Origin of the sequence: Spirilliplanes yamanashiensis (assembly GCF_016863475.1) — a bacterium.
Lineage (GTDB): Bacteria > Actinomycetota > Actinomycetes > Mycobacteriales > Micromonosporaceae > Spirilliplanes > Spirilliplanes yamanashiensis.
Window position 1 is genome coordinate 1 of the sequence record NZ_BOOY01000007.1, and the last position, 57,671, is coordinate 57,671.

Consider the following 57,671-nt stretch of genomic DNA (forward strand, 5'->3'; position numbering starts at 1 on the left):
CCCGCCACGTCCACCGGGTCCAGCCGCTGCCGGCCCGGCGGCGCGCCACCAGGTCGCCGTTGGACACGACCTCCAGCCCGGCGGGCGCGGTGATGGCGATGGTGAAGCGGGCCTTGTCGGTCGGGTGGTCGTTGGCGGGGAACCAGGCGGCCGCCACGTCCGGCTGCCCGATGATCACCATGCCGTCGTCGGTGTGGAACACGCCGCCGGGGCCGAGCGCCGGGTCGTCGTAGACCTGCGGGACGCCGTCGTAGCGCACCACGGTGGTGAACGGCCGGTGCTTGCGGATGCCGCGGCGCGGCGTGACGGTCAGCTCGTCGCCGGCCCGCGACCAGGCGGCGGGCCGGCCGTCCACGGTGATCGATCGGACGGTGAGCCCGTGCAGGTCGAGGTTGAACGCGGACAGGTTCTGCGTCGCCCGCGCGCGGATGGTCGCCGAGCCGGCGAGCACGTCGGTGGCGGGCGTGTACCGCAGGTCGAGGTCGTACCGCCCGACGTCGTACCCGCCGTTGCCGTCCAGGGGGTAGTAGGGGTCGCCGACGCCGGGCGCGCCGGGCGTGTAGGCGCCGCCGTGGGCGGCGGCGGGCGCGCCGGGGAACAGGGCCGCCACCAGGACCAGGGGCACCGCGAAAGCCGCTTTGCGCATCATGGACCGACGCTAACGCCGCGGCCGCCGGGGCGCGTGCCGACGTGTCGGACAGCCGACCGCAGATCTGACCGGCAGGCTGATGCCATGCGGAACCTGGTGTTTCACGTGCAGACCGCGAGTTCGGCGACCTGGTGAACCGGATGACCACCGTGGCGACCTGGCGCAGGCCGTCGCCGAGCTGAAGGCCGGCCCCGGCGACGGCGTCATCGCGCTGTCCGGCGGCCCCGCGACGGTGGGCCCGCTGTTCGACGCGGGCCTGGTCGACGAGACGCTGGTCGTCCTGAACCCGAAGGTGCCGGCGGCCGGGCCAGCGCTGGACGGACGGGCTCACCCGCGACCTGACGCTGACGCTGCTGGACGCCACGGCGCTGGGCACCGGCGCGGTGGCGGTGCGGCACGCGGTCAGCCAGGCAGCCCCAGCTCGCGGCGCAGCTCGGCGGCCGCCGCCTCCGCCGCCGGGTGGCCGGGCAGCTGGGCGTACTCGGCGAGGGCCGCCCACGGCAGGCCGCACCGGCGCTGCGCGTCCGCGCACAGCAGGCGCACCTCGGCGGCGGCGTCGCCGTCGAGCCGGCCCGCGACGGCGACCGCGGCGTCCACCGTCTCCACCCACCGGCCGGCGGCGTGGTGGGCCGCCACCAGCAGCCGCTCCGCGGCGGTGCTGTCGAGCCGGTGGGCGCGGGCCACGCCGGCCGCCTCGGCCAGGTCGTCGGCGGTCTCCGCGGCGCGCCCGGCGGCGGCCAGCTCGCGGGCGCGCAGGTACAGCAGGTGCCCGTGCACCACCGGCGGCAGGTCGCGGCACAGCCGGTCGGCCGCGTACGCGGCCGGGTCGGCCAGCAGGTCCAGCGCCTCGACGGCCTTGCGCCCCGCGCCCGCCGTGACGAGCGCGTCGGCGGCGGCCGCCGGGTCCGCGTCGCCGCCCCAGGCGGCGGCCAGCAGGGCGAACGACCCGGCGATCAGCGGGTCCGCGGCGGCGCGGGCGGCGCCCCGGCGCAGGGCGGCGAACGCGTCGGCGTCGCGGCCGGCCCGCATCAGGTCGTACGCCAGCCAGTGGTCGCCCCACGCGGCGGCCCGGTCGTCGGGGCGGGCCCGCAGCGCCGCGGCGGCTCCCGCGGTGGTGCCCGCCGGTTCGCCCGGCAGCAGGCCCAGCCAGCACGTCGCCAGCAGGGCCCGGGTCTCGTCGCCGTACTGGCGGTGGCAGGCGATCGCCCAGCGCAGCGCGTCCGCCGTGCCCGGGCCCTGGTGCAGCATCGCCCGCAGCTCCACCAGGTGGGCGGCGAGCGCGCCCGGCGCCTCCCGGACGGCGGCCAGGCAGGCGCGCGCCTCGTCGGGCTCGCAGCGCTGGTCGTGCCGGCGGGCCCGGTCGAGCAGCTCCGCGTCGGACAGCCCGGCGGGCGGGCGCGGGTCGACCGGCCGCACCGCGCCCGGGGTCAGCGGCAGGAACTCCAGCGGCGCGGCGTCGAGCCGGGCGCGGACGCGGTCGCCGCACGCCGGGCCGCCGTTGCGGGCGTCGAACTTCGCGGCCAGCTCGGTGGCGGTGTCGCGCATCCGCTCGTGCAGCAGCCACAGCGGGGTCTCCCCGACGTCGGCGGTGTGCCCGGCGCGCAGCATCGACCCCGTCAGCACCGCCACGGCGACGGCGTACTCCAGCCGCCCGGCGGGCCGCTCGAACGTCTCGAAGTCGTCCAGCAGCCCCAGCAGGTCGTACGCGGCGTCGGCGTTGCCGGTCAGCGCGCAGAACTCCATGTAGCGGGCGAGGTGCTCGTAGCGGTGCGTGTCGTACGGCAGGCTGCGGCGCACGAACCGGGCCAGCCCGGCCGCCGCCTGCGGGAACCCGAGCCGCAGCGCGGGCAGCAGCACCAGGCACGCGACGGGCACGCAGCTGCCGTCGACCCGCTCGCGGCCGGTGAGCACCGGCTCGGCCAGGTCGTACGCTGCGCCGTCCGCACCGCGCAGCACCGCCCGCTCGACCAGCGCGGTCAGGTCGGCGGCAGACCCGGGGCGCGGCCGCCAGGCGGCGAACGCGGCCCGCTCGCCGGCCTCGTCGCCGACCGCCTGCGCCAGCCGGCGCCGGGCGGCGTGCAGCGGCGCGAGGTCCCGGCCGCCGGCGCGCAGCCGCCGCTCCACGTCGTGCAGGGCGTGCTCGATGCGGGGCAGCGGCACCCGCGGGAAGTCGGCCATCGCGTCGGCGACGAACACGTACCAGCCGAGCAGGCCGTCCTCCTCGAGGCGGGTGAACCGCCACGGCTGGCGGTCGTGCGCGGCCAGGCACTCGTCGAACATCCGGAACACGGCCGCCCACCGGCCGTCGGCGCAGTACACGTCGGCGAGCGCCCGCCGGGCCGCCACCGCCAGCTCGGGCATCGCGTCCAGGTCGGAGTGCTGCACGATGCGCTCCAGCAGGGCGGTGTGCTCGGGTCCGGGCGGCCGGTGGCCGGCCTCGCCGAGCTGGTCCCACAGCTCGTCCTCGGCGTCGTTCCCGGCGTCGTCCTCGGCGTCGTTCACGCTGCCGGAGCGTAGCGGCGCGGGGCGGGCCCGCGCTGCCCCGCAAAACCGGTTGCCGCCGGGCCGCGCAGCCGCGACGGTGGGGGCATGCGTGTGACGTTCACCCGGCTCGCCGACCACCAGTGGGGCGACGTCCTCATCGAGCGCGACGACCGCGTCGTCTACCGGATGCACGCCGGGCCGGTCACCGCGCACCTCCCGCACGACCTGGTGCACCTGACCGTCGAGGACGCGCTCGGCATGGCCGACGGCGTCTGGGGCGCCATCGCCGGCGGGGTGGTGTGGGGCAGCATGACCCACGTGTCCGGCCGCCGGCCCCCGCACGCCGCGGAACGCTCGGCGGCGCTGAAGAAGGCCCACCGCGACGCGGTGCAGTACGCCGAGCTGCTGGGCGGGTTCGCCGAGGCGGCGGCCGCCCGGCCCGACGCCGAGCTGCCCCGGCTGGCCCGCGACTGGTTCGGCGGCCGGCCTGTCGACCTGGCCGCGCTCGGCCGGGCCGTCGCCGCGGTGCGCGCCGCCCAGGCCGAGTGGGCGGCGGTGCCGGTGGGCGGCACGCTGGTGCGGCACTGGCCGGCCGGGCGGCGGGTCGCGCCGGTGGCGGCGCCGCGGCACCGCGAGCGCGGCCGCCGCACCGCCTGATCTGGCCCGATCGCGGCGGTTGTTGGCCCCCGCCGGGCGCCCCGGCGCGGTTACGGTCGCTCGCATGGACACCGGACCCGCCGGACCGGCCGCGGCCGGCCCACCCTCCCACCGTCCGTTCGGCGGCGACGCCGTGCCGGTCACGACGGCGCACCTGGCGGACGCCTGCGTGCGCGCCGGGGTGCCGGTGCGCTGCGTCCCGCTGCACCCGGTGACGCCCGGCACCCGGCTGGCCGGGCGGGTGCTGCCGGCCCGGCACGCGGGCAGCGTCGACGTGTTCCTGGAGGCGATCGACGGCGCCCGGCCCGGCGACGTGCTGGTGGTGGACAACGCCGGCCGCCGCGACGAGGCGTGCGTGGGCGACCTGGTCGTGCTGGAGGCGCAGGCCGCCGGGCTGGCCGGGCTGGTCGTGTGGGGGCTGCACCGCGACACGGCCGACATCCGCGCCATCGGCCTGCCCGTGCTGAGCCTGGGCGCGCTGCCCACCGGCCCGCTGCGGCTCGACGCGCGGCCGCCCGGCGCGCTGGCGTCGGCCACCGTCGGCGAGTGGACGGTCGGCCCGGACGACGTGGTGGTCGGCGACGACGACGGCGCGCTGTTCCTGCCGGCCGGCCGGGCGGACGAGCTGCTGGCCGTCGCCGCCTCGGTGCGCGACACGGAACGCCGGCAGGCGGACCGCATCCGCGCCGGCGAGCCGCTGCGCGCGCAGCTGGGCCTCGGCGCGTTCGTGGCCGCCCGCGCCGCCCGGCCGGGGCTGACGTTCCGCGAGCACCTGCGCGCGGTCGGCGGGGCCATCGAGGAGTGAGCGTCAGCGCAGCGGCGCCGCCGTGATCCGCCCGCAGACGCCCACCCGCACCCCGGTGGTCTCGGCGGCCGTGGCAGCGCCGAGCGTGACCCGGATCGTGCCGGTCATCCGGCGGCACCGGCCCGGGTTGGGGGCGCCCAGCTCGGTGGCGTAGACCCGGCCGCCCTCCAGCGCCGCCGGGCCGGTGGCCTGGGCCGAGGCCACGACGCCGCCGCGGGCGTCGACGACCTCCAGCCGCAGCGGCCCGGCGACCGCGCAGGTGCCGCCGCGGGTGCGCACCTCCAGGGGGTACGTGAACGCCCCGCGCTGCGCGGTCAGCTGCCCGGCGGTGACCTCCAGCCCGGCGGAGGTGCAGGCGGGCCCGTCCCCGCCGTCACCGGGCGACCCCGTGGACGGGCCGGTCGGCGCGACGGAGGGCGGAACCGACGTGGAAGCCGGGAGCGAGGGTGCGACCGAGGGCGGGGCCGACGGTGGCCGTGATCCGGCCGGGTCGGCGTCGTCCGTGCAGGCCGCGAGGCTCAGCAGGAGCAGGGCGGCCAGGGCCACGGGGCGGCGCATCGGGGACTCCCTCCGGCGGGTGCGGTCAGCCGACCGTATGCCGCCCGCGCCACCCCGCCCGGGTCACCAGGCGAACTCCTCGCCCTTCGCGCTGCCCAGCACCAGCTTGCCCTCGTGGCTGTGCTGCCACGTCATCACCAGCACGTACCGGTGCCCGCGCGGCGCGGCGAACTCGACCGGCCCGCAGCGCTGCGTCAGCCCCTCCTTGGTGAAGGACAGGGTGCCGCAGGTGCGGCTGCCGCCGGCCGTCGCGCCGGTGGCGGCGTTCTGCAGGCGCACGCTGACGCGCGCGGTCGTGCCGGGGGCGGCGGCCATCGCGGCGGTGGCCCGGATGCCCGTGCCGAGCGAGTGGCACGGCTTGGCGAGCATCGGGAAGCCGAACGTGAACGAGACGAGGTCCCGGCACTCGTACGGTCCCCACGGCGTCGCCTCCGGCACCCGGGCGGGCCGGGTGGTGGTGCGGGCGGGCGCCGGGGACGCCTTGCCGGCCGGCTTGCGCACCGGCCGGTCGGCGACGGGCTCGCCGCCGGGCGGCAGGCGGTCGGCGCTCGCGGGCATCGTGACGGCGGCCGCGGTGGGCCGCGGCCCGGTGGGTGTCGGCTGCGGCGCGTGGGTTCCCGCCGGCCCGGGGGCGGCGGGCAGGGTGAGGGCCTCGTCGCGGCCGGCCTCGGCGCGGCTGGTCTGCCAGGCGCTGGCGGCCACCCCGGAGCCGAGCATGGCGGCGACGATGAGCAGCGAGAACAGGCCCGGCCGCACCCACCGCCAGGACGGCGCCTGGTTGCGCCGCTGCGGCGGCGGCTGGGCGCTGCCGGGCAGCGACGGGTGGCTGACCGGCGCGGCCTGCTGCGGCACGGCCGGCCCAGCGGCCGCCGGGGCGGCGGGTGAGGCGGGCGGGGCCGCCGGCGGGGCCTCCTGCGCGGAGCCGAGTTCCGTGGCCGGGCGCGGGTCGGGGGCGGGCAGGGCGGCGACCCCGGTCGCGGTGCGCGCCACCGCGGCCAGCATGCCGACCAGGTCGGCGGCGGTGGGGCGCTTGCGGGCGTCGCGGTGCATGCACGCCTCGACGACCGACCACAGGTCGTCGGGCAGGCCGTCCGGTCGCTCGGGGCGGTCCTCCAGGTGCCGGCGCATCAGCTCCGGGATGGAGTCCTCCACGTACGGCGGGTGGCCGACGACCAGCTCGTAGAGCACGACGCCGAGGGCGTACACGTCCACCTTGGGGTCGGTCGGCGCGCCGTGGAACGCCTCCGGCGCCATGTAGTACGGGGTGCCGACGACGGCGTGCGGCGTGGTCAGGCCCGGCGTGCTGAGCACCCGGGCGATGCCGAAGTCGGTGAGCCGGGTCTCCGGCTCGCCGCCGTCCTCGGCGCCGGTGAGCAGGATGTTGTCCGGCTTGAGGTCGCGGTGCACGATGCCCATCGCGTGCGCCTCGGTCAACGCGGCGGCGACCTGCCCGGCGAGGCGGGCGGCGTCGGCGGCGGCCAGGGTGCCGCGCTCGCGCAGGTGGCCGCGCAGGCTGCCGCCGGCGACCAGGTCCATCACGAGCCCGAGGGACTCGTTGACGCTGAACAGGTCGCGGACCCGCACGACGTGGCGGTGCCGCAGCATCAGCAGGATGGTGCGTTCCTGCACGAACCGCGTGACCAGCTTCGGCTGGCGCAGCAGGCTCTCGTGCAGCAGCTTGACGGCGACCTGCTCGCCGGACCCGCGGTCGACGGCGCGCCAGACGGTGCCGGTGGCGCCGTGGCCGACGGGCCGGATGAGGATGTACGAGTTGCCGACGCAACGCCCGCCCAGGTCGAGGGTGGCGGGGTCGTGCGAGCGCGTACCGGTGGTGGGAGCGGATTCCACCTGTGACCGTGTCCTTTCGCCCGCCCGCGCCCGGATGGTGCGGAGCCGACGAAGATAATGGTGTTTTGTCCGGTTCGGTGGCAAGCCGTGGGACGGGTTTTTCACAGAAAGAACGAATCGGGCGAACGACCGCGACCCTTGCGGGCCGCGGTCGTTCGGCAGCACGGTCAGGTCGCGTTGAGACGGTCCAGCATGGCCCGGACGCCCTGGTCGTGCAGCACGGCCAGGTGCCCGGTGTACGCCGCCGCGAAGCGCGGGTCGTCAGCCAGGTCGCCGAAGATGTCGCGGTTGCGCAGGAACGCCAGCGGGTCCTCCCGCTGCCGCCGGGCGGCCGCCGTCAGCTGCTCCTTGAGCGGGTCCACCACGTCGATCGGCTCGCCCTGCTCGTCGACGCCCTCGTCGTAGCGGGCCCAGCAGGCGATCGCCGCCGCCGACCGCTCGACCGGCCCGCCCGACGCGACGTTGTGCCGGATCACCGGCAACAGGAACTTGCTCATCATGTCGGAGGAGTTCGCGCACAGCCGGGCCACCGTGTCGCGCACCTCCGGGTTCGAGAACCGCTCGATCAGCTGCGCGGTGTACCGGTCCAGGTCGATGCCGGGCACCGGGTGCAGCGTCGGGATCGCCTCGATGCGCATGTAGTCCAGCAGGAACCGGGCCCACGCCGGGTCCTGGCACACCTCGTGCACCAGCCGGTAGCCGGCCAGGTAGCCCGAGTACGCCAGCGCCTGGTGGCTGGCGTTGAGCAGCCGCAGCTTCATCAGCTCGTACGGCTCGACGTCGCCGACCACCTGCACGCCCACGTCCTCGAACGCCGGCCGCCCCGCCGTGAACGCGTCCTCGAGCACCCACTGGGTGAACGGCTCGCACGTGACCGGCCAGCGGTCGGTGATGCCGAACCGGCGTTCGATCTCGGCCCGGTCGGCGTCCGTGGTGACCGGGGTGATCCGGTCCACCATCGAGTTCGGGAACGCCACCTCCCGCTCCACCCAGTCGCCGAGGTCGCCGCCGCGCAGCCGGGCGAACGCCGTGAACGCCCGCCGCGCCACGTCGCCGTTGCCCTGCACGTTGTCGCAGGACATCACCGTGAACGGCGGGACGCCCCGCTCGCGCCGCCGGGCCAGCGCCTCGACGACGATGCCGAACGCCGTCGCCGACCGGGACGGGTCGGCCAGGTCGGCCTGGATCGCCGGGTTGTCCGCCATGAACTCGCCCGTCACCCGGTGCACGTTGTAGCCGCCCTCGGTGATGGTCAGCGACACGATCCGGATCGCGGGCGCCGCCAGCCGCTCGATGACCGCGTCCGGGTCGTCCGGGGCGTACAGGTACTCCACGATGGAGCCGACGACCTGCGGCGTCCACGTGCCGTCGGCGTCCTTGACGACCATCGTGAACAGGCAGTCCTGGGCGGCCATCGCGTCGCGCATCGCCCGGTCGCCCGGCATCAGCCCGACGCCGCAGATGCCCCACTCGCGCGCCCCGCCCGCGTTGAGCAGGCGGTCCACGTACATCGCCTGGTGCGCCCGGTGGAAACCGCCGACGCCGAAGTGGGCGATGCCGGCGGTGACCTCGGACCGGTCGTAGGTCGGGACGGCGGTGGACGTGGCGATCTCGGCCAGGTTGGCGGCGGTGAGCGCGAGCATGACCCCTCCTTCGCGGGAAGCGGACGGCACTGTCAGTCAGGGCTCGGTCACCATCTTCGCGGTCCCGGGAGGGGTTCGCAGGCCCGCGCGGGCGGCCCGCCGGTCGTCGCCCCCGGCGGGCCGCGCGTCGGTGCAGGTCAGCGCCGGTACGGCGCGGGGCGCGTCAGCGCGGGCCGCCGTGGCCGCCGGGACCCCCGGGCCCGCCGGCGCCGCCGCGCCCGCCGCCCTGTGGGAACACGCCCGCCTCGGCGGCCTTGAGCACGGCCGCGGACTCCTCGGCGGTGATGGTGCCCGCGGCGACGGCCGCGTCCAGCCGGGTCTTCAGGGCGGCGATCCGGGCGGCCCGGCGCTCCTCGGCGGTCTGCCCCGCGTCGCCGCGGTCGGGCCGGGCGGCCTTCGCCTCGGCGCGCACCTTCTCCAGCGCCGCGGCGACCTTCGCCTTATCGATGCCGAGCTCGGCGGCCAGCGCCTCGGCGAACGCGTCCTGCCGATCGGCGGGCGCCGGCGGGGCGGCCGCCGACGACGACGGGGCCGGGGTGGGGGCCTGCTCCGCGAGCGCGGGCGTGCCGATCAGGGCCAGGGTGGCCGCGCCGGCCGCCCCGGCGACGCCGAGGGCCACGAGCAGGCTGGTGCGGCGAGTGGGTTTCTCCACCGTTGTCCTCCAGGTGTGGGTGATCCGATCACCCACCCTGAGGGCCGCGCCTGTCAGGAGCCTGTGGCCGAGCGCCGGGGTTCCTGACAGGCGCGGCGTGGTTCAGCGGGTCACAGCGTGACGGACCCGTACAGCGGGAAGTCCGCCAGCAGCTCGGTGGCCTGCTTCGACACCCGCTCGGCGAGCGCCGGGTCGAGGTCGTACTTGGCCTTGGAGCCCGCCGGGGAGGTCTGGCTGAGCACCGTGTGCATCAACTCGGCGATCACGTCCATCTCGCCCGTGCCGAGGCCGCGGGTGGTCAGGGCGGGGGTGCCGACGCGGATGCCGGAGGTGTACCAGGCGCCGTTCGGGTCCTGCGGGATCGAGTTGCGGTTGGTGACGATGCCCGAGTCGAGCAGCGCCTGCTCCGCCTGCCGGCCGGTCAGGCCGTACTTGTCGACGTCGATCAGCACCAGGTGGTTGTCGGTGCCGCCGCTGACCACGGTCGCGCCGCGGCTGGTCAGGCCCGCGGCCAGCGCCTGCGAGTTCTCGACGATGCGCCGCGCGTAGTCCTGGAACTCGGGGCGGCGGGCCTCGGCCAGCGCGACCGCCTTGGCGCTCATGACGTGCGACAGCGGGCCGCCGAGCACCATCGGGCAACCCCGGTCGACCTGGTCGGCCAGCTCCGGGCCGCACAGCACCATGCCGCCGCGCGGGCCGCGCAGGCTCTTGTGCGTGGTGGTCGTGACGATGTGCGCGTGCGGCACCGGGTCGAAGTCGCCGGTGAACACCTTGCCCGCGACGAGGCCGGCGAAGTGCGCCATGTCGACCATGAAGGTCGCGCCCACCTCGTCGGCGATCTCGCGCATGATCCGGAAGTTCACCTTCCGGGGGTACGCCGAGTAGCCGCCCACGATGACCAGCGGCTTGAACTCAGCCGCCGCCGCGCGCAGGCCGTCGTAGTCGATCTGGCCGGTGGCCGGGTCGACGCCGTAGCTGCGCTGGTCGAACATCTTGCCGGAGATGTTCGGCCGGAACCCGTGGGTGAGGTGGCCGCCGGCGTCCAGGCTCATGCCCAGCATCCGCTGGTTGCCGAACGCCTGGCGCAGCTCCGCCCACTCGGCGTCGGTCATGTCGTTGACGTTGCGCTTGCCGACCTTGGCCAGCGCGGGGGCCTCGACCCGGTCGGCCAGGATCGCCCAGTACGCGACCAGGTTGGCGTCGATGCCGGAGTGCGGCTGCACGTACGCGTGCGGCGCGCCGAACAGGGCGGTGGCGTGCTCGGCGGCGACGGCCTCGACCGTGTCGACGTTCTGGCAACCGGCGTAGAACCGGCGGCCGATGGTGCCCTCGGCGTACTTGTCGGACAGCCAGTTGCCCATCGCGAGCAGCACGGCGGGGGAGGCGTAGTTCTCGCTGGCGATGAGCTTCAGCGACTCGCGCTGGTCGGTGAGCTCCTGCGCGATCGCGTCGGCGATGCGCGGCTCGACGGCGCGGACCACCTCGAGGGCGGCGCGGAATGCGGTCGATTCGGCGTTCAGTGCGGACATCGGACCTCCCTATCACAGGTAGAAGGCCCAGGCGCACGGCAGGACGTCGCGGTGACGGGACCGCTCCCCGGTGGTGTCCCACCTTGACGCGCCAGTCACGGCCCGCGCCGACTATAGCCCCTCGACGGGTCCCGCCGCGCGCACGGACGGTGCGACGATCTCGGTGTGCCCGACCTGCCCGATCTGCTCCTCGCGCGGCTGACCAGCGCGTTCCCCGCCGCGGCCGACCCGGCGAAGGCGGCGCCGATGGCCGCGTACATGCAGCACCGCTTCCCGTTCCTCGGCCTGAGCGCGCCCGGCCGGCGCGCCGCCGCCCGGGCCGCGCTGGCCGGCCTGCCGGCGCCCGGCCCGGCCGAGCTGGCGGCGGTCGCGCGCGGGTGCTGGGCGCTGCCGGAGCGGGAGTACCAGCAGTTCGCCTGCGACTACCTGGTCCGGCACGCGCGGCTGGTCGAGGCGCCGCTGCTGCGCGAGCTAGTCACGACCCGGTCGTGGTGGGACACGGTCGACGCGCTCGCCACCCGGGTCGCCGGGGTGGCCGCCGCCCCGGCCGAGCTGGACGCCTGGGCGCTCGACGACGACCGGTGGCTGGTGCGCACGGCGATCCTGCACCAGCTGCACCGCGGCGCGGCCACGGACACCGCGCGGCTGTTCGGGTACTGCACCGCGCAGGCCGGGCACCCCGACTTCTTCGTGCGCAAGGCCATCGGGTGGGCGCTGCGGCAGTACGCCCGCACCGACCCGGACGCGGTGCGCGGCTACCTGGCGGCACACCCGGAGCTGTCGGCGCTGTCGCGGCGCGAGGCGTCCCGGCACCTGTGAGCGTCGATTGACGGACGTCGACGTCCCGTGACAGCGTGGTGCCCGGTCGGTGACGCCGTCATGGAGGTGTGCATGCCCCGCCGGAGCATCGGAGTCCTGTCGGCCGCGGTCCTCGCCGCGACCCTGGCCCTGGCGGCGCCACCGTCACCCGCGGCGGCGGCGGTGGACGACCCGGTCGAGCTGGTGAACCCGTTCGTCGGCACGCAGAACTTCGGCAACACCTTCCCCGGCGCGAGCGCCCCGTTCGGCATGGTGCAGGTGTCGCCGGACACCGGCGGGCAGGGCGGCTACGACTACCAGCAGGACCACATCCACGGCTTCAGCCAGACGCACCTGTCCGGGGTGGGCTGCCCGGTGCTGGGCGAGCTGCCCGTCATGCCCACCACCGGCGCGGTGACCAGCTCGGACCACAACGCCTACCGCTCGGCGTACAGCCACGCCGACGAGGAGGCCGAGCCCGGCTACTACCGGGTGGGCCTGGCGCGCTACGGCGTCGGCGCCGAGCTGACCGCCACGGCGCGCACCGGCTGGCAGCGGTACACGTTCCCCGCCACCGACCGGGCCAACGTGCTGTTCAACACCGGCAAGGCGAACCAGTCGGTGTTCGACTCCGAGATCCACGTCGTCGGCGACCGCACCCTGGAGGGGCGGATCACGGCGGGCAACTTCTGCGCCGGCCGCGACCGGCACACCGTGTACTTCTCGGCGTCGTTCGACCGGCCGTTCGCGGCGTTCGGCAGCTGGCGCGGCGGCACCCTGACGCCCGGGGCGCGCGACGCGGCCGGCGGCGGCGGCAACGGCGCCTGGGTCACGTTCGACGCCACCGCCGATCGGGACGTGACGCTGAAGGTGGGGCTGTCGTACACCGGCGTCGCCGGGGCGCGCGCGAACCTGGCCGCCGAGACCGGCGACGGCCACGACTTCGACGCCACCCGCGCCGCGCTGCGCGCCATCTGGGCGGAGAAGCTGCGGCACGTCACCGTCGGCGGCGGCACCGCGGAGCGGCGGACCGCGTTCTACACCGCCCTCTACCACTCGCTGTTGCACCCCAACCTGGCCGGCGACGTCGACGGCCGCTACGTCGGCTTCGACGGCGAGGTGCACACCGCCCAGGGCCACACGCCGTACCAGAACTTCTCGCTGTGGGACACCTACCGACCGCAGAACCAGCTGCTGCAACTGCTCGAACCGCAGGTGGCGCGCGACGTCGCGCTGTCCGTGGTGGCGATCGGCCGCGACGGCGGCTGGCTGCCCCGGTGGGCGCTGGTCAACAGCGAGACCAACATCATGACCGGCGACCCGGTCACCCCGTTCCTCGTCGAGGCCTGGTCGAAGGGGCTGCTCGCCGGGCACGAGCGGGAGGCGTACGCGCTGCTGCGGGCCAACGCCACCGCGCTGCCGCCGGCGTCGTCGCCGTACCACGGGCGCAACGGCGTCACCCACTACGCCGAGCGCGGCTTCATCCCGTCCGGGCTGCGGCTCGGCGCCGACTGCGCCGACAAGGGCGGCGACAACGACTGCACGCACCCGGCGTCGGCCACCCTCGAGTACGCCGCCGCGGACGCGTCCCTGGCGCTGATGGCCCGAGCGCTCGGCGAGACCGCCGACGCGGCGCTGTTCGCCGGGCGCGGCCAGTGGTACCGCAACCTGTGGGACCCGGCGATCAAGCAGTTCCGGCCGCGCACCGTCGACGGCACCTGGGTCACGCCGTACGACCCGGTCGAGGCGGGGCACCAGTTCCACGAGGGCGGGGCGTACCAGTACCAGTGGCTCGTCCCGCAGGACCCGGCCGGGCTGGTCGCGCTCATGGGCGGGCGGCGGGCCGCCGAGCAGCGGCTCGACCGGTTCTTCGTGCACGACCGGCTGCTCACCGACCCGGCCGGCACCGCCCGCACCGAGTGGATCACCCAGCCGTACGACTACTACGGCAAGCCCACGTACAACCCGAACAACGAGCCCGACCTGCCGGCGCCGTGGATGTACAACTGGGTCGGCGCGCCGGGCAAGGCGTCCACCGCGGTGCGCGCGGCGTGGACGCTGTTCACCACCGGCCCCGACGGCATGACCGGCAACGACGACCTGGGCACGATGAGCGCCTGGTACGTGTTCTCGTCGCTCGGCCTGTACCCGGCGATGAGCGGGTCCGGCGTGCTCACCGTCAGCACCCCGCAGTTCCCGTCGACCACGGTCACGATCGGCGCGTACGGCGGCCAGGGCGGCACCCTGCGCATCGAGGCGCCGGGCGTCGGCGACGCCGTCCGCTACATCCGGTCGGCCACGATCGGCGGCACCCCGCTGACGAACACCTGGCTGGACTGGTCGCAGCTGGCCCGCGGCGGCGACCTCGCGTTCACCGTGGGCACCGCGCCGTCGGCGTGGGGCACGGCCACCACCGCGGCGCCGCCGTCGGTGAACCGGCCCGGCCCGGACCGCCGCACGGCGCTGTCGGCCGCGCTGCGCACCCCGTCCACGGTCGTGCCGGTGGGCGCCGCCACCGCGAACCTGCTGCTGGACGTGCTCGGCCAGGCGCCCGGCACGGTGACCGCCCGGGTCACGGCCGCCGCCCCGGCGGGCTGGCGCACCCCGACGGTGAGCCCGGCCTCGCCGCTGGCGCTGGCCTCGAACGGTCTGCCCGTGCAGCGCACCGTCACCGTCGGCGTGCGCGTCCCGGCGGGCACCCCGGCCGGGGCGTACCCGGTGACGGTGACGGTCGGCGGCGCGGGCGCGACAATCACCCGGCAGGCCACCGTGCTGGTCCGCCCGGCGGCGGCGTGCGCGAGCACCGCGGACGGCCAGTGCGCCGTCGACCTCGCCGCCGAGCGCACCAAGGACGGCACCGCCACCGTCGCCCGCACCACCGAGGGCGACTTCGACGGCGGCGGCTGGAGCTTCGACGCGGACCTGCTGCCCGCCGCCGGCACGGTCACCTGGGGCGGCGTCACCTACGCCACCCCCGACCCGGGCGGCACCGCGCCGAACTTCGTGCAGGCCCGCGGGCAGGCGATCCTGCTGCCGGCCGGCGACCGGGACGCGCTGCGCCTGGTCGCCACCACCCACAACGGCCCGGTGACGGCCGGCGTGACCGTCGGCTACGCCGACGGCAGCGTCCAGCAGGTGCCGCTGACCGTCGCCGACTGGTGCGGCTCCGCCGCCGCGGGCACCACCACGGTCCTGGCCATGCCGCACCGCATCAAGGCCGGCCAGGGCGTCGACGGCCCGCCGGTCGCCCTGTTCGCCGCCACGATCGCGCTCGACGCGGGCAAGCAGATCCGCTCGGTCACCCTGCCCGACGACCCCCGCCTGCACGTGTACGCGGCCACGCTGACGTGACCGCCGGTCAGTTGATCGGCACGCCCGACGGGACCACCGAGCCCGGGATGAGGCCCGTCGCCGGGGCCAGGTCGCAGTGCTCGGTGACCTCCGTGCGGTCGATGTCGGCGGTGGACGGCACCGCCTGCGGGTTGGTGGCGGCGCGCTGACGGGTCACGCCGGGCGCGCACTGCTGCGCCGAGCCGTCGAGCACCAGGTCGCCGCCGACCAGCTCGCCCGCCCGGTCGCGGAACACCAGCGCGGTGCCGCGCGGCTTGAGCGGCGCGCACCACGCCGACGTGGCGTCGTAGTCGACGGTGCCGGTGCCGTGGTCGTCGCGGGTGGCGGCGCCGGGGACGGCGGCCGCGGTCACGGTGGCGAACCCGTCCGCCGGCAGCCACTGGGTGACGGCGAGCGCGACGGTCATCGTGGCGGCCCGGGTGGCGGCGCCGTCGCCGTCGCGGGTGGGCAGCACGGCCACGCCGACGGCGGTGCGCTGACCGGGCAGGATGATCGGCACCTCCTGCACGAGCCAGCTGCGCTGCCGGGTGTCGGCGGCCGGGTCGCCGTCGGCGGCGGTGACCGCGAACGTGACGCGGGTGCGGTACGCGACCCGGGTGCTCGTGTTCTCGACGACGGCGCCCATGCTGATCCGGTCGGCCCGGCCGTCCGGCTCGCCGTCGAGGTCGCGGCTCTCCTGGGTGAACCCGCGCTCGGCGACCCGCACCGCGCCGCCGTCCGGGGCGTCCGGCGCCGCCGCCGCGGTCGGCGCCCCCACGGCGGGCAGCCGGCAGCCGGTCTCGGCCGGGGGCGACCCGCCGGCCCGCCACCACACCACGGCGCCGCCCACGACCAGCACGACGGCGCCCACCGCGACGGCGGCCGACCCGCTCGTCCGGCGGCGGTGTCTCCGGGCCATCGTCCCTCCCACGGCGTCGCACCGCGGCGGCCCCGCTGTCCGAAGTGGATCAGCGCGACCGCGGCGGCTCAGCATATCGACGCAGATGGCTACGTTCCAGTAACGGCGAGCGCCAGCACGGTGCCGCCGACGACGACGTCGACGACCGCGCACCACTCGGCGTAGCCGCGGGGCACGACCCGGTCGCGGCGGTGGTACCACAGGTCCCAGGCGGCGTGGACGAGCCAGCCGACGCCGATCAGGACGGTCGCCACGCCGCCGCCGGCCGCGAGCGCCGCGCCCGCCAGCGCCAGGTACGCCGCGAGCTGCCCGAGCTGCAGGGCCAGCTCGCGGCGCGGGCGCAGGGTGCGCCGGGCCGCCCCGATGACCAGGTAGCCGACCGGCAGCACGAGCATCGCCAGCGCGGGCGGCACGGTGGGGTGGATCAGGTTGTCCAGCGTCACGACGAGCGCCAGCAGGGTGGGCCAGCACCGCCGCAGCAGGGTGTGCGGCGCGGGCGGGTGGACGGCGGTCGAGTACTCGGCGCGCCGGCGCAGCATCGCCGCGGCCATCGCGGGCAGCATCAGCAGGTGGCCGCCGAGCAGCACCGCCTCGCCGGGCAGCGCGCCCGCCCACCACGGCGGCAGCAGCACCAGGAACGGCACGTACATGGCGACCGCCATCCCGGCGATCGCCGCCCGGCCGTGGCGGCGGTGCCACATCCACAGCGCCATGCCGGCGGCCATGTCGGTGGCCGTCACGAGGGCGGCCACGTCGGGGCGGGCCAGCGTGGCCGGCGAGAGCACCGGCTCCCAGAGGGGGCCGAACAGCAGCATCCCGGCGAGCATGGCCAGGACCATCTCGGCGGCGTGCCGGGCGAACGGCGGGACACGGGTCGGGCGTACGGCGGTGGTCGTCATGCCTCGACCCTCGGCCGGGCGGGGCGCAGCCGGTACCCGCGGCGCGCACGGCCGGACCGTGCGTCCCGCATGGGCCCGCCGTGCGCCGCGCGCCCCTAGCATCGGGCCGTGACCACCGACGGACGGCTGCGGCGGGCCCGGGCCCTGACCCTGGTGACGCTGGCGGTGAACGCCGCGTCCGGGCTGGTGCTGCCAGCCGTCGGCCTGTGGCGGGAGCCCGACCCGGTGTGGCGGGCGCTGGGCGCGGCGGGGGTGCTGCTGTTCGCGGTGGCGCACGGCGTGGCCCTGTACGGCGTCGCCACCCCGTGGCTGACCGCGGCGGCCCGCCGCCGGGGCCGGTGGGCGTTCGCGGCGGCGGCGGTGGCCTCCGTGCCGCTGGTCGCCCCGGCCGGCGCGGGCTGGCCGACGTGGGCGTGGCTGGGCGCCTCCGTCGTCGGCACGGCGTTCCTGCTCACCGGCCGGGCGGCCGCGCTGGCCGTGGTGGCGGTGACCGTCGCGGCCGGCGCCGTCCTCGGCGGCGGCGACCTGACGCGGAACCTGGTGGTCACCGCCGGCGTCGGCCTGGGCATCGCCGCCGTGAACGGCCTGCAGGTGTGGTTCTGGGACCTGCTGCTGCAGGCCGACCGGGGCCGCGCCGCGCAGGCCCGGCTGGCCGCCACCGAGGAGCGGCTGCGCTTCGCGCGGGACGTGCACGACCTGCTCGGCCACAGCCTGTCGGTGATCGCGCTGAAGGCGGAGCTGGCGGCCCGCAGCGCCGACCCCGCTCAGGCGCGGCGGGAGGCGGCCGAGGTGCGCGAGCTGGCCGCGGCGGCGCTGGCCGAGCTGCGCGAGGTGGTGCACGGCTACCGCGCCGTGGACCTGCGCGAGCAGCTGGCGGCGATCGCCCAGGTGCTCACGTCGTCCGGGGTGCGGTGCACGGTGACCGCCCCGGACGGCGACCTGCCGGAGGCGGCGGCGGGCCCGCTGTCGGCGGTGCTGCGCGAGGCGAGCACGAACCTGCTGCGGCACAGCCGGGCCGCCTGGTGCGCGATCGAGCTGACCGTGGACGGCGCCGGCTCGCGGCTGACCGTCACCAACGACGGCGCGGGCGAGGCGGTCGCCGACCGGCACAGCTCCGGCCTGCGTGGCCTGGCGGACCGGCTGGCCGAGGCGGGCGGCACGCTGAGGACCCGCACCGACGGTGACCGGTTCACCGTGGATGCGAGGATGCCCGGGTGATCCGGGTGCTGCTGGCCGACGACGAGGAGCTCATCCGCGTGGCCGTCGCCGCGCTGCTCGACCTGGAACCCGACCTGGAGGTGGTGGCCCAGGCCGCCGACGGCCGGGCCGCCGTCGAGGCCGCCCTCGCCCACCGCCCCGACGTGGCGGTCGTCGACCTGCAGATGCCGCGCCTCGACGGCATGGGCGTCGCCGCGGAGCTGGCCCGCGCCCTGCCGGGCTGCGCGACGGTGATCCTGACCGGCCGCGGCCGCCCCGCGCACCTGCAGCGGGCGCTCGCCGCCGGCGCGAGGGGCTTCCTGGCCAAGGGCGCCCCGGGCGGCGCCCTCGCCGACGTGATCCGGCGGGTGCACGGCGGGGCCCGCTACGTCGACCCGGCCCTGGCGGCCGAGGCGCTGGCGCAGCCGGACTGCCCGCTCACCCCGCGCGAGCTGGAGGTCCTGCGCGCCGCCGAGCACGACACCCCGGTCGCGATGGTCGCCCGCCGCCTGCACCTGTCGCCCGGCACGGTCCGCAACCACCTGGCCGCCATCGTGACGAAGCTGGGCGTCCCGGGCCGCGCGGAGGCGATCCGCACGGCCCGGGACAACGGCTGGCTCTGAGCTACAGCCGGGAGCACTGGCCGATCGGCAGGCCCCGCACCGTGTTCGGCAGGTCGTTGTCCGTCGGCGGCGGGGTGTTGCCCGCGCACGTCAGGATGCCGGTGATCGCGTTCGCGGCCACCAGCGGACCCCTGTTGCCGACCACGGTCAGGGCGCCCTTCACCGTGGACGCCTCGACCGTCGCCGTGCCGGTGGTGCCCGTGATCGTCACCGGGCCGCTGACCGTGGTGCCCGCGACGACGACGTCGGACGCGCCGGTCGCGGTGATCGCCCCGGTGACCGTGGCGCCCGTGACGACCAGCGACGCGCCGCCGCTGACCGTCACCGAGCCGCGCACCGTGGCGCCCGGCGCGATGCACACCGAGCCGGAGCGGGCGGTCACCGAGCCGCGGTGGTCGCCGCTGATGCTGGTCGTGCACCCGGCGGGCGGCCGGGCCAGCAGCTCGACCTCGGCCAGGTTGACGTCCGTGGTGAACGTGAACCGGTAGTGGGCGTACCGGCCCGGCTTGGCGATCGTGAACGGCCGGGTCTGCAGCCGCCACGGGAACGCCTGCGCCGAGCGCTGGTCGATCGTCGCCCACGTGGCGCCGTCGTAGGAGCCCTCCAGCTTCCACGCCGACGGGTCGGCGCCGGCGGTGTCCGCGCTGGTGAGCGTGTACTGCTCGACCCGGCGCGGGGTGCCGGTGACGGCCAGCGCGACCGGTCCGGTGACCGCGGCGCGGGTCGCCGACGTGTCGTCCACCAGCGCCGCGGGGGCGCCGGTGGTGGCGATGTCACGCCGCGGGTTCGCCGGGGCGGAGCCCGTGGTGAGCGACGGCGGGGCGGCGTTCGCGCCGGTGCCCCACGACGACGGCTTCGGGCCCATCGTGAAGTCCAGCGTGGCCCCGTCGGCGATCGTGGCGTGCGGCAGCGACGTCGACGTGTGCGCCGTGCCGTCGATCGTCAGCGACTGCACGTACACGTTGGCGGGGCTGTTGTTGCGCGCGTTGACGACGATCTTCTTGCCGTTCTCCAGGTTGACGGTCGCCTTGGTGAACAGCGGCGAGCCGATCGCGTAGTTCGGGCTGCCCATCTGCAGCGGGTAGAAGCCGAGCGCGCTGAAGATGTACCAGGCGGACATCTCGCCGTTGTCCTCGTCGCCGGCGTACCCCTGACCCAGCTCGCTGCCGAGGTAGAGCCGGTCGAGGATCTCCCGCACCGTTGCCTGCGTCTTCGCCGGCGAGCCTGCGAACGTGTACATGTACGGGATGTGGTGCGACGGCTGGTTGCTGTGGCCGTACTGGCCCATCCGGACGTCGCGCGCCTCCAGCATCTCGTGGATGACGCCGCCGTAGGAGCCGACGAACGTGGCGGTCTCGGGCGTGGCGAAGAACGTGTCGAGCTTCTTCTCCAGCCCCGCCCTCCCGCCGTACAGGTTGGCCAGGCCCTGGCCGTCCTGCGGGACGTGGAACGCCATGTTCCAGCCGTTGGTCTCGGTGTAGTCGTGGCCCCAGACCCGCGGGTCGTACTGCGCCGCCGGCACCCGCCACTGCCCGGCCGCCGTCCTGCCCTGGAAGAACTCGGCCTCCGGGTCGAACATGTTGACGTACTGGGTGGCCCGGTTGCGGTAGTAGGCCGCCTCCTCGCGGTAGCGGGCGGCGTCGGGGCCGCCCTTCGCGGCGAGCGCGGCCGCCATGTTGGCGATGCCGTAGTCGTTGATGTAGCCGTCCATCGCCCACGACATGGCCTCGCCGGTGGCGTCGCTGGGCGTCCAGCCCTTGAACGGCGAGGTGTCGAAGCCCTTGCGCCCGACGTTGGCGTTGGGCGGCCGCACCGACGCGTTCTTCACCGCGGCGGCGTACGCGGCCTCCACGTCCACGTCGATGCCCTTGAGGTAGGCGTCGGCGAACGCGACGTCGGAGCTGGTGCCGACCATCAGGTTGGCGTAGCCGGGCGACGACCAGCGGGCGATCCACCCGCCGTCGCGGTACTGCTGCACGAACCCGTCCACCATCTCGGCGGCGGGGGTGGGGGTCAGCAGGGCGTACGCGGGCCAGGTGGTGCGGTAGGTGTCCCAGAACCCGTTGTTGACGTACACCTTGCCGTCGGCGATGACCGGGTTGGCGGCGCTGGTCGTCGACGACTGCACGGCGTGCTTCCACACCGGGGCCTGCGCCGTGCCGGTGTTCTCGTGCCCGGAGTTCGGGTAGAGGAACAGCCGGTACAGGTTGGAGTAGAGCGTGACGAGCTGGTCGTGGCTCGCCCCCTCCACCTCGACGGTGCGCAGCTTGGCGTTCCAGGCGGCCTCGGCGCGCCCGCGCACCGACTCCAGGGTGTCGCCGGCGGCGATCTCCAGGTCGAGGTTGTGCTTCGCCTGCTCGACGCTGATGAGCGACGTGGCGATGCGCAGGTTGACCGTCTTCGTGGCGGCGGTGTCCAGGGTGACGTAGCCGGTGGCGGGCCGGTTGCCCTGCGGCAGCAGGCCGCTCGCGGTGACCGGCCGGTCCAGGGTGGCGTACACGAACATCCGGGTGGCGCCGGTGGACAGGCCGCTGCGCACGTCGGACCAGCCGGTGACGACGCCGTTCGCGGCGTCGACGCTGAGCCCGGCGTTGGCGTCGACGTTGTCGAAGACCAGGTTGCCCGAGTCGCCGGTGAACGTGAACCGGAACAGCGCGGCGTGGTCCGTCGGCGCGATCTCGGTGCGGATGCCGTTGTCGAACGTGACGCCGTAGTAGTGCGCGGTGGCCGTCTCGTTGTCGTGCGAGAACGGCAGGGCCCGCTCGGCCCGGTTCGCCACCGGCGCGCCGCCGGCGCCCGGCATGACCTGGAACGTCTGCCGGTCACCCATCCACGGGCTGGGCTGGTGGCTGGCGGCGAACGCCTCCAGGCGCGGCCGGTTCTGCGCGTTGTTGCGCCGGTGCCACTCGTACAGCCAGCCGGTGGTGCCGGCGTCGGTCACCGGGGTCCAGAAGTTGAACCCGTGCGGCACGGCGGTGGCGGGGAAGTTGTTGCCGCGGGAGAACCCGCCCGAGGAGTGCGTGCCGCGGCGCGTCTCGACGTAGTCGGCGAGGCTCGCCTTCGGCTTCTCCGGGGCGGTCGCGGTGATCGCCAGGTCGTCGAACCAGGCGCGGAACGTGGTGGGGGCGCCGGTGCGCTCGTAGCCGACGAGGACGCGGGTGACCGTCTTGCCCTTCGCGACGCCGCCGATGCGGGCCCGCACCCGGTTCCACTGCTGCGCCGACAGCTTCTTCGCGGCGCCCTGGGCGGCCGGGCTGACGACGGTGCCGTGCTGGTCGACGGCCTTCAGCCCGGACAGGAAGGTGCCGTCGGAGAAGGCCAGGTCGACGGCGACGTGGGTGGCGGGGTAGCTGAGGTCGCCGGTGGTGAACTCGGGGAACACCAGGTAGGACAGCTCGGTGTCCGCGGTCACCGTGAGGTTCGTCTCGAAGACCCGGTTGTACGAGTACGCCCGGCCGTCGGCGGTCTGCCGGCCCGACACCTGGAACGCGGCGAGCCCGGTGTAGCCGACCCGCGCCTTGGCGGCGGGGGCGCTGCCCGGGCCGCTGCCGGCCCGGCTGCGCATGGACCCGGCCGGCTGCGACGTGCCGCCGTCGGACAGCTGCCAGTCGGCGAGCTGGGTGAGGTCGCCGGAGCCGTGCGCGGTGATGTCCAGCCGGTAGTACCGGTACGCGCCGGGCGTGGCCACGTCGAACGTGCGCAGCTGGAACCGCTCGGTGAACGCCTGCCCGGTCTGCCGGTCCACGTCGACCCAGGTGGTGCCGTCGGTGGAGCCGCGCAGCGTCCAGTCCTTCGGGTCGCGGGACGGGGCGTCGTTGGCCGAGGTCAGCGCGTAGCGGACCACGGTCACCGGCTCCCGCAGCGTGTACTGCGCCCAGCTCGCCGGGGTGTCGACCAGCCACTTGGTGGTCGGGTCGGCGTCGTTGAGGTTCTCCTTGCCCTCGTTGGCGTTCGGCTCCGCGTTCGCGGCGATCGCCGTCACCCGGTCGGCCACGCTGCCGGCGATGCCGGGGTCGGCGCCGCCGTCCACGCCGGCCGCGCGCGGCTCGCCGTCCGCACCCGTGTCCACGGTGTCGGTCCAGGTCGGCGGCGTGTCGGCCGCCTCGAAGGAGGTGCTGAAACCGGGCACGGCGGCGGGCGCCTCCGGCGGCGCCGCGAGCGCCGCGGTCGGCGGCAGCAGGGCGGCGGTGACGGCGGTGGCGACGGCGGCGCACAGCGCTGCCGGGGGGAGTCTCATCGAACCTCCACGACGATGGGCGGATCCGCGCACGCGGGCAGCGGATCACGCGCCCCCGCCGCGGCTGCGGTCATCGTCACATCGCCGAATTTCGATGCGCAAGGTGTCGGCCCTGTTGCGGCCGCAACGTCACCGTTGCCGGACCACCAGCACGGGCGCCGGGGCGTGGTGCAGCACCTGGTGGCCGGTCGCGCCGAGCGTCAGGCCGGGGAAGCCGCCGGCGCCGCGGGCGCCCACCACGATCAGCTGCGCCCGGCGGGCGGCGTGCAGCAGGGCGGGCACGGCCGCCTGCGGCACCGCCACGGGCTCGGCGGTGACGCCCGGGTGCTTCTCCCGCCACACCGCCAGCGCGTCGTCGAGCGCCGCGGTCTCGCGCGCCACGTCGGCGTCGCCGGCGTCCGGGCCCAGCGCGCGCAGCACGCGCAGCGGGGCGTGCCGCTCGTCGGCCGTGTCGAACGCGGCGGCCAGGGCGGCGTCCGCGGCCGCCGAGCCGTCGACGCCGACCAGCACCGGCGCCCCGCGCCGCCCGGGCGCGGGCGGCCGCACCACGGCCACGGGGCAGGTGGCGTGCGCGGCCACGGTGGCGGCGACCGAGCCGAGCGAGGCGCCCGGCAGCCCGCCCAGGCCGCGGCGGCCGAGCACGACCAGGCGCGACCGCTCGCCCCGCTCGACGAGCGTGGCGGCGACGGCGGCGGGCACCGCCTCGCGGGTCACCCGCACGCCCGGGTGCAGCCGGCCGGCGACGCCGACAGCCCGGTCGAGCAGCTGCTCCGCCCGGTACAGCGCGGGCACGTCCGGGCGCTCGTGCGGGCCGGGGGCGTCGTGCACCGGCCACGGCGAGACGAACAGCAGGTGGACTCCGGCGCCGGTGCGCCGGCCCTCCTCGAGCGCCCAGTCGACCGCCGCGTGCGCTCCCGGGGAGCCGTCGTACCCGACCGTGATCCGCATGGCCGTCACCTTCCTCAGCGTTCCGGTACAGCCAACCGTCCCGGCGCCGTCCGCGGCATCGGCGGATGGCCCGGAACCGGACGGACGATCGGGGCGCTGCGCGAACCGGACAGGGGTACGCGTCCGGGGGACAACGGCCCGCGGAGTGCGTCGGTGCGACCCCGGGGCGCGCCCTCGCCACGGCGCGCGCGGCGTGCAAGGGTTGGGCGTCGGCCCGAACCCGGGGGAGGGACTGTTGCCGTGGGCATGATCCATGTGGTGGGGCTCGTGCTGCACCCGCGCCGCGACTGCGCGCCCGCCGTCGAGGCGATCCTGAGCTGGGCGGCCGACCGCGGCGCCACCGTGCTCGGCCTGCCCGAGGAGATCGGCCGCATCGACTGCGCCGCCGAGCCCGTCGGCGTCGACGAGCTGGTCGAGCGCTCGCACCTGCTGGTCAGCCTCGGCGGCGACGGCACGATGCTGCGCACCATGCGCCTGGTCGAGGGCCGCAAGACGCCCGTGCTCGGCGTCAACGTGGGCCGGCTCGGCTTCCTCGCCGAGGTCGACCTGCCGGACCTGTCCGCCGCGCTGTCCGCGATCGACGACCACGCCTACACGATCGAGCCGCGCACGGCCGTGCGCACCGTGCTGCCCGACGGGCGCGAGGTCTCCGCGTTCAACGACATCGCGCTGGTCCGGGTGCCCGGCGACGGCCTCGCCGCCGTCGGCCTCACCGTCGAGGGCAAGAGCTTCGTCCGGTACGCCGCCGACGCCGTCATCGTGTCCACCCCGACCGGGTCCACGGCGTACAGCTTCTCGGCCGGCGGCCCGATCGTCTCGCCGAAGGTGGAGGGCCTGCTCGTCGGGCCCGCGTCGGCGCACTCGGCGTTCAACCGCATGCTGGTCATGTCGCCCGACGAGGAGCTGGTGCTGGAGGTGCTGCCCACCTCCGGCCGGCTCGCCGTCGAGGTCGACGGCATCGTGCAGGCGCACGTCGAGGCCGGCCACCACCTGCGGGTCGAGCCGATCCCGGGCGCCGCCCGCGTCGTCCGCCTCGGCCGCACCACCTTCTACGAGCGGGCCCGGCGCAAGCTGCAGGTCGCGGGCAGCGCCCAGGTCGGCGCCGGCGACGCGGCCGACGCCATGGTCGTCGACAGCTTCGAGCAGTCACGGTACGAGGTGCGCATCGGCGGCGAGCTGGCCGGCACCCTCGACTACCGGCGCCGCGACGGGTTCGTGGAACTGCTGCACACCGAGATCGACCGGACGTACGAGGGGCAGGGCCTCGGCGGCCGGCTGGCCGGGGGCGCCCTGCGCGCGCTGCGCGCCCGCGGCGAGAAGATCACGGCGACCTGCCCGTACGTCATCGGCTATCTGGAACGCCATCCCGAGCACGCCGACCTGCTGGCGGCCCGGCCGGAGGGGACCACCGCGAATGGGTAAGCCCGCGATCCTGACCGTCGACGACGACCCGGGGGTGTCCCGCGCCGTGGCGCGGGACCTGCGGCGCCGGTACGGCGAGGAGTACCGCATCCTGCGGGCCGCCTCCGCCGCCGAGGGCCTGGAGGTGCTGCGCGAGCTGAAGCTGCGCGGCGGCCGGGTCGCCGTCATGCTGGCCGACTACCGGATGCCCCAGATGAACGGCATCGAGTTCCTCGAACAGGCCATGGACGTCTTCCCGCAGGCGCGCCGGGCGCTGCTGACCGCGTACGCCGACACGGACGCCGCGATCAGCGCCATCAACGTCGTCGACGTCGACCACTACCTGCTCAAGCCGTGGGACCCGCCGGAGGAGAAGCTCTACCCGGTCATCGACGCGCTGATCGAGGCGTGGCAGGAGGCCGGCGACCGCGAGGTGGAGGACATCCGCGTCGTCGGGCACCGGTGGAGCGTGCCGTCATTCAAGATCCGCGACTTCCTGGCCCGCAACCTGGTGCCGTACCGCTGGTTCGGCGCCGACGAGCCGGAGGGTCTGCGGCTGCTGGAGGCGGCCGGGCGCGGCCCGGAGTCGGTGCCGCTGGTGGTCACCGCGGACGGCGCCGCCCTGGCCCAGCCGACCACCGCCGAGGTGGCCGAGGCGGTCGGCCTGTCCACCGCGCCGGGCCGCGACTTCTACGACCTGGTCATCATCGGCGGCGGCCCGGCCGGGCTGGGCGCCGCCGTGTACGGCGCCTCCGAGGGCCTGCGCACCGTGCTGGTGGAGAAGCGCGCCATCGGCGGGCAGGCGGGCCAGAGCTCGCGCATCGAGAACTACCTCGGCTTCCCCGACGGCGTCTCCGGGGCGCAGCTCACCGAGCGGGCCCGCCGGCAGGCCGGCAAGTTCGAGGCGGAGCTGCTCACCACCAAGGACGTCGTCAGCCTGGCGGCGCGCGGCCCGGCGAAGGTCATCACGTTCGCCGACGGCTCGGAGATCTCGGCGCACGCGGTGCTGCTGGCCACCGGCGTCGCGTACCGGCCGCTGGAGGCGGCGGGGGTGGCCGAGCTGACCGGCCGGGGCGTCTACTACGGCTCGGCGTCCACCGAGGGCCCGGCCTGCCGCGACACCGACGTCTACATCGTCGGCGGGGCCAACTCGGCGGGGCAGGCGGCGCTGTTCTTCGCCCAGTACGCCCGCACCGTCACGCTGGTGGTGCGCGGCGCCTCGCTGGAGAGCTCCATGTCGTACTACCTGATCCAGCAGCTCGCGGCGATCGACAACATTCACGTGCGCACCCGCACGCAGGTCGTCGGCGCGCACGGCGACGAGCACCTCGCCGAGATCACCCTCAACGACGACAAGACCGGCACCACCACGACCGTGCCGTGCGGGTCGATGTTCGTGTTCATCGGCGCCGAGCCGCGCACCGACTGGCTCGGCGACATCGTCGCCCGCGACGACCGCGGCTTCGTCTTCACCGGCCCCGATCTGCTCACCGACGGCAAGCGCCCGCGGGGATGGGATCGGGACCGCGATCCGTTCTACCTGGAGAGCAGCGTTCCCGGCATCTTCGCCGCCGGCGACGTGCGGGCCGGCTCCGTGAAACGGGTGGCCTCCGCCGTCGGCGAGGGCGCGATGGCGGTGACGCTCGTGCACCGGTACCTGGAGGCACCATGAGCGGCCTTGACCCCGCCGAGCTGAGGACCCTGTTCCTCTTCGAGTCGCTGACCGACGAGCAGCTGGCGTTCCTCGCCGACGCCGGCCGCGTCGAGCAGCACCCGGCCGGCGCCACCATCTTCCCCGAGAACGACCCGGCGACGTGCTTCTACGTGCTGATGTCCGGCACGCTGGCGCTGACCCGCCGGATCGGCCAGGACGACGTCGAGACGGTGCGCACGGACCAGCGCGGCGTCTACATGGGCGCCACCCAGGCGTACCTGCGCGACGACGACGGCCCGCCGCGCGTCTACACGGCCACCATGCGCGCCGTCACGGACACCACGTTCTTCGTGCTGCCCGCCGACACGTTCCAGCAGATGATGCGCACCTGGTTCCCGATGGCCATCCACCTGCTGGAGGGCCTGTTCTTCGGCATGCGCAGCACCCAGGCCATCGTGGGGGAGCGGCAGCGGCTCAGCGCGCTCGGCTCGCTCACCGCCGGGCTGATGCACGAGCTGAACAACCCGGCCGCCGCCGCCGTGCGCGCCACCGGCGCCCTGCGCCAGCGGGTCGCCGGCATGCGGCACAAGCTCGGAATGCTCGCCGACGGCCGGATCGACCCGGCGCAGCTGGTCAAGATGGTCGGCCTCCAGGAGCAGATCATCGAACGGGCCGCCAAGGCCAAGCCGCTGACGGCGCTGCAGGCCAGCGACCTCGAGGACGAGCTGGGCGACTGGATGGACGAGCACCGCATCACCGGCGGCTGGGACCTGGCGCCCGTGCTGGCACAGGGCGGCATCGACGTCGAGTGCCTGGACGACATCGCCGAGACGGTCGGCCCGGAGCTGCTCGACGGCGCCATGCACTGGATCGGCTACGCGCTGGAGACCGAGCAGCTGATGACCGACATCGAGGACGCCACCGAGCGGGTGTCGAACCTGGTGACGGCGGCGAAGGCGTACTCGCAGCTCGACCGCGCGGCGCACCAGTGGATCGACGTGCACAGCGGCCTCGACAGCACCCTGGTCATGCTCGGCCACAAGATCGGCAAGGAGGGCGTCACGGTCGTCAAGGACTACGACCGGACCCTGCCGCAGATCCCCGCCCACGCGGGCGAGCTGAACCAGGTGTGGACCAACCTCATCGACAACGCCGTGCAGGCGATGGACGGCTCAGGCACCCTGACGATCCGCACCGCCCGCGACGGCGACCGCGTCCTCGTCGAGGTGTGCGACACCGGCCCGGGCGTGCCCGAGGAGCTGCGCAAGCGCGTCTTCGAGCCGTTCTTCACCACCAAGCCGGTCGGCGCGGGCACCGGCCTGGGCCTGGACATCTCGTACCGGATCGTGGTCAACCGGCACGGCGGCGACCTGCGCCTGGAGTCGGCGCCGGGCGACACCCGCTTCCAGGTGCGGCTGCCGGTGAGCGAGTCGCCGTCGCGCTGACGTCCGCTCGGCCGACGCCCGGCGGGGGCCGCGGGGCCTAGGCTCGCAGGCGTGCGGGTGGCGGTTCTCGGTGCGGTGTCGGTGTGCCGCGACGGCGCGCCCGTCGACCTCGGCGCGCCCAAGCAGCGGGCGCTGCTGGCCGCGCTCGCCCTGCACGCCGGGCGGCCGGTCACCGCGGGCGCGCTGATCGACCTGATGTGGGGCGACGACGCCCCGCCCGCCGCCGCGGCGTCGCTGCAGACGTACGTGGCGGGCCTGCGCCGGGCGCTCGAACCGGGCCGCCCCGCCCGGGCCGCCGCCACCGTGCTGGTGACCACCCCGCACGGCTACCGCCTCGACCTGCCCCCGGACGCCCTCGACGCGCACCGGTTCACCGCCGCCGTCGAGCGGGTGCACCGCGCCGTCACGCCCGCCCCGCCGGCGGCCGGGGTGGGCGGCCTGCTGCGCGACCTCGACGCGGCGCTCGCCCTGTGGACCGGCCCCGCGTACGCGGACCTGCGCGACGACGGCCCCGTGCCCGCCGAGCGCGCCCGCCTGGACGAGCTGCGCCTGGTCGCCGTCGAGGACCGGGCGGTGCTGCGGATGGCGCGCGGCGAGCACGCCGCCGTCGTCGCCGACCTGACCGCCGCCGTGCGGGAGCACCCGCTGCGCGAGTCCCTCGCCGGGCGGCTGGCCCTGGCGCTGGCCGGGTCGGGGCGCCAGGCCGACGCCCTGGAGCTGCTGCGGTCGCTGCGCGAGCGGCTCGCCGACGAGCTGGGCGTGGAGCCCGGCGCGGGGCTGCGGGCGGTGGAGCTGGCCGTGCTGCGCCAGGAGGCGGACGGGCCCGCGCCGCCGGTCGCGCCGGTCGTCCCGGCCGCCCGGGCCGGGGAGTGGCCGCTGGTGGGGCGGCGCGCGGAGCTGGCCGCGCTCGGCGCGCTGCTCGACGACGCCGCCGCCGGGCGGACCGCCGCCGGGGTGCTCGTCGGGGAGCCGGGCGTCGGCAAGAGCCGGCTGCTGCGTGAGCTGACCGCGGCGGCGCGGGGGCGCGGCCTCGCCGTGGCCGTCGGGCGGTGTTCGCAGGACGACGGCGCGCCGCCGTACTGGCCGTGGCGCGGGGTGCTGCGCGACCTCGGCGCGGACCTCGCCGCCCTCGGCGCCCCCGCACCCGGCGGGCCGGACGCGGGCGAGGGGGCCCGGTTCGCGCTGTGGGAGGCCGTCTGCGGCGTCCTGCGCGCGCACGCCCCGCTGCTCGTCGTGCTGGACGACCTGCACTGGGCGGACGCGTCGTCGCTGCGCCTGCTGCGGCACGTCGTCGACACCCTGCCCGCCGGCGGGCTCGCCGTCGTCGGCGCGCGGCGGGCGCTGCCCGAGCCCGCCGGGGCGCTGGCCGAGCTGGGCGAGACCCTGGCCCGGCACGGCGCCGCCCGGATCGCGGTGGGCGGCCTGGCCACCGGCGAGGTCGGCGAGCTGTGGCGGGCCGCCACCGGCGCGGCGACCGCCCCGGCCGCCGCGGAACGCCTGCGCGACCGCACCGCCGGCAACCCGTTCTTCCTCACCGAGCTGCTGCGCGCCGCGCCCGGCGGCGACGTGCCGGACGAGGTGCCCGCCGCCGTCGGCGACGTGGTCGGCGGCCGGGTCGCGCGGCTGCCCGCCCCCGCCCGCGAGCTGCTGCGCGCCGCCGCCGTCGCCGGCCGGCGGTTCGGCCTCGACGAACTGGCCGCGGCCGCCGGGCGCCCGGCCGAGGCCGTCCTGGACGACCTGGAGCCCGCCCTCGACGCCGGGCTGGTGGCCGAGGACGACGCCGGGGCGTTCCGGTTCTCGCACGCCCTGGTCCGCGACGCCGTCTACGCCGCACTGTCGCCGGCCCGCCGCGCCCGCGCCCACGCCGCGCTGGCCGCGCCCCTGGCGGACGCCGACCCTGCCCGGGCCGCCCACCACTGGCTGCGCGCCGGGCCCGCGCACGCCGGCCGGGCCTGGCGGGCCGCGGTGCGGGCGGCCGGGTCCGCGTCGGCGGTGCACGCCTGGGAGGAGGCCGCCGCCCTGCTGCGCGACGCCGCGCTCGCGCAGCAGACCGCCGGCGCGACCCCGCTGGAGCGCTACGAGGTGCAGGTGGCCCTGGCCGACGCGTGCCGCTGGGCCGGCGACCGGGCCGGCGTCGACAGCGCGCTGCTGGCCGCGGTGGCGCAGGCCCGCGCCCTCGGCGACGTGGACCGCGAGGCGCGCGCCGCGGCCGGCTCCGTCGACGGCGCCGTGTGGATCGTGCGCCCGCACGGGCTGGTGCTGCCGGAGCTGGTCGCCGCGCTGCGCGACGTGCTGCGCCGGCTGCCCGCCGCCGACTCCGAGGCCCGCTGCCGGGTGATGCTGGCGCTGGCCGCGGAGCTGTACTTCGTGGACGCCCCGCGCGAGCGGGAGGCCCTCGTCGAGCAGGGCCTGGCCGTCGCCCGCCGGCTCGGCGACGCGGACCTGCTCGGCTGGGCGTACGGGGCCGCGTCCCTGGCGACGGTGCGGCCCGCCACCGCGGAGGCCCGGTACGGCTACGGCCGCGACGCGCTGGCCGCCGCCCGCACGCCCCGCCAGGAGGTCGCCGCGCACACCATGCTCGCGTTCGCCGCGCAGGAGACCGGCCGCATCGACCGGATGTGGGAGCACCTGGCCGCCGCCCGGGCCGGGGCCGAGCGGATGCGCCTGGCCTCGGTGCTGGTCGGGCTCGGCTGGCTGGAGGTGCCCTGGCTGGGCCTGCAGGGCCGGTTCGCGGAGGCGGAGCAGCTGTTCGGCTACACGGTGCAGCAGATGCAGCGCACCTCGATGCCGCAGTCCACCGAGACGCCGGCCGGCACGGCGATGGCCCTGCGGATGGCGGCCGGCGCCGTCGACGCCACGATGGTGGCGCAGATGCAGGCCCTCGCCCCGGTCAGCCCGCTGCCGCTGGACGCGTCGATCGTCGTGCTCATGCTGCGCGCCGGCCTGACCGCCGAGGCCCGCGCCTGGCACGCCGCGCACGGCATCGACCTCTCCGCCGACGACTGGTTCGCCCTGCTGAACACCTGCCACGCGGCCGAGGCGGCGTACGGGGTCGGCGACGCGGAGCTGGGCGTGCGGGCGTACCGGTGGCTGGCCCCGTACGCGGGGCGGCCGTGCTGCGCGTCGGCGGCGGTGGCGCTCGGCCCGGTCGACGGCTACCTGGCGCTCGCCGCCGCGGCGGCCGGCGACCGCGCGGCGGCGGACCGGCACGCCGTGGCCGCCCGCGCGCTGTGCCTGCGCTGGGGCATCCCGCTGGCGGCCGACCGGCTGGACGCGACGCTCAATACCTGAACGCCGCCCGCTCCCGCCGCTCGAACGAGTGCCGCAGCACGTGCCGCCCCAGCATGATCAGCGGCCGCGCGCCGGGCTGGGCGGCGAGCCGGCGCACGGCGTCGGCCGGCAGCCGGTGCAGCACCCACGGCAGCACGCCGAGCGTCTCGCGGAGGCTGAACTGCCCGCGCGCGCTGCGCTCCTCGAACGCCACCCACTCCGCCGCGCCCAGGTGGCGCTGGATGAGCGGGAGGGCGTCGCGCTCCTCGTGCGCCAGGTGCTCGCCGAGGCGCTGCCGGGCGGCGACGAGCCGGATCTCCAGCCCGGCCCGGGCGTCCTCGTCGGGCCCGGCGGCGAGCGTGGCGATGCCGGCGGCGCAGGCGTCGAGCAGCGGGTCGATCTCGCCGTGCTCGGCCGCCATCGCGGCGAGCACCGCCCGGTCGGCCGCGTCGACCCGGGCCAGCAGCAGCGGCCACAGGTGGGCGTCCTCGATGGTGTGGTGGTGGTGCAGGTAGGTGGAGAACCGGGCCCAGCGCTCGCGCAGCGCCACCCACGTCGCGGTGTCGGCGGCGGGCGTGCGCTGGGCGGCGCCCGCGAACGCGGCCAGGTCGCGGCGGAACGCGTGGTGCATCGCGTACATGGTGGTGAGGTCGTTGGGGCCGGGGGCCACGGCGGCCTGGCCGGGCAGCAGCAGGGGCGCCGTCGTCGGTGTCGTCGTCATGGCCGCCACGGTGCCGGGGCCGGCTCGGCGGCCACTGGAGACGCGTCTCCAGTGGTTCTCCAGTGGGGCGGCGCAGACTGCCCGGCGTGAACACGATGACGCTCACCGGGGATGTCGCCTCGGTCCTCGACGCCTACCGCACCTGCGAACTGCTCACCGTCGGCCGCGACGGCACCCCGATCGCGTGGCCGGTCGTGCCCGTCCGCCGCGCCGACGGCACCCTGCTGGTGACCACCTCGATCGGGCTGCCGCAGAAGGCCCTCAACGTGCGCCGCGACCCGCGCGTCGCGCTGCTGTTCTCCGACCCGACGGGCAGCGGCCTGACCGCCCCGCCGCAGATCCTGGTGCACGCCCACGCGACGTGCCCGGACGAGATCGTCACCGCGGCGGGGCCCGCCGCCGACCAGTGGCGTCTGCTGGCCGAGCGCCAGCCGTCCTCGTCGGCGTACCCGCGGTTCGCCCTGACCCGCCGCCTCATGGACTGGTACTACATGCGGCTGCTCATCACCGTCACGCCGGTCGCGGTGACGACCCGGCCGCCCGCGCCGGCCGGCGGCCCGATGGCGGCGGCGGCCGTGCCGGGCGGCGGCCCGCCGGCCGAGGCCGCGCGGCGGCTGCCACGCTTCACCAGCGGCGTCGTGGCCGCCTTCGACGAGTCCGGCGCGCCGACCCTGGCCCGGGTGCGCCCGGCGGTGGCCGGCGGCGCGCTGCGCTTCACCGGCCCGGCGCTGCGCCCCGGCCGGGCGAGCCTGCTGTGCCACTCGCACGACGCGAAGCTGTCCGGGCTGCGCGCGTTCGTGGTGACGGGCGAGCTGACCCGCGACGGCGACGGCTGGCTGCTCACCCCGGACCGGTTCGTGCCGGGCGCGGACGGGCTGAACCCGCTGGACATGGTGCGCGCCATCCGCCGGATGCGGGCCACCGCGGCGCGCTACCTGCAGCGGCGCGGGCTGGCCCGGCCGCAGATCCCGTGGGAGCAGTACCGCTTCTAGGTCAGGCCACCTGCCACAGGCCGGGCACGCTGACCGGGTCCCAGCCGGGCAGGGAGACGTGCGGCGACGTGCACCGGTACGTCTTGCCGGTGAACGTCACCCGGTCGCCCGCGGCGTAGGTGGTGAACGGCGTCCACGGGTCGGCGGCGGCCGGCGGGGGCGGGGGCGGCGGCGCGGGGGGCGCCGTGGTGGGCGGGGCGGTGGTCGGCCGCGCGGGCGGCTCGGTGGTCGGCTCGGTGGTCGGCGGGGCCGGGGGCTCCGTGGTCGGCTCCGTCGTCGGCTCCGTGGTCGGCTCCGTGGTCGGCTCCGTGGTCGGCTCCGTTGTCGGCGGGGCCGGCGGTTCCGTCGGGGGCTCCGTCGTGGGCGGGGGTGCGGCGGCGCAGGCGCCGTCGTCGCGCCACGCGCGGCCGTCGTCGTCGGGGCGGTCGCCCGTGGTGTCGCGGCGCGCCGTGTACCGGTGCCCGCCGAAGGTCACGGTCGTTCCGCGCTCGTAGCCGACGGACTCGTCCCAGCCGCCGGTCCCCGCGCAGTCGACATCACTGCGCAGCACCGCGATGCGGTCGACCAGCATGACGGGCCGCCCGTCGCCGGACACCCGCAGCGCGAGGGTCATGCCGCGGCCGGTGAGCCGGTCCCAGTCGTCGGCGTCGACCTGGTCCTCGCGGACGGTGCGCCGGTCGACGCCGTCGACGGAGAAGCGCAGTTGCTCGGGGGAGACGCTGCGGTCGTGCTCGACGGCGTAGGTGTGGAAGCCGCCGTCGGCGGGCTCGCCGCCGTCGAGCAGGTCGTCGCAGGGGTCGCGCCGGTCGGTCTCGCAGCGCAGCGCGGAGGTGACGCGGCCGTCGTCGGCGCGCAGCACGTCCCAGCGGGTGTCGCGCTCGCGCCGGTCGTCGTCGAGGAGCCGGAACCGGGCCTGGTAGCGCTCGTCCTCGGGCAGCGCCAGCACCGCCTCGACGCGCAGCCGGCCGCCGGGGGCCGCGGAGAACTCGCGCAGCCCGGTCAGCTCGCCGCGCACCTCCAGGCGGCCGCGGCCGTCCTTTGCGGCGGCGCGCCGGTCGCCGTCGCTGCGGTCGCGCCAGCGGGCCGGATCGGGGTCGGCGCCGGCCGGCCCGTCGAAGTCGTCGCTCCACGCGACGCTCCACGCGGGGGCCGCCGGGGAGGAGGCGTCCGCGGTGCTGCGGGTGACCAGCCAGGTCACGGGGACGGCCACGAGGCCCGCTGCCGCGACGGCCAGGTAGACCCTGTGCCCCGTACCCATGAACATGGCTAACTGTCTTAACAGTGCGTCACAGGCCTGTCAATCATCGTAAATGCAGTAGTGCCGTTGCACGGAAAAGCATAGTCGACATGTAGGCTTTGTAGGGAACGCCGTCCCGTCGTCCCTGGCAGGAGCCCAGATGACCGATTTCCACGCCCTCGCCCGACGCTGGGCCGCCGACCCGGACGCCTGGCCGGTCGCCCCGCGCTTCAACGCCGCCGAGCGGTGGTACCACCGCCTCGCCGCCACCGACGACCACGAGGTCTGGTTGCTCACGTGGCTGCCCGGCCAGGGCACCGACGTCCACGACCACGGCGGCTCCGCCGGCGCCCTGCACGTCGTCTCCGGCGCCCTTGTCGAGGACACCGTCACCCTCCCGGCCGCGGGCCGCGCCCCGCGCGTCGCCGTCCGCGAGCTGACGGCCGGCCTCGGCCACGCCTTCGGCCCCCGCCACATCCACCGCGTCACCAACCGGTCCACGACCCCGGCGGTCAGCATCCACGTGTACGGCCCGGCGCTGCGCTCCATGACCCGCTACCTGCTCGGCCCCGCCGGCCTGGCGGTCACCTCGGTGGAACGGGCGGGCGTCCAGTGGTGACCCACGCCGTCGCCCCACCGCCCGTCGCGCCCCCCGGCTCCCGCGGCATCGACGAGATCCTCACCGCCGCCCGCGCCCGCCTGACCCGGCTGGGCCCCGCCGAGGCCCACTGCGCCCAGCGCGCCGGCGCCGTCCTCGTCGACATCCGCCCGGTCGCCCAGCGTGCCGCCCACGGCGAGATCCCCGGCGCCCTCGTCGTCGAACGCAACGTCCTGGAATGGCGCTTCGACCCCCGCAGCCCCGCCCGCCTCGGCGTGGCGGGCAGCTACGACCTCCCGCTCGTCGTGCTGTGCCAGGAGGGCTACACGTCGTCGCTCGCGGCGGCCGTCCTCCAGGACCTCGGCCTGCACCGCGCCACGGACCTCGACGGCGGCTTCGCGGGCTGGCGTGCGGCGGGCCTGCCGATCCTGGCGCCGCCGCTGCTCACCCCCTGACCACGTCGGCCGCCGCCGGGGTCTCGCGCCGGCGCACGTCTGGCGCCGCCCGCCGGGATGGCCGGCGCGTGTCCACTCGGCCACCGAAGCCTGCCGCCGGCGCGCGGGTGTGACGGCCGGGGCCGATGCCATCGTTGGGCGCACGCGACCTCGGCCGCCGGGTATGTCGCTCGCGCCCGTCCGGTGCCGGTCGCTCGCCGGGGCCCGTGCCACGCGTGCCGCTGGTGCCCGCCGCCGCGCGAATGCCCTCGGGCGCTGAGCCTCGCCGCGCACGCACGACGTCGGCCGTCGGGGGCCGCTCGCCACCGCCGGCTCCCGGGCGAGCCCGCCGCGGCTCAGGGCCGGAGTGCGGCCAGTGCCAGGTCCGTCACGCCGTCGGCGTAGCCCTCGGTGAGCGGCCCGGTGCGCAGCAGCCACCGGTGGTACAGCGGCCCGAACAGCAGCTCCACCGCCTGCGCCGGGTCCACGTCCGCCCGGATCTGCCCCGCGTCCTGCCCCGCCCGCAGGCGCACCACCACCGTGTCGAGGTGCGGGCGCAGCAGCCGGTCGCGCACCTGCTCGGCCAGGGCGTCGTCGGACAGCGTCTCGATCGTCAGCGCCCGGGTGGTCGCCGACAGGGCCGGGTCGGCCAGCTCGGCGACCGTGGCCCGCACGACCGCCCGCAGGTCCGCCTCCACGTCGCCGGTGTCGGGCAGCTCCGGGGCGTCCGCGGCGCCCTCGGCGAGCGCGTCGAGGATCACCGCCCCCTTGCCCGCCCACCAGCGGTAGATCGTCTGCTTGCCGACGCCGGCCCGCGCGGCGATCGCCTCGACGGTCAGGTCGGCGTAGCCGGTCTCGCCGAGCAGCTCGAGCGCGGCGGCCAGGATCGCGCGCCGGGACCGCTCGTTGCGGCGGGCCGGATCGGGGGCACTGCGGGCGGGCATGCCGCCGATCGTAACTCCACGAGACGCGACGTTCCGTCTTGACGGGCCGCGTCCCGAGCGGGCATGCTTCTGCGAGACGAGACGTGGCGTCTCGCAACGGCTCGGAAGGCGGCTCCCATGTCCCACATCGCGATGGTCAGCATCCCGTTCCACGGGCACGTCAACCCGAGCCTGGAGGTCGTCCGCGAGCTGGCCGCCCGCGGCCACCGCGTGACGTACGCGAACGCGCCCTCGTTCGCCGACGTCGTCGAGGCCACGGGCGCGCAGCTGAGGCCGTACCGGTCGACGCTGCCCACGACCTGGACCGACGATCCCGTCGACGCACTCACCGCGTTCCTCGACGACGCGATCGCGATGCTGCCGCAGCTCATCGCCGCCTACGACGACGACCGGCCCGACCTGTTCCTCTACGACATCGCCGGCGCCCCGGCCCGGCTGCTCGGCGAGCGGTGGGGCGTCCCGGCGGTGCAGCTGTCGCCGACGTCGGTGGCGTGGGACGGCTACGAGCAGGACACCGCCGCGGCCACCGAGGCGCTGCGGGCCGACGAGCGCGGGGCGGCGTACTTCCGGCGCTTCACCGAGTGGCTCACCGAGCAGAAGTCGTCGGTGACCGACAGCGTCGCGTTCATGGGCCGGCCGGCCCGCTGCCTGGCCCTCATCCCGCGCGCGATGCAGCCGCAGGCCGATCGCGTCGACCCGGCCGTCTACAGCTTCGTCGGCCCGGCCCTCGGCGCGCGGGCCACGGCGGGCTGGCGCCGCCCGGCCGGGGCGCGGCGGGTCCTGCTGGTCTCGCTCGGCTCGGCGTTCACCGACCACCCGGAGTTCTACCGGCGCTGCGTCGCGGCGTTCGGCGAGCTGCCCGGCTGGCACACCGTCCTGCAGCACGGCCGGCACGTGCCGCGCGCCGCGCTCGGCGAGCTGCCACCGTCGGTGGAGGCGCACCCGTGGGTGGCGCAGCCGGCGGTGCTCGACCAGGCCGACGCGTTCCTCACCCACGCCGGCATGGGCGGCAGCGCCGAGGGCCTGTGGGCCGGCACCCCGATGCTGGTGGCCCCGCAGGCGGCCGACCAGTTCGCCAACGCCGACCGCCTCGTCGAACTCGGCGTCGCCCGCCGCGTCGACACGGCCACGTCCACCGCGGACGACCTGCGCGCCGCCCTCCTCGCCCTCGTCGACGACCCGGCGGTGACGGCCCGCGCGGCGGCGCTGCGCTCGGAGGTCCGAGCGGCGGCGGGCGCGGCGACGGCCGCGGACCTGATCGAGGCGGAGCTGCCCGGCTGACCGCACCGGCCCGGGCTTCCGCCGGTCACCGCGCGGGGTGACCGGCGTGGCTCACCGGGGCACGTCGTTCACGCAGCGCAGGACCGGGCGGCTGGTCAGCGCCGCCGGCTCCAGGTGGGCGCCGCCGCGCACCATGAACGTCGCCGACTCGCCGGGCAGCAGGGTCACCAGTGCCTCGTCGGCGGTGGCGAGCGGGTCGAGCCGGTCGGGGAAGAGGGTGAGGTCGCGCAGCAGTGTGCGCGCCCGCACGGTCACCGCCATCTCCTCGTCGCCGGCCGGGGTCACGGTGGCGTCCCAGGCGGCCGGGGGCAGGGCGGCGTCGCGGTCCGGCACGAAGAACCAGAACGCGCGGGCGCAGCCCGGGGCGTCGGCGACCAGCAGTTCGGCGCGCGGGTCGTCGGGGGCGCCCAGCTCCGGGTGCAGCGCCCACGTCGCCGCCTCGCCGGCGGGCACGGTGACCTGGCGGGCGGCGGTGGCCAGCACCTCGCCCGCGAAGGTGACCCGGCGCACGGTGATGGTGGCGGCGGCCGCGGCGGGGCCGTCGTTGACCAGCACCACCGCTGGGCCGCCCTCGCGCGGCTGGATCGTCAGGAGGTGATCGGCGTAGGAGCGGCGCAGCGCGTACCAGAGCGGTTTGCGGCGGCCGTCGCCGTCCACGGCGGACCAGGAGGTGACCGGCCAGCAGTCGTTGAGCTGCCACATGATCGTGCCCGCGCACAGCGGGCGCAGCGACCGGAAGTGTTCCACGCCGAGCGAGACCGCGCGGGCCTGGTTCACCTGGGTGAGGTAGTGCCAGTCGGCCAGGTCGCGCGGCTCGGGCAGGTGCGCGTCGAGGCCGCGTTGCAGTTTGCGGTTGCCGTCGGCGGCCTTCTGGTGGCGGAAGGCGTCGGCGCGGCGCAGCGTCGCCCACGTCGCCGGGGCCTGGTAGCCGAACTCGGCCACGAAGCGGGGCCGCCAGTCGCGGTACGCGGTGTAGTCGAGCTGGTTCCACACGTCCCACACGTGGGTGGTGCCGTGCGCCGGGTCGTTGGGGTGCCGGAACAGCGACCCCGACCAGGGGCTGCCCGGCCAGTACGGGCGGGTCGGGTCCAGCTCGGACACGATCGCGGGCAGGGTCTCCAGGTACCAGCCCAGCCCCCAGGTGCGCCCGGCCAGCGACTCCTTCCAACCCCAGTCGTGGTAGCCCCAGATGTTCTCGTTGTTGCCGATCCACAGCACCAGGCTCGGGTGCGGCGTCAGCCGGGCGACGTGTTCGCGGGCCTCGGCGGCGACCTCCGCGCCCAGCGGTTCCTCCTCCGGGTACGCGGCGCAGGCGAACAGGAAGTCCTGGGTGACGAGCAGGCCGAGGCGGTCGCACTGGGCGTAGAAGTCCTCGGACTCGTACCGGCCGCCGCCCCACACCCGCAGCAGGTTCACGTTGGCCGCGGCGGCCTGGGCGAGGCGGGCCGCGTACCGGGCGGGCGTCACCCGGTGCGGGAAGCAGTCGTCCGGGATCCAGTTGGCGCCCCGCACGAAGACCGGCACGTCGTTGACGAGCAGCCGGAACGCGGTGCCGTCGGCGTCGGCGCCGGTGTCGACGCGCACGCTGCGGAAGCCGACCTCGCGCGACCAGGCGTCCAGCTCGCGGCCGTCGGCGGCGGTCAGGCGCACGTCCAGCGGGTAGAGCGCCGGCGCGCCGTACCCGCGCGGCCACCACCGCTCGACCTGCGGCACGTCGACGACGAGGCGGGCGGCCGACGCGCCGTCCGGCACCGGCGCGGACGCGCGTACCCCGGCGATCTCGGCGGTGACGACGAGCGGCGAGTCGTTGTCGCGTTCGACGTCGACCAGCACCTCGACCCGGCCGGCCGAGCCGTCCACGGTGATCAGCGGACGCACCGACGCCAGCCGCGCCGTCGACCACACCTCCAGGCCGATCGGCCGCCAGATGCCGGCGGTCACCAGGGTGGGGCCCCAGTCCCAGCCGAAGTTGCACGCCATCTTGCGGATGTACTGGAACGGCTCCGGGTAGGCGTTCGGCCGTTCGCCGACGGCGTCGCGCACCGCCTCGGCGTACTCGTAGGCGGAGCCGAAGTCGACCCGCAGGGTGTTCGCGCCCGGGCGGGCGGCGGCGCGCAGGTCGAACCGGTACGAGCGGTGCATGTTCGCGGTGCGCCCCAGCTCGACGCCGTTGACGCTGACCGTGGCGACGGTGTCGAGGCCGTCGCACACCAGGTCGAGGCGGCCGGGCTCCGGGTCCAGGTCGAAGGTCGTCGTGTACGACCACGCGGACCGCCCGATCCAGCCGAGCCGGGTCTCGTTGTCGCCGATGTACGGGTCGTCGATGACGCCGTCGGCGAGCAGGTCGGTGTGGACGCAGCCCGGCACCTCGGCCGGCAGGTCGGTCACCGACGGGCCGCTCAGCGTCCAGCCGGTGTGCAGGTCCCGCCGGGTCGTCACGACGCCGCGGCGTCCAGGTGCGCCGCCAGCACCGCCGCCTCGGCCCGCAGCTGGGCCGCCTGCTGCGCGCGGCCGAGCCGGTCGTAGGACTCGGCGGCGTCGTGCCGCTCGGCGACCTCGGCCGAGACGATCCCGCGCACGTCGTCGTCGGTGAGCTCCCGGCGGACGGCCTCGGCCCCGCCCGCCCCGAGCGCGGTGCCGGGCCCGATCGCCAGCGAGCTGCCGGTGCGCTCCGGCGCCGGCACGGCCTCCGCGTTGGCGACGGCGGCCAGCGCCGAACGCAACGCGGCGACGGCGGCGCCGTCCCGGGCGCGCATGGCGGGAGTCAGCGCGGCCTGCAGCCGCTCGACGAGAGACATGATCCGACACTAGCGGCGCACCAGGTCGCCCGACGGACGAAAAGCCCGGCCCGGCGACCCGGGCCGCTTCGGGCGGCCCGGCCGGGTGACAGGGCGGGTGCCCGATCCGGCGGCGTGGGCCGAAACCAGCCGGGTGGCGCGAAGGGATGGCCCGCCGTGGCGGCGCGGGCCGAGACCGGCCGATGGCATGGGGGCGGGCGACCCCGGCGCGGACCGGGAGCAGCGGGTGACATGGGGGGGCGGGGGCCCCGGCGGCGCTGACCGGCAGCGGCGAGACGAGATGGGGGCGGCCGGCGGAGTGGCACCGGGCGAGGGTGGCCGGGGTGCGGACCCGGCGGCGCGGAGCGTGGTGGCCGGGGCGCAGGCCGACGGCGGCGGCGCTGGCCAGATACGGGAGAGGGTGACGGCCGGCGCCCGCCGCGCGCCGCACGACGGCGGCCGCCCCCGCCGGGCCGTCACCGCCGCACGACGGCGGCCGCCCGCTGGGGGCGGCCGCGTCAGATGTACAGGCCGAAGCGTTCCGGGTCGGCCGGTGTGGTGAGCGGGGCGGTGCCGGCGCGCAGCGCGTACAGCTCCGCCAGCGTCGCCCCGTCGGGCCCGATGCCGTCGGTGCGGCCCAGCCACGTGGCCGCCTCGGTGGGGGACAAGCGGCCGACCTCGATGCCGGCCAGGCAGCGGCCCGGGCGGACAACGGCCGGGTGCAGCGCGGACAGCCGCTCGTTGGTGCTGATAGCGATGAGCGCGTTGCGGCCCTGGCCGAGCAGGCCGTCGGTGAGGTTGAGCAGGCGGGACAGGGCCTGGCCGGCGGTGGCCTTGGCCTCGCCGCGGATGAGCTCGTCGCAGTCCTCCAGGACGAGCAGCTGCCAGCGGGGGCCGTCCTCGTCGTCGGCGGCGGCGCCGAGGGCGACGCCGAGCAGGTACGCCGGGTCGTTGAACAGCCGTTCGGGGTCGAGGACGTAGTCGACCTGGCACCAGTCGCGCCACTGCTGGGCGAGCGCCCGGACGGCGGTGGTCTTGCCGGTGCCGGGCGGGCCGTGCAGGAGGAGCAGGCGGCCGTTGACGGCGTCGGGGGTGACGGCCATCAGCCGGTCGAGGGCGGTGGCGGCGGGGGCGGCGTAGTTGGCGCGGATGGCGTCCCACGGCTCGGCGGTGATCTTGCGCTCGACGCGGCGGGGGCCGTGCTGGCCGAGGTGCCAGAAGCCGATGCCGACGGCCTTGTCGACGGGTGGCGGGTCGGCGACGGCGCCCGTGGTGGCGCGGCGCAGGACGTCGTCGGCGAGGGCGGCCTCGACGGCGGTGACGGTGACGACGGCGCGCCGGCTGTCGGTCCAGTGGGTGACGTGCAGGGTGAAGCCGTCGCCCGCGTACAGCCGGTTGCGGCCGTTGTCCTGGGTGGCGTCGCGCAGCAGCGCCGCGTCGTCGACGCGCAGGGCGGCGTCGGGGCGCACGTTGTCGAGGTCGGTGGTGCGCGCGTACGGCTCGCGTCCGGTGGCGAACTGCGTCAGGGCGAGCAGGTCGACCACGTCGAGCGGGCGGTCGGCGTCGTCGAGGCCGCCGGCCAGCGGCAGCCCCGGGCCGGCGACCCGGTGCTGGGTCGTCGTCATGGTCACCATGATCCGCGCCGGGCGGATCGAGCGACACCGAATAAGCGCCGGCCCCCGTGGTGGGACGGGGGCCGGCGCGGTCCGTGACTCTAGTTGAACGGGTCGAGCGTGACGTACGCGTGCTGCGGGCTGCCGTCGTGCACCAGCGACTCGTGGGCGCCGACGTCGTCGAACGCGAACCCGTACGCCTTGCCGTCGACCATCTGCCCGTGCACCTTGCGCGAGTAGTGGTTGGTCACCACGTCCTTGTAGAAGTTGGCGTTGGTGGCGTCCGGCTGGTTCGGGTTGGAGTGCAGCGTGGAGCGGTTGAGCGCGGCGCACAGGGTGCGCGAGATCGGGCCGCGGACGAGGTCGTTCGGGGCGTCGAGCTCCTTGTAGCAGCCGAACACGGCGTCGCTGGACGGCTTCTGGAAGCTGGTGACGACCTGGCCGGAGGAGTTGCGGAAGGTCATCACGGAGCCGGAGGTGCGGCCGTAGTAGCGCAGTCCGGGCTGGTTCGCGAACGGTGTGACGACCAGGTCGCGGCCGGTGTAGGCGTTCCAGGCCTTGGTGATGTAGCTGTCGAGGATGGTGGGCGACAGCTTGCCGGCGGCGATGCCCTTGCCGGGCGCGACGGCGCGCAGCACGGTGCCGTCGGAGCGGGTCTGGATGAGGTTGCCCCAGCCGCCGGGCTGCTCGCGCAGGATCCGGAAGAACGTGTTGCGGCCGCCCGGCTTCAGCCGGCCGGTGCTCTTCGTGGTGCCGTTGGGCAGCTTCACGCCGACGGCGTGCGGCACCGCGAACTGGTCGACCTGGGAGCTGTTGAGCCACAGGCCGTCGTTGTTGAGCGTGTACTCCGACCAGTCGAACAGGATGTTGATGTTCGGGTCGGTGGGGTTGGCGAAGTCGGGCTGCACGAGGCCGCCGGTGGCGAGCCGGAAGTTCAGTTTCTGGCCGAAGGAGAAGTAGAGCCGGCCGGAGAACTTCGGCAGCCGGAACGTCAGCGTCTGGCCGTTGGCGGGCCCGACGAACGAGGCGTCGGGCGCGGGGACGGGCACCGCGCCGCCGGCCGGCCAGGGGCGGAAGGTGCCGTTGCGGTCGGCCCAGCCCTGCCGCCCGGACGCGAGGTCGGTGCCGAGGTTGTACAGGTAGACCGTCTCGGCGCGGCCGGAGTTGTTCTTGATCGTGATGGGGATGGTCGCCGTCGGGACGGCGGCCTGGGCGGGGGAGACGGTCGCGAGAACGGCGGCCGTGGCGGCCACCGCCGCGGCGGCGAGCGACGCCAGCACCTTTCGTCGGGCAGGCACGTGGATTCCTCCTGAGGAGCGGGACGGGGAGCTGTGAGAGCGCTCTCAGGATCACGCCGGCAAACGACGAGTGTCAATGCGTCAGGAACAATTATTTCCAATTCATTTCGTGAATTTAATGGTAATTCCATTAGTAATAAAATCAGCGCGGAACGAGGTCCGGTCCGAGCAGGTCGCGCAGCCGGGACAGCGACCGCGAGCTCTGCGTCTTCACCACCGCCGTCGACACGCCGAGCAGGTCCGCGACCGTCTCGACGCTGTGGTCCTCCCAGTACCGCAGCACCACGATCGCGCGGTCGCGCACCGGCAGCGTCGCCAGCGCGTCCACCAGCGTGACCCGCAGCTCGGGGTCCGCGGCGGCGGCGCCGGGACCGCGTTCCGGCACCTCCGCCAGCACCACCTCGGTGTCGCTGCGCCGCCGCTTCTGGTCGAACACGGCGTTCATGAGCACCCGGCGGCTGTACGCCTCAAGGTTCGCGGTGCGCCAGATGCGCCGCCACGACACGTACATCTTGGCCAGCGCGATCTGCGTGAGGTCCTGCGCGAGGTGCCAGTCGCGGCACATCAGGAACGCGGTGCGGCGCAGCCGCGGCGCGGCCGACTCGGCGAACGCGGTGAACTCGCGGTCGGCGGCGGCGCGCTCGTCCTGGCGGGCGCGCAGCCAGCCGGCGCGGCGCCGGGGGCCGGGCGCCGCGCCGGCGGACCGGTCGGCCGGTGCGGACACGTCGGGGGTCGTCGTCAACCGCTCAGTCCTTCCCCGGCGGCAGCCCGGGGAACTGCTCGCGGCCGCGCACCACGTCCTCGGCCGGCAGTTCGAGACCCCACCGCGGGTCGAGCACGAGGGTGACGAGCTCCTGGGTGCCGAGCGCCACGATGGCCGGCTCCGGTCCGCCCGCGGGGTCCGGGGCCGTCGTCGCGGCCGGCGACTCCACGCGCACCGCCGCCGACACCTCCCAGCCCTTGCCGTGGAACGCGGTCACGGTGCGCACCGGCACGCCGCGCTCGACGGTGTCGCTCACCCCGACCAGGGTCGCGTCCTCGGCCACGTAGCACGTCTGGTCGTCGCCGCAGGCGCTCCCGGTGGCCACGCGGTCCGACGCGACGATGCCGAGCCGTAGCGTGGCCTTCTCGTACCGGCCGCCGGGGCCCTCGCCCAGCACCACGGACTCGACCACGAGCCCCGCCCGGTCGTAGCGCAGGGCGCGGGCGTCGCCGATCTTGAGGCCGGGCAGCAGGCGCTGGAGCAGGCTCATCGCCGCCGCCGGGGTGAACGGCAGCCGCTTGGCGGCCGCGCCGGGCGGGGGGTCCGGCACGGCGAGGTCGTAGTCGGCGCGCGCCGGCGGGCACAGCGTCACGGTGGCTTGCGGCGCCGTCGACCGCGGCGGCACGAGACAGGTGGGCCCGGCCGACGGGGGCGCGGTCGGCGGGAGGGCCGGCGGGGCGGCCGACGGGGGAGCGGACAGGACCGGGGACGGCGCCCCGGCCGGCAGGTCGGCGGGGCCGCCGCCGGGCCCGGGCAGGCCGATGACCGCCACCGCCACCACGGCGGCGAGCGCGCCGGCCGCCGCGCCGCCGGTCGTCAGCAGGGACCGCCGGCGCCGCAGCCGCCGGCCGTCGCGCACGGCGTCGCCGACCAGCGAGCCCAGCGGCGGCGGGTCGTGCGCGGCGAGCTCGCGCTCGAACAGCGCCCGCAGGTCCTGCGTCACGCGATCTCCCTCTCCGGCGGCGCGGTCGCGGCGCCCGAAGAACAGGACGGGACGGGACGCCGGTCCGGTAGCAGGTCCCGCGAACTTTTCTCCGCGAACTGTCCTCCGGTACGGCGCCGGCCGCCGTCGCGGATCAACGACGGCGGCCGGACGGTGCCCGCGGACCTACTGGATTCTGCGCAATCGGGTCAGGTAGGTCTGCACGACGACGACCACCGCCAGGAACGCCCCGCTGATGACCTGCTGCCAGGAGATGTTCACCGAACCCACCTGATTGATGAGGTTCTGGATGACGCCGAGCAGCAGCACGCCCGCGATCGTGCCGGCCACCGTGCCCGCGCCGCCGGTGAGCAGCGTGCCGCCGATGACCACCGCGGCGATCGCGTCCAGTTCGACGCCCACGCCGATCACCGTGACGCCGGAGCCGAGCCGCGCCGCGTTGACCGCCCCGGCCAGCCCGGCCAGCAGCCCGGACAGCACGTACACGTTGACCTGGGTGCGCCGCACCGCGACGCCCATCAGCCGGGCCGCGTCCTCGCTGCCGCCGATGGCGTAGACCGACGCGCCGAACCGGGTGCGGCCCAGCAGCACCGCGCCGCCCGCGAACAGGGCCAGGGCCAGCCACACCGGGTACGCCAGCCCGAGGAACTCGCCGGAGCCGAACGCCCGGAACGCCTCGCTCCGCACCAGGTACGTCTCGGAGCCCTCGTTGCTGAGCGCCCGCATCAGCCCGCGCGCGCCGAGCAGCGCCGCGAGCGTGACGATGAACGGCGCCATCCGGGTGTACGCGACGAGCACGCCGTTCACCACGCCGAACGCGCCGCACAGCAGCAGCGGCGCCAGGAACGCGGCGAGCACGCCCCACTGCGAGGCGTACGCGGCGACCACCCCGCCGAGCACGTACAGCGAGCCGACCGACAGGTCGATGCCGCCCGTGATGATCACGAAGGTCATGCCGAGGGCGATGAGCGCCAGCGGCGCCGCGCTGATGAGGATCGTCTCGGCGTTGGCGAGGCTGCGGAAGTTGGGGAACGCGGCGAAGCCGATGGCGGCCACGAGCACCAGCACGGCGAGGGCGCCCTGCCGCTGCACCGTGCCGACGATGCGGTCCAGCCGGTCCGCGCGCCGCTCGTCGCGCAGCGCGCTCTCGGGCGGCGGCGCGATCGGCGGCACCGTGACGTCCTGGGTCATCGCGACCTCCGTTCCCGCGCCGCGTAGACCGCGACGAGGATGATGACGGCCTGCACCATCTCGGCGGTCGACGACGGCAGGTCGTGCTTGATCATGGTGGCGACGACGAGCTGCATGAGCAGGGCGCCCGCCACGGTGCCCCACACCCGCACCCGCCCGCCGGACAGCGGGGTGCCGCCGACGACGACCGCGGTGATGGCGCTCAGCTCGATGAGGACCCCCACCGCGGAGGCGTCGCTGGCCTGGATGCGGGCGACGGCGAGCACGCCGGCGACCGCGGCCAGCGTGCCGGAGACGACGTACACGGTGACGAGGACCCGCCCGACGGGCACGCCGGCCAGCTCGGCCGCGGGCCGGTTGCCGCCGATGGCGAGCAGCCGCCGGCCGAACACGGTCCGGCGCACGACGAACGCGACGGTCAGCACCAGCGCCAGCGCGATCCAGACCAGGTACGGCAGGCCGAACAGGCTGCCCGAGCCCAGCTCCACCAGGCCCGGGTTGCGGATCTCGCGCAGCTGGCTGTCGGACACCACCAGCGCCAGGCCGCGCCCGGCCACCAGCAGGGCCAGCGTCGCCACGATGGGTTGCAGCCCGACCCGGGCGACCAGCAGGCCGTTGACCGCGCCGACGGCCACGCCGGCGATCAGCGCGACCAGGATCGCCGCGACCACCCCGTAGCCGAGGTAGAGCGGGATGAACGCGGCGGCCAGCGCCATCACCGAGCCGACCGACAGGTCGATGCCCTCGGTGCCGATGACCAGCGCCATGCCGAGCGCCACGATGACGACCGGCGCCACCTGGATCAGCTGGATGCGCAGGTTGGACCAGGCCAGGAAGTTCTCGGTGAAGGCGATGTTGAACAGCAGCAGCACGACGATCGCCACGTACACGCCGTAGGCGGGCAGCCAGGCCCGCACCCGCTGTGCCGGGGTCCTGACAGCGACATCGGTCATGACGCCTCCTCCTGCGTGGCGGCCGACGCGGCTGCCGAGGAGGCCGCGGCGATGGTGCGCAGCAGCCCCTCCGTGGAGACGTCGGCGCCGTCCAGGGTGCCCACCACGACGCCGTCGCGCAGCACCACCACCCGGTCGGCGCCCTCGATGAGCTCCTCGGCGTCCGAGGAGACCAGCACGACGCCGAGCCCCTCGGCGGCCAGCTCGTCCACCAGCGCCTGCACCTCCGCCTTCGCGCCCACGTCGATGCCGCGGGTCGGCTCGTCCAGCAGCAGCACCTTCGGCGCGGTGGCGAGCAGCCGGGCCAGCAGCACCTTCTGCTGGTTGCCGCCGGACAGGTCGCCGACCCGCTGGTGCGGGCTGGACGCCTTGATCCGCAGCCGGGTCATGAACCGCTCCACGATCGTGTCGATCTTCTTCTCCGACACCAGGCCGAGGCGCGACAGCCGGGGGAGCACCGCGAGCGCGATGTTCTCCCGCACCGACAGGCTCGGCACGATGCCCTCCGCCTTGCGGTCCTCCGGCAGCAGGGCGATGCCCGCCTTGACCGCGCCGACGCTGGTGCGCCGCCGCAGCGGGGCGCCGGCCACCTCGACCGTGCCCTCGTCCAGCGGCAGCGCGCCGCCGATCGCCTTCAGGGTCTCGCTGCGCCCGGCGCCGAGCAGCCCGCCGAGGCCGACCACCTCGCCCGGGCGCACGGCCAGGTCGACGCCGTGCAGCTTGTGCCGGTTGCGCAGCCCGGCGGCGCGCAGCACCGGCTGGGCGCCCTGCACCTCGTGCTCGCCGGTGAACCCGGTGACGCCCTCGCGGCGCACCTCGGCCATGTCCCGGCCCAGCATCAGCGACACCAGCCGGATGCGTTCCAGCTCCTCCAGCGGGCCGGTGTGCACGACCCGGCCGTCGCGCAGGATCGTGACCCGGTCGCAGATCTGGTACAGCTCGTCCAGCCGGTGGCTGACGTAGACGATGCCGATGCCCTGGGCGTGCAGGTCGCGGATGACGCCGAACAGCGTCTCCACCTCCCGCGGCTCCAGCGACGACGTCGGCTCGTCCATGATGACGACCTTGGCGTCGACCATCACGGCGCGCGCCAGCGCCACCATCTGCTGCGCGCCCAGCGCCAGCGTGCCGAGCTGCCGGCGCACGTCGGTGCGGACCCCGTAGCGGGTCAGCACGTCGGCGGCCTCCCGGTTCATCCGCCGCTCGTCGACCAGCCCCAGGGCGTTGCGGGGCTCGCGGCCCAGGAAGAGGTTGCGCGCCACGCTCATCAGCGGGACGAGGTTGACCTCCTGGTAGATGGTCGAGATGCCGGCCCGCTGGGCGTCCAGCGGGGTGCCGAACGAGACCGGCTCGCCGCGGTAGCGCACCGCGCCGTCGTCCGGCTGGTAGACCCCGGTCAGCACCTTGATCAGGGTCGACTTGCCGGCGCCGTTCTCGCCGACCAGGGCGTGCACCTCCCCGGGCTGCAGGGCGAACGACACGTCGTCGAGCGCCCGCACCCCGGGGAAGGTCTTGCTGACGCCCGCGACCTCGAGCAGCGTCACTCGGATACCTCCTCGTGGTGGGCGCCGGCGCCTCGGTGGGAAGGCGCCGGCGCCCGTCTCATGCCCTCACGACCACGGCGCCGCGTTGTTCCATGTCGCGTCGGCGTCGAAGCTGCTCGGGTTGTCCCAGGCGTGGCCCGCCCCTTGCGTGGCGACCCACACCTCCTCGTTGTAGTGCCGGATGAAGCCGCCCGCGACGTTGACCGCGGCGAGCGACACGTTGCCCGCGCCGCCCAGCCGGCCCGGCTGGGCGCAGAACGTGGCGTCCTGCGCGAACAGCGGGGTCGCGTCGTTCTGATCGTTGTAGACCCGGTGCCCCCGGTGGCGCAGGAAGCGGCCCGGGAAATTGCGCGACTCGAACGAATAGCAGGAGTTGTCGCCCAGGCCGGTGCGCACGACGAACGTCGCGTCCTCCCGGTCCAGGGCGGGCGACGCCGCCGTGATCACGTCGGTGCGGGCCGCGCCGTCGCGGTGCCGCAGCCAGCGGTTGTCGAAGCCGGGCGTCACGACCCGGAACGACCGGGCCTGCCCGACGGGCAGGTCGGCGCCGGAGCGCCACAGCGGCGCGGTGACGTTCCAGGTGGCGTCGGCGGCGAACCCGGCGCCGCTGCCGGCCTCCACCCACACCTCGTCGTTGCGGTGCCGCAGGAAGTGGCCGGGCAGGTTCGCCGACTCCAGCGACGTGCCGCCGCCGCTGAGGCCCTCGCGGGCGCAGAACGTGGCGTCGGCGGGGATGTCCGGCACCTCGTTGTAGACGCGGTAGCCGCGGTGCCGCAGGTAGCGGCCCGGGAAGTTGCGCGACTCGAACGAGTAGCAGGCCGCGTTGGACAGGCCGGGGCGCACGTGGAAGGTCGCGTCCTGCCGGTCGGTGGTGGAGCCGGCCGTGGTGATCACGTCGGTGCGGGCCGCGCCGTCACGGTGCCGCAGGTAGCGGCCGGTCAGGCCGGCGTTGGTGACCCGCAGCGAGGCGAGCTGGCCGACGGGTAGCGTGGTGCCGCGCGCGGCCCCGAGGACCCGCAGGTTGACCTCGCGGACCCGGGCGAAGTCCATCTTGCGGACCTGCCGGTCGTAGGTGAAGAAGCCGTTGAGCTCGTTCTCCACGTCGGTGGGTTCGGTGTAGACCGACGCCGACATGCCCCGGGTGGTGATCAGGTCGATCAGCTGGGCCGCCGTCTGCACGTAGCGCCCGGTCAGGGCGTTGAAGTCCGGCAGCCACTCGGGGGAGTAGTGCGGGCCGGCCGGGTTCCACTCGTGGCCGGGGGCGCGCATGCCCAGGCCGCCGTACTCGCCGAGGACCGCGATGCGGGTGTCCGACGGCAGCCGGGTCATGGCCGGGCCGACGTAGTGGTGGTCGTCGATCACGTCGCCGTTGCCCGGGTCCGGGTCGCTCTCGCAGCAGTTGGAGCCGGAGTTGTGGTTGACCAGGCGGGTCGGGTCGAGGCTCTTGACCAGGTCGGCGATGCGCCCGGCGTCGTACTCGCCCCAGCCCTCGTTGAACGGCACCCAGTGCACGACCGAGGTGATGCCCTTCAGGTGGGCGATCATCCGGCGCAGCTCGGACTCGAAGATCGCCCGGCCGCTCGCGTTGGCGTCGCGGCCGTTGGGCAGCGACGGCATGTCCTGCCACACCAGCAGGCCGAGCCGGTCGGCGTGGTAGAACCAGCGCGCCGGCTCCACCTTGATGTGCTTGCGCACCATGTTGAAGCCGAGCGCCTTCTGCTGCTCCAGGTCGAAGCGCAGCGCCTCGTCGGTCGGGGCGGTCGAGATGCCGTCCGGCCAGTAGCCCTGGTCGAGCGTGCCGAGCTGGTAGACGAACTTGCCGTTGATTGTGGGGCGCAGCACGCCGCCGAGCATCGCCTTGCCGACCGAGCGCATGCCGAAGTAGCCGGTGGCGGTGTCGCCGCCGTTCAGGGTGACCCGCAGGTCGTACAGGAAGGGGTCGTCCGGCGACCACAGCCGCGCGTTCGGGATCGGGATGCGGATGTTCGCGCCGGTCGTGCCGGTGCCGGTGGCGACGACCTGCCCGCCGGTGAGCACCTGGGCGGTGACCTGCTGCCCGGCGGTGCCCTGCACGGTCAGGTCGAGCGCGCCCGCGGCCAGGTTCGGGGTGGTGTCGAGGCGGGTGATCCGCGCCGCCTGGGTGGGCTCCAGCCACACCGTCTGCCAGATGCCGGTGTACGGCGTGTACCAGATGCCGTTGGGGTTGAGCCGCTGCTTGCCGATCGGGATGTCCTGCGAGTCGACCGGGTTGTTCACCCCGACGACGATCGTGTTCTGGCCGCTGCGCAGGGCCGCCGTGATGTCGAAGGAGAACGGGTCGTAGCCGCCGGTGTGGGTGCCGACCTGGGTGCCGTTGACCCAGACCCGCGACTCCCACATGACCGCGCCGAAGTTGAGCTGCACGCGCCGGCCGGTCCACGCGGTGGGGACGGTGAAGGTGCGCTTGTACCAGGCGTACTGGTGGTGGCGCTCGATGCCGGACAGCGCCGACTCGATCGGGTACGGGACCCGGATCTCCTCCGCCGGGGTGGTGGTCAGCGGGGGGTTGTTGAGGTTGGGCGCCGATCCGAACTGCCAGATGCCGTTGAGGTTCTGCCACTCGGAGCGGACGAGCTGGGGCCGCGGGTACTCGGGGAGGGGGTTGGCCACCGGCACCTGGCCGGACCACGGCGTCGACAGGCGGGGGGTCTTCGGGACCCACGCGGAGGCGGGTTCGGCGACCGCGACGAGCCCGGTGACGGCTGTCAGGGTGGCCGCGGCCGCCGCCAGGAGGCGCCGGCGGAGCGGGTGCTCACTCATGGGTGCTGTCCCTTCGAGACAGGCGGGGGTGGACGGGACCACGTCGTCGGGTTCCGGCGTGGCGGGCAGCCGCCGGAACGGTGCGTCGAAGGGAGGCGCGGGCCGGCGCCGCGGGATCGCCGCGGCGCCGGGCTCCGGGGTGGTCAGTACGCGTTGGCCACGTCGGTCTTGGCGTTGGCCTCGGTGTACTCACGGTCGCTGATGATGATGTCCTGGGCCACCGGCTCGCCGTTGAAGAACTTGGTGGCGGTCTCGAAGGCGAGCGGGCCGAAGCGCGGGTTGCTCTCGATGACCGAGTGCAGCCAGCCGTCGACGATGCCCTGGACGGCGCCGCGGGTGCCGTCGATGGACACGATCTTCACGTCGCCGGCGGACTTGCCGGCGCCCTTGAGGGCGGTGACGGCGCCGAGGGCCATCTCGTCGTTCTCGGCGTAGATGCCGGCGATGTCGGGGTTGGCCTGCAGCATCTGCTCGGAGACCTTCTGGCCCTCCTCGCGGGAGAACTGGCCGGTCTGCTCGAACACGATCTTGACGTCGGGCGCGATCTTGGCGATCTGGTCCTTGAAGCCCTTGGTGCGCAGGGTCGTCACGTTGTTGCCCGGGGAGCCGAGCAGGATCGCGACCGAGCCCTTGTTGCCCAGCGCCTCGGCCATCTTGTCGGCCGCCCGCTTGCCCTGCTCCTCGAAGTCCGACCCGATGAAGGTCAGGTAGTCGGTGCACGGCGTCGCGTTGATCTTGCGGTCGATCGTGATGATCGGGACCTTCTTGGCCTTGGCCTTGGCGAAGACCGAGTCCCAGCCGTCGGAGTTGAGCGGCGCCACCACGAGCAGCTGCACGCCCGAGTCGATCATCTGCTCGACGTCGCTGATCTGCTTGGTGAACTGCGAGTTCGCGTTGGTGAGGGTGAGCTGGGTGATGCCCTGCTTGGCCGCCTCGTCCTTGATGGACTGCGTCTCGGCGATGCGGAACGGGTTGGCCTCCTTCTCCGACTGGGAGAAGCCGACCTTCGCCGTCTTGAGGTCGATCTTGGTGTAGCCCATCTGGTCGAGGGAGCAGGTCGGACCGTCGGGGGCTCCGGACTGGACGACCTGGCCGGCGCCGGCGCTGGGGGCGGCGCCCGCACCGGGGCTCTCCTCCTCCTTGGCGCAGGCCGACAGCAGCAGGACGGCCGCGCCGGCGGTGGCGACCACCGGGATCCAGCGACCACGCATAGCGCTCATGATGGAACTCCTTGTGGCGGAGGGGCGTGACATCGATGAGTAACGTTGTTGAAACACATTCACGCACTATCGAACTTTTATTGTCAAGGTCACGGTTTTATCAACCATGACCTCACGCAGGTGGACGCCCGAGAGCGCTCTCGGACGTCCACCGGTGCGATCATGTGTCTTTCGGGCCGTCAGCAGGTCAGCCGCGCCTCGGCCCAGTCGGCGTGGTCGAAGTTGATCCCGTCGCCGGCGTCGGTGGCCCGCAGCGTCAGCACGTTCACGCCGGTGGTGTCCGCCGTGATCGACCGCAGCGCGTCCCAGCTGTGCACCCGGCCGCTGGTGGCCAGCAGCCGGCCGTCGCCGTAGACCCGGAACTCCGCCGTGCCGGGCTCGGGCACCTCGTCGTCGATGCCGATGTGCGCGTCGAAGCGCGTGCACCCGCCGCCCAGCCACACGCTGGCCTGGCCGTCGGCGTGCATGCCGAGGCCCTTGCCGAACGTGCGGAAGCGGATGGACAGCGGCCCGCCGTCGCCCGCCGCCCGCTCCCCGTTGGACCGGTCGCGCTCCACCGGGCCCCAGCCGCCCGCCGCGGCCACGAACGGCAGGTCGCTCACCCACGGCGTCCCGGCCGGCCGGGCCCGCCCGGCGCGGTCGCAGGAGGTCAAACCCTCGGTGTACGGGCAGAACGCCGTCACGAACCCGCCGTTCGCCGCCACCGGCACGGCCAGGGTGTCCGTGCGCCGCACGACGCGGGTCTCGCGCAGCAGCCCGTCCGGGCCGTCGCGCAGCGTCTCCGCCAGGAACCGGCCCTCGCCCAGGAACCCCAGCCCCGCCGGGTACGTGTGGGCGGCCCGGGCGAAGATGCCGCCGGCGTACCAGCGGTCGCCGTGCCGCCGGGCCAGCACCGCCTCGACGCCCGGCCGCCCGGACAGCAGCCGGGTCTCGTGCCACACCGTCGGCAGCTCCGTCATCGTCAGCAGCGCCTGCGGCCGCGCCTCGTACGCCTCCGGCCGGTCGGCGGTGTGCTGCCACCCGGACTCGAACACCAGCCAGGTGGCGACCTCGTGCGCGTCCGTGGTGTCCCGGTCGGCGACGAGGAACGCGGCCGGCGTGTAGTCCATGCTGCCCACCACGTTGCGGGTGAACGGGAACATCGTGTTCGTCGCCGCCCGGGTGGTGAACTGCTCGGCGCCGCGCACCGCCTCGAACGTCAGCACGTGCGGCCAGGTGCGGGCCATGCCGCGCGGCACCGTCGCGCCGTGGAAGTTGACCATCAGCCGGTTGTCCGCCGTCGCCCGCAGGATGCCGTCGTACCAGCGCATGGTGGCCTGCGAGTCGGAGTCCATGAAGTCGACCTTCACGCCGGCCACGCCCCAGTCGCGGATCATCGGCAGGGTCTCGTCGCGCTCGGCGGGCGGGTCCAGCGCCGTCCAGTGGAACCACAGGATGATGCCGACGCCGCGCTCGCGGGCGTACGCGACCAGCTCCGGCACCCAGCTGCGGTCCCAGCCCTCGTCGACGAGCACGTACGGCCACCGGTGCCGGGCGGCGAAGTCGACGTACTCGCGCATCCGCGCCGGGTCGCGCGGGCTGGCGTGCTCGGCCATCCACGACCAGGCGACGGCGCCCGGCCGCACCCAGCCGGTGTCCGGCAGGCGGCTGGGCGGGGCCAGGTCGTCGACCAGGGTGGACGCCGTGACCGCCGCCAGGTCGCCCACGACGGCGACCCGCCAGGGCGACGCGAACCCGCCGGCCACCTCGACCTCGGCGTCGGCCAGCCCGACCGTGTACGTGCCCGAGCCCGCCGCGTGGGTCAGCCGCCCCCCGGAGTACCGGCCGTCCAGGTCGGCCTCGGTCAGCAGGGCGTACCGCCCGGCCACCTCGAACAGCGCCGGGAACCCGTAGTCGCCCGCCGGCGCGCCCGCGGCCGTCGTCTCGATCCGGGTGGCCTCGTAGTTCGGCGTGTACGGCAGCAGCCAGCCGGTGGCGTCCGGCGGCAGCGCCCAGCTGGACGCCTCGCCCTTCACCACCACGCTCTGCGGGCCGGGCAGCACGTAGCGGTAGGCGGCGCCCTGCGCGGAGACCCGCACGACCAGGTCGAGCCGGGTGCCGCCGGCGGCGGCGAAGGAGAACGTGCTCTCGGTCTGGAGGGTGTCGCGGTCGAGCTGCTTGCCGGTGGTCATCGTGTACCGCTGCCGGACCGTCCGCCCGCTGCGGCCCAGGTAGGACAGCCCGGCGGTCAGGTCGTCGCCGCCGGTGACCAGCCCCACGGGCGACGGCGCCAGGACGGTGGCGCCGCCCTGCCGCACGCCGACCGTGATCGTCCCGGCCGCGGTCAGCGCGACGTCGGCGACGACGGCGGCGCCGGGGGCCGGCACGGTCCAGGAGGTGGGCGCGATGTCGGCTCCGGCGGAGGGCACGGCGGACGGCGCGGCGGACGGTGCGGCGAGGGCGGCGGCGAGCGCGGGCGCGAACAGGATGCGGCTGACCGGCAACGGGTCTCCTCTGCGGGGTGGGGGCGCGAGGGAACGAACACGTTCGAACAGGCGGCGCTGCGTGACGACACCGTTACGCGGGAGCGTAGGCGAGGGTGGGGGCGTCGACAAGCGTCGATCGGTACGGTCGGGGTCCACGGTGGACCGCACACGTCCGGTCGTGGCCGCCCATTGACGGGCATCGACGGCGCGGTCATGCTGGCGGCGATCCGGCGGGACCGGTGGGCCGAGCGGCGGGCGCCCGGCGCACCGGCCCGCCGGTCGCCTCCCGCGCGCCGCTACGGGCGGGCGCCGCCCCGGACGCCGAGCCCGCTGACGGCCGGCGCGTTGCGCGAGGCGGACGGCGCCGAGGCGGACGGTGCGGGTTCCGGATCCGCCGCCCCGGCCGGCGCCGAGCGGCCCAGCGCGTAGCCGGTGCCGGCCGACAGCAGCACCGCGCCGAAGGCGGCCGCCGCGAAGATCCGGCCGGCCCGCGACGTGCGATGGCCCGCGCGCGCCGGTTCCGGCTCGGCGAACCCGCTCGGTAACGCGTCCGCCCGGTAGCCGCCGCCCGTGGCCGGGCGGAAGCCCAGCCCCGAGGCGGGCTCGAACACGTCGGTGTCCCGCTCCTGCACGCGCCCTCCCGGCTCGTCCTGCCCGCCGGTCCATCGGCCGCCGCGGCGGCGACCTGAGCGCAAACGCGCCGCCCGGCACCCCGTGACGGGCGCCGGGCGGCGGTGTGGAGCGGGTCAGTCCGTGGGGACCATGCTGTCCAGGACGTCGCGCAGGCCGATCGTGGCGAAGCCGACCCGGGCGTCGCTGGCGCCGTACGGCACCCACAGGCGGTCGTCGTGCACCAGGCCGCCGCACGAGTAGACGACGTTGGGCACGTAGCCCTCGCGCTCGTGCTCATCCGGGTCGATCAGGCCCTGCGGCAGCTCGCCGATGACCTTCTCCGGGTTGTCCAGGTCGAGCAGCATCGCGCCGATGGCGTACCGGCGCATCGGGCCGACGCCGTGGGTCAGCACCAGCCAGCCCGCGTCGGTCTCGATGGGCGAGCCGCAGTTGCCGACCTGCATCAGCTCCCAGCCGCGCCGCGGCACGTGCAGCGGCACCGGCTCCTGCCAGATCTGGTGGTCGCCGCGCACGGTCAGGCCGCTGGTCTCGCCGTCGGAGCGGCACAGCGCCAGGTGCCGGCCGTTGACGGGCCGGGGGAACAGCGCCATGCCCTTGTTGCGGGCGGCGGGCCCGCGCAGCGCGGTCACCTCGAAGTGCCGCAGGTCGCGGGTGTAGAGCATGCGGCCGCCGATCGCCCGGCCGTCGTAGGCGGTGTAGGTGGCCCGGTACGCGGTGCGCCCGTCCTCCTCGACGACCCGCACGAAGCGGGCGTCCTCCATGCCCTTGCTCTCCGCCGGGGCGGCCGGCCACAGCACCCGCTGGTGCAGCGGCACGGTCGCCGGGAACGTGACCGCGTAGTCGGTCGCGATGATGCGTCGGATGTGCTCCAGCGTCTCCTGCGCGTGGTGCCGGCTGAGCAGCTCGGCGGGCAGGTGGGTCAGCACGTCCTCGACGTCGGCGTCGTCGAAGCGCTCCGGCAGTGCGTTGAGCACGGTCGCCGCGAGCTCGTTGTCCATCTCCTCCTCGGCCAGGCCGGCCGCGAGGTGGTCGCGCTCGTGCCGGGCGCCGGTGCGCTGGCCGATCATGAGCGGGCCGGACCGGTCGTCCAGCAGCATCTGGTTGCCGGGGCCGAGCACCGCCCCGATGAAGCCGATGGACGAGATGTGGCCCTCGCCGATCTGCCGGAGGCTGATCGCCACCCGCAGCTGGCCGGGCTCCAGGTCGCTCTGGTCCGGGTGCTCGACCATCGACGGGTTGCACAGGGCGGCGGCCTCGACGCTGAACTCGTGGCTGAAGTAGGCGCCGATGAGCGTGCGGGCGGTGGGGGACAGCTCCACGTCCGGCGGCACGCGGTGCGCCACCAGCTCGTAGTGGTGCTGGAACGTGCTGAGGATGTCGTGGTGCCGGCCGGTGAACCGCTTGAGGGTGTCGTCCAGCAGCAGGTTCACCTCGTGCTCGCTGAGCCGGGTGATCCGCTCGATCATGCCGGACGCCCGGCTCTGGTTGGTGGTCGCCAGGGCGGCGTCCTCGCCGGGGACGAACAGCTTGATGACGACGCGGCGCGGGTCGGCGATCAGGGTGAGGTCGAACCGGGTGGCCGTGGGGATGGTCGAGGTCATGGTGCACCGCCGGAGGCTCGGATCGCGTTGCGGGTCGCCAGCGCCCGGGCGTGCTGCATGGTGGCGATGAACGCGATGGTGGATTCGGCGCCCTGGTTCCTATTAGGCCCGATGGGGG

The 57,671-nt window shown here is 75.6% G+C and carries 43 protein-coding genes and 1 riboswitch (1 of these 44 running past the window's edge); of the genes, 14 read left to right on the forward strand and 29 right to left on the reverse strand.

Annotation, left to right across the window (positions count from 1 at the left end; translation table 11 throughout):
* Positions 1-649, reverse strand: a 649-nt coding sequence (locus tag Sya03_RS06320; protein WP_506347068.1) for a gluzincin family metallopeptidase, incomplete at its 3' end; no start/stop codon positions are given.
* Between the two features lie 402 nt (positions 650-1,051).
* Positions 1,052-3,151, reverse strand: a complete 2,100-nt coding sequence (locus Sya03_RS06325; protein ID WP_203937236.1) for a hypothetical protein — start codon at positions 3,149-3,151, stop codon at positions 1,052-1,054.
* 87 nt (positions 3,152-3,238) lie between these two features.
* On the opposite strand from Sya03_RS06325, the gene Sya03_RS06330 reads away from it, so the two are divergent.
* Positions 3,239-3,790, forward strand: coding sequence for a hypothetical protein (locus Sya03_RS06330; RefSeq protein ID WP_203937237.1), 552 nt, complete (start codon positions 3,239-3,241; stop codon positions 3,788-3,790).
* A gap of 64 nt (positions 3,791-3,854) precedes the next feature.
* Entirely contained in the window at positions 3,855-4,595 is a 741-nt protein-coding gene (locus tag Sya03_RS06335; RefSeq protein ID WP_203937238.1) for an RraA family protein, read from the forward strand.
* A 3-nt stretch (positions 4,596-4,598) separates the two neighbouring features.
* On the opposite strand, the gene Sya03_RS06340 is transcribed toward Sya03_RS06335, so the two are convergent.
* The 5 genes from Sya03_RS06340 to Sya03_RS06360 form a co-directional block, all read right to left on the reverse strand.
* Positions 4,599-5,153: a hypothetical protein gene (locus Sya03_RS06340; protein ID WP_203937239.1), complete on the reverse strand. Its 555-nt coding sequence runs from the start codon at positions 5,151-5,153 to the stop codon at positions 4,599-4,601.
* A gap of 63 nt (positions 5,154-5,216) precedes the next feature.
* On the reverse strand, positions 5,217-7,001 hold the full coding sequence (locus tag Sya03_RS06345) for a serine/threonine-protein kinase (protein ID WP_239107160.1): 1,785 nt from the start codon (positions 6,999-7,001) through the stop codon (positions 5,217-5,219).
* Between the two features lie 167 nt (positions 7,002-7,168).
* Positions 7,169-8,644 carry a mannitol dehydrogenase family protein gene (locus Sya03_RS06350; RefSeq protein ID WP_203937240.1) on the reverse strand — a complete coding sequence of 492 codons (1,476 nt, stop codon included), beginning with the start codon at positions 8,642-8,644 and terminating at the stop codon, positions 7,169-7,171.
* 163 nt (positions 8,645-8,807) lie between these two features.
* Positions 8,808-9,296, reverse strand: coding sequence for a hypothetical protein (locus Sya03_RS06355; protein WP_203937241.1), 489 nt, complete (start codon positions 9,294-9,296; stop codon positions 8,808-8,810).
* A 110-nt stretch (positions 9,297-9,406) separates the two neighbouring features.
* The gene (locus Sya03_RS06360) at positions 9,407-10,825 is read right to left on the reverse strand and encodes a glycine hydroxymethyltransferase (RefSeq protein ID WP_203937242.1); all 1,419 of its coding nucleotides are present in this window, start codon (positions 10,823-10,825) and stop codon (positions 9,407-9,409) included.
* Positions 10,826-10,843: 18 nt separating this feature from the next.
* Positions 10,844-10,934: riboswitch (ZMP/ZTP riboswitch) on the reverse strand.
* Between the two features lie 56 nt (positions 10,935-10,990).
* Between Sya03_RS06360 and Sya03_RS06365 the strand changes: the two genes are divergently transcribed.
* Positions 10,991-11,644 (forward strand): DNA alkylation repair protein, encoded by a 654-nt coding sequence (locus tag Sya03_RS06365; protein WP_203937243.1) that lies wholly within the window; start codon positions 10,991-10,993, stop codon positions 11,642-11,644.
* 72 nt (positions 11,645-11,716) lie between these two features.
* Positions 11,717-14,974 carry a GH92 family glycosyl hydrolase gene (locus Sya03_RS06370; RefSeq protein ID WP_203937244.1) on the forward strand — a complete coding sequence of 1,086 codons (3,258 nt, stop codon included), beginning with the start codon at positions 11,717-11,719 and terminating at the stop codon, positions 14,972-14,974.
* A gap of 7 nt (positions 14,975-14,981) precedes the next feature.
* Here the strand turns inward: Sya03_RS06370 and Sya03_RS06375 are convergent, their stop codons facing one another.
* Complete coding sequence (locus Sya03_RS06375) at positions 14,982-15,872, reverse strand: hypothetical protein (protein WP_203937245.1); 891 nt, start codon at positions 15,870-15,872, stop codon at positions 14,982-14,984.
* A gap of 89 nt (positions 15,873-15,961) precedes the next feature.
* Complete coding sequence (locus tag Sya03_RS06380; RefSeq protein ID WP_203937246.1) at positions 15,962-16,771, reverse strand: hypothetical protein; 810 nt, start codon at positions 16,769-16,771, stop codon at positions 15,962-15,964.
* 108 nt (positions 16,772-16,879) lie between these two features.
* Between Sya03_RS06380 and Sya03_RS06385 the strand changes: the two genes are divergently transcribed.
* Together Sya03_RS06385 and Sya03_RS06390 are read left to right on the forward strand one after the other, a co-directional pair.
* Entirely contained in the window at positions 16,880-17,989 is a 1,110-nt protein-coding gene (locus Sya03_RS06385; RefSeq protein ID WP_203937247.1) for a sensor histidine kinase, read from the forward strand.
* Positions 17,986-18,591 (forward strand): response regulator transcription factor, encoded by a 606-nt coding sequence (locus Sya03_RS06390; RefSeq protein WP_203937248.1) that lies wholly within the window; start codon positions 17,986-17,988, stop codon positions 18,589-18,591. Before Sya03_RS06385 ends, Sya03_RS06390 begins: the two co-directional genes overlap by 4 nt.
* A gap of 1 nt (position 18,592) precedes the next feature.
* Here the strand turns inward: Sya03_RS06390 and Sya03_RS06395 are convergent, their stop codons facing one another.
* Entirely contained in the window at positions 18,593-22,828 is a 4,236-nt protein-coding gene (locus Sya03_RS06395; protein WP_203937249.1) for a GH92 family glycosyl hydrolase, read from the reverse strand.
* A gap of 129 nt (positions 22,829-22,957) precedes the next feature.
* Positions 22,958-23,776 (reverse strand): universal stress protein, encoded by an 819-nt coding sequence (locus Sya03_RS06400; protein WP_203937250.1) that lies wholly within the window; start codon positions 23,774-23,776, stop codon positions 22,958-22,960.
* Between the two features lie 246 nt (positions 23,777-24,022).
* Here Sya03_RS06400 and Sya03_RS06405 point away from each other — a divergent pair, with 246 nt between their 5' ends.
* From Sya03_RS06405 to Sya03_RS06420, 4 genes are read left to right on the forward strand one after another with little or no spacing between them, the layout of a single operon-like run.
* Positions 24,023-25,198 (forward strand): NAD(+)/NADH kinase, encoded by a 1,176-nt coding sequence (locus Sya03_RS06405; RefSeq protein ID WP_239107171.1) that lies wholly within the window; start codon positions 24,023-24,025, stop codon positions 25,196-25,198.
* On the forward strand, positions 25,191-26,849 hold the full coding sequence (locus Sya03_RS06410) for an NAD(P)/FAD-dependent oxidoreductase (RefSeq protein ID WP_203937252.1): 1,659 nt from the start codon (positions 25,191-25,193) through the stop codon (positions 26,847-26,849). The genes Sya03_RS06405 and Sya03_RS06410 overlap by 8 nt, the downstream gene beginning before the upstream one ends.
* Positions 26,846-28,276 (forward strand): ATP-binding protein, encoded by a 1,431-nt coding sequence (locus tag Sya03_RS06415; protein WP_203937253.1) that lies wholly within the window; start codon positions 26,846-26,848, stop codon positions 28,274-28,276. The genes Sya03_RS06410 and Sya03_RS06415 overlap by 4 nt, the downstream gene beginning before the upstream one ends.
* 51 nt (positions 28,277-28,327) lie before the next feature.
* The gene (locus Sya03_RS06420; RefSeq protein WP_203937254.1) at positions 28,328-31,567 is read left to right on the forward strand and encodes an ATP-binding protein; all 3,240 of its coding nucleotides are present in this window, start codon (positions 28,328-28,330) and stop codon (positions 31,565-31,567) included.
* Here Sya03_RS06420 and Sya03_RS06425 read toward each other — a convergent pair.
* A complete protein-coding gene (locus tag Sya03_RS06425) occupies positions 31,557-32,267 on the reverse strand; it encodes a hemerythrin domain-containing protein (protein ID WP_203937255.1) in 711 nt (236 codons plus the stop codon). The genes Sya03_RS06420 and Sya03_RS06425 overlap by 11 nt on opposite strands.
* An 86-nt stretch (positions 32,268-32,353) precedes the next feature.
* Between Sya03_RS06425 and Sya03_RS06430 the strand changes: the two genes are divergently transcribed.
* On the forward strand, positions 32,354-33,259 hold the full coding sequence (locus Sya03_RS06430) for a pyridoxamine 5'-phosphate oxidase family protein (RefSeq protein ID WP_203937256.1): 906 nt from the start codon (positions 32,354-32,356) through the stop codon (positions 33,257-33,259).
* 1 nt (position 33,260) lies between these two features.
* Here the strand turns inward: Sya03_RS06430 and Sya03_RS06435 are convergent, their stop codons facing one another.
* Entirely contained in the window at positions 33,261-34,517 is a 1,257-nt protein-coding gene (locus tag Sya03_RS06435) for a carbohydrate-binding protein (protein WP_203937257.1), read from the reverse strand.
* A 139-nt stretch (positions 34,518-34,656) separates the two neighbouring features.
* Here Sya03_RS06435 and Sya03_RS06440 point away from each other — a divergent pair, with 139 nt between their 5' ends.
* Both Sya03_RS06440 and Sya03_RS06445 read left to right on the forward strand, forming a co-directional pair.
* The gene (locus tag Sya03_RS06440; protein WP_203937258.1) at positions 34,657-35,115 is read left to right on the forward strand and encodes a cysteine dioxygenase; all 459 of its coding nucleotides are present in this window, start codon (positions 34,657-34,659) and stop codon (positions 35,113-35,115) included.
* Positions 35,109-35,549: a rhodanese-like domain-containing protein gene (locus Sya03_RS06445; RefSeq protein WP_370872083.1), complete on the forward strand. Its 441-nt coding sequence runs from the start codon at positions 35,109-35,111 to the stop codon at positions 35,547-35,549. Before Sya03_RS06440 ends, Sya03_RS06445 begins: the two co-directional genes overlap by 7 nt.
* A gap of 335 nt (positions 35,550-35,884) precedes the next feature.
* Here the strand turns inward: Sya03_RS06445 and Sya03_RS06450 are convergent, their stop codons facing one another.
* Positions 35,885-36,472, reverse strand: coding sequence for a TetR/AcrR family transcriptional regulator (locus Sya03_RS06450; protein WP_203937260.1), 588 nt, complete (start codon positions 36,470-36,472; stop codon positions 35,885-35,887).
* Between the two features lie 63 nt (positions 36,473-36,535).
* Here Sya03_RS06450 and Sya03_RS06455 point away from each other — a divergent pair, with 63 nt between their 5' ends.
* Positions 36,536-37,753: a macrolide family glycosyltransferase gene (locus Sya03_RS06455; protein WP_370872081.1), complete on the forward strand. Its 1,218-nt coding sequence runs from the start codon at positions 36,536-36,538 to the stop codon at positions 37,751-37,753.
* Positions 37,754-37,804: 51 nt separating this feature from the next.
* On the opposite strand, the gene Sya03_RS06460 is transcribed toward Sya03_RS06455, so the two are convergent.
* From Sya03_RS06460 to Sya03_RS06525, 15 genes are all read right to left on the reverse strand, one after another.
* A complete protein-coding gene (locus Sya03_RS06460; RefSeq protein WP_203937262.1) occupies positions 37,805-40,192 on the reverse strand; it encodes a glycoside hydrolase family 2 protein in 2,388 nt (795 codons plus the stop codon).
* A complete protein-coding gene (locus Sya03_RS06465; protein ID WP_203937263.1) occupies positions 40,189-40,551 on the reverse strand; it encodes a GatB/YqeY domain-containing protein in 363 nt (120 codons plus the stop codon). The genes Sya03_RS06460 and Sya03_RS06465 overlap by 4 nt, the downstream gene beginning before the upstream one ends.
* Before the next feature lie 497 nt (positions 40,552-41,048).
* Positions 41,049-42,155, reverse strand: coding sequence for a DUF5925 domain-containing protein (locus tag Sya03_RS06470; RefSeq protein ID WP_239107161.1), 1,107 nt, complete (start codon positions 42,153-42,155; stop codon positions 41,049-41,051).
* Positions 42,156-42,244: 89 nt separating this feature from the next.
* Positions 42,245-43,441, reverse strand: coding sequence for a glycoside hydrolase family 64 protein (locus tag Sya03_RS06475; RefSeq protein ID WP_203937265.1), 1,197 nt, complete (start codon positions 43,439-43,441; stop codon positions 42,245-42,247).
* 142 nt (positions 43,442-43,583) lie between these two features.
* Positions 43,584-44,183: a SigE family RNA polymerase sigma factor gene (locus Sya03_RS06480; protein ID WP_239107162.1), complete on the reverse strand. Its 600-nt coding sequence runs from the start codon at positions 44,181-44,183 to the stop codon at positions 43,584-43,586.
* Between the two features lie 4 nt (positions 44,184-44,187).
* Positions 44,188-45,147, reverse strand: a complete 960-nt coding sequence (locus Sya03_RS06485; protein ID WP_203937266.1) for a hypothetical protein — start codon at positions 45,145-45,147, stop codon at positions 44,188-44,190.
* A gap of 165 nt (positions 45,148-45,312) precedes the next feature.
* Positions 45,313-46,338, reverse strand: a complete 1,026-nt coding sequence (locus tag Sya03_RS06490) for an ABC transporter permease (protein WP_203937267.1) — start codon at positions 46,336-46,338, stop codon at positions 45,313-45,315.
* Positions 46,335-47,291, reverse strand: coding sequence for an ABC transporter permease (locus Sya03_RS06495; RefSeq protein ID WP_203937268.1), 957 nt, complete (start codon positions 47,289-47,291; stop codon positions 46,335-46,337). The genes Sya03_RS06490 and Sya03_RS06495 overlap by 4 nt, the downstream gene beginning before the upstream one ends.
* The gene (locus Sya03_RS06500) at positions 47,288-48,835 is read right to left on the reverse strand and encodes a sugar ABC transporter ATP-binding protein (RefSeq protein WP_203937269.1); all 1,548 of its coding nucleotides are present in this window, start codon (positions 48,833-48,835) and stop codon (positions 47,288-47,290) included. The genes Sya03_RS06495 and Sya03_RS06500 overlap by 4 nt, the downstream gene beginning before the upstream one ends.
* Before the next feature lie 66 nt (positions 48,836-48,901).
* Positions 48,902-51,634, reverse strand: coding sequence for an AbfB domain-containing protein (locus Sya03_RS06505; protein ID WP_203937270.1), 2,733 nt, complete (start codon positions 51,632-51,634; stop codon positions 48,902-48,904).
* A 143-nt stretch (positions 51,635-51,777) separates the two neighbouring features.
* A complete protein-coding gene (locus Sya03_RS06510) occupies positions 51,778-52,854 on the reverse strand; it encodes an ABC transporter substrate-binding protein (RefSeq protein ID WP_203937271.1) in 1,077 nt (358 codons plus the stop codon).
* Between the two features lie 179 nt (positions 52,855-53,033).
* Positions 53,034-55,337, reverse strand: coding sequence for an NPCBM/NEW2 domain-containing protein (locus Sya03_RS06515; protein ID WP_239107163.1), 2,304 nt, complete (start codon positions 55,335-55,337; stop codon positions 53,034-53,036).
* Positions 55,338-55,615: 278 nt separating this feature from the next.
* Positions 55,616-55,951, reverse strand: a complete 336-nt coding sequence (locus tag Sya03_RS30805; RefSeq protein ID WP_239107164.1) for a hypothetical protein — start codon at positions 55,949-55,951, stop codon at positions 55,616-55,618.
* Positions 55,952-56,065: 114 nt separating this feature from the next.
* Positions 56,066-57,553 carry a glycoside hydrolase family 130 protein gene (locus Sya03_RS06520; protein ID WP_203937273.1) on the reverse strand — a complete coding sequence of 496 codons (1,488 nt, stop codon included), beginning with the start codon at positions 57,551-57,553 and terminating at the stop codon, positions 56,066-56,068.
* Positions 57,550-57,671: the final stretch of a glycosyltransferase gene (locus tag Sya03_RS06525; RefSeq protein WP_203937274.1), read on the reverse strand. Its footprint extends 961 nt past the window's final position; the window shows 122 of its 1,083 coding nt (coding positions 962-1,083); the start codon falls outside the window, past its right edge — the gene reads right to left on this strand; it ends in the stop codon at positions 57,550-57,552. The genes Sya03_RS06520 and Sya03_RS06525 overlap by 4 nt, the downstream gene beginning before the upstream one ends.

Bases quoted from the DNA above. Each gene is read 5' to 3' on its own strand.
- Sya03_RS06455 (WP_370872081.1), top strand. From the start codon at position 36,536: ATGCTTCTGCGAGACGAGACGTGGCGTCTCGCAACGGCTCGGAAGGCG.
- Sya03_RS06380 (WP_203937246.1), bottom strand. From the start codon at position 16,771: ATGACGACCACCGCCGTACGCCCGACCCGTGTCCCGCCGTTCGCCCGG.
- Sya03_RS06360 (WP_203937242.1), bottom strand. From the start codon at position 10,825: ATGTCCGCACTGAACGCCGAATCGACCGCATTCCGCGCCGCCCTCGAG.
- Sya03_RS06435 (WP_203937257.1), bottom strand. From the start codon at position 34,517: ATGGGTACGGGGCACAGGGTCTACCTGGCCGTCGCGGCAGCGGGCCTC.
- Sya03_RS06340 (WP_203937239.1), bottom strand. From the start codon at position 5,153: ATGCGCCGCCCCGTGGCCCTGGCCGCCCTGCTCCTGCTGAGCCTCGCG.
- Sya03_RS06415 (WP_203937253.1), top strand. From the start codon at position 26,846: ATGAGCGGCCTTGACCCCGCCGAGCTGAGGACCCTGTTCCTCTTCGAG.
- Sya03_RS06440 (WP_203937258.1), top strand. From the start codon at position 34,657: ATGACCGATTTCCACGCCCTCGCCCGACGCTGGGCCGCCGACCCGGAC.
- Sya03_RS06370 (WP_203937244.1), top strand. From the start codon at position 11,717: ATGCCCCGCCGGAGCATCGGAGTCCTGTCGGCCGCGGTCCTCGCCGCG.
- Sya03_RS06450 (WP_203937260.1), bottom strand. From the start codon at position 36,472: ATGCCCGCCCGCAGTGCCCCCGATCCGGCCCGCCGCAACGAGCGGTCC.
- Sya03_RS06510 (WP_203937271.1), bottom strand. From the start codon at position 52,854: ATGAGCGCTATGCGTGGTCGCTGGATCCCGGTGGTCGCCACCGCCGGC.
- Sya03_RS06375 (WP_203937245.1), bottom strand. From the start codon at position 15,872: ATGGCCCGGAGACACCGCCGCCGGACGAGCGGGTCGGCCGCCGTCGCG.
- Sya03_RS06350 (WP_203937240.1), bottom strand. From the start codon at position 8,644: ATGCTCGCGCTCACCGCCGCCAACCTGGCCGAGATCGCCACGTCCACC.
- Sya03_RS06400 (WP_203937250.1), bottom strand. From the start codon at position 23,776: ATGCGGATCACGGTCGGGTACGACGGCTCCCCGGGAGCGCACGCGGCG.
- Sya03_RS06410 (WP_203937252.1), top strand. From the start codon at position 25,191: ATGGGTAAGCCCGCGATCCTGACCGTCGACGACGACCCGGGGGTGTCC.
- Sya03_RS06465 (WP_203937263.1), bottom strand. From the start codon at position 40,551: ATGTCTCTCGTCGAGCGGCTGCAGGCCGCGCTGACTCCCGCCATGCGC.
- Sya03_RS06470 (WP_239107161.1), bottom strand. From the start codon at position 42,155: ATGACGACGACCCAGCACCGGGTCGCCGGCCCGGGGCTGCCGCTGGCC.
- Sya03_RS06405 (WP_239107171.1), top strand. From the start codon at position 24,023: ATGATCCATGTGGTGGGGCTCGTGCTGCACCCGCGCCGCGACTGCGCG.
- Sya03_RS06425 (WP_203937255.1), bottom strand. From the start codon at position 32,267: ATGACGACGACACCGACGACGGCGCCCCTGCTGCTGCCCGGCCAGGCC.
- Sya03_RS06505 (WP_203937270.1), bottom strand. From the start codon at position 51,634: ATGAGTGAGCACCCGCTCCGCCGGCGCCTCCTGGCGGCGGCCGCGGCC.
- Sya03_RS06395 (WP_203937249.1), bottom strand. From the start codon at position 22,828: ATGAGACTCCCCCCGGCAGCGCTGTGCGCCGCCGTCGCCACCGCCGTC.
- Sya03_RS06495 (WP_203937268.1), bottom strand. From the start codon at position 47,291: ATGACCGATGTCGCTGTCAGGACCCCGGCACAGCGGGTGCGGGCCTGG.
- Sya03_RS06490 (WP_203937267.1), bottom strand. From the start codon at position 46,338: ATGACCCAGGACGTCACGGTGCCGCCGATCGCGCCGCCGCCCGAGAGC.
- Sya03_RS06520 (WP_203937273.1), bottom strand. From the start codon at position 57,553: ATGACCTCGACCATCCCCACGGCCACCCGGTTCGACCTCACCCTGATC.
- Sya03_RS06335 (WP_203937238.1), top strand. From the start codon at position 3,855: ATGGACACCGGACCCGCCGGACCGGCCGCGGCCGGCCCACCCTCCCAC.
- Sya03_RS06330 (WP_203937237.1), top strand. From the start codon at position 3,239: ATGCGTGTGACGTTCACCCGGCTCGCCGACCACCAGTGGGGCGACGTC.